At 67.6% G+C, this 55563-nt stretch carries 53 protein-coding genes and 1 tRNA gene (1 of these 54 only partly in view); 25 read left to right on the top strand and 29 right to left on the bottom strand.

What is annotated here, in order from left to right; translation table 11 throughout:
* The 11 genes from prfH to DA1_RS25435 all read right to left on the bottom strand — a co-directional run.
* Positions 1-106, bottom strand: partial view of a peptide chain release factor H gene (gene prfH / locus DA1_RS25485; RefSeq protein WP_034391528.1) — the 5' end (the start) only. 494 nt of this gene lie to the left of the window's left edge; 106 of the gene's 600 nt are visible here — the first part of the coding sequence; its start codon is at positions 104-106; the stop codon falls past the left edge of the window.
* Positions 97-1251, bottom strand: a complete 1155-nt coding sequence (locus tag DA1_RS25480; protein WP_034391530.1) for an RNA ligase RtcB family protein — start codon at positions 1249-1251, stop codon at positions 97-99. The genes prfH and DA1_RS25480 overlap by 10 nt, the downstream gene beginning before the upstream one ends.
* 399 nt (positions 1252-1650) lie before the next feature.
* Entirely contained in the window at positions 1651-2793 is a 1143-nt protein-coding gene (gene tolA, locus DA1_RS25475) for a cell envelope integrity protein TolA (RefSeq protein ID WP_034391532.1), read from the bottom strand.
* A gap of 24 nt (positions 2794-2817) precedes the next feature.
* Positions 2818-3243, bottom strand: coding sequence for an ExbD/TolR family protein (locus DA1_RS25470; protein WP_012204381.1), 426 nt, complete (start codon positions 3241-3243; stop codon positions 2818-2820).
* 30 nt (positions 3244-3273) lie between these two features.
* Complete coding sequence (gene tolQ / locus DA1_RS25465) at positions 3274-3978, bottom strand: protein TolQ (protein ID WP_012204382.1); 705 nt, start codon at positions 3976-3978, stop codon at positions 3274-3276.
* The gene (gene ybgC / locus DA1_RS25460) at positions 3975-4391 is read right to left on the bottom strand and encodes a tol-pal system-associated acyl-CoA thioesterase (RefSeq protein ID WP_016450455.1); all 417 of its coding nucleotides are present in this window, start codon (positions 4389-4391) and stop codon (positions 3975-3977) included. Before ybgC ends, tolQ begins: the two co-directional genes overlap by 4 nt.
* Positions 4392-4403: 12 nt before the next feature.
* The gene (locus DA1_RS25455) at positions 4404-5588 is read right to left on the bottom strand and encodes a pyridoxal phosphate-dependent aminotransferase (protein WP_034391536.1); all 1185 of its coding nucleotides are present in this window, start codon (positions 5586-5588) and stop codon (positions 4404-4406) included.
* Between the two features lie 104 nt (positions 5589-5692).
* The gene (gene nusB, locus DA1_RS25450) at positions 5693-6328 is read right to left on the bottom strand and encodes a transcription antitermination factor NusB (protein WP_013803409.1); all 636 of its coding nucleotides are present in this window, start codon (positions 6326-6328) and stop codon (positions 5693-5695) included.
* Positions 6325-6795: a 6,7-dimethyl-8-ribityllumazine synthase gene (gene ribH / locus DA1_RS25445; RefSeq protein ID WP_012204386.1), complete on the bottom strand. Its 471-nt coding sequence runs from the start codon at positions 6793-6795 to the stop codon at positions 6325-6327. Before ribH ends, nusB begins: the two co-directional genes overlap by 4 nt.
* A gap of 3 nt (positions 6796-6798) precedes the next feature.
* A complete protein-coding gene (ribBA, locus tag DA1_RS25440; RefSeq protein WP_013803408.1) occupies positions 6799-7920 on the bottom strand; it encodes a bifunctional 3,4-dihydroxy-2-butanone-4-phosphate synthase/GTP cyclohydrolase II in 1122 nt (373 codons plus the stop codon).
* A gap of 212 nt (positions 7921-8132) precedes the next feature.
* Positions 8133-8447 (bottom strand): 2Fe-2S iron-sulfur cluster-binding protein, encoded by a 315-nt coding sequence (locus DA1_RS25435; RefSeq protein ID WP_016450460.1) that lies wholly within the window; start codon positions 8445-8447, stop codon positions 8133-8135.
* Between the two features lie 634 nt (positions 8448-9081).
* On the opposite strand from DA1_RS25435, the gene DA1_RS25430 reads away from it, so the two are divergent.
* Both DA1_RS25430 and gshA read left to right on the top strand, forming a co-directional pair.
* Positions 9082-9990: an SDR family NAD(P)-dependent oxidoreductase gene (locus DA1_RS25430; protein WP_034391538.1), complete on the top strand. Its 909-nt coding sequence runs from the start codon at positions 9082-9084 to the stop codon at positions 9988-9990.
* A 270-nt stretch (positions 9991-10260) separates the two neighbouring features.
* Positions 10261-11790 (top strand): glutamate--cysteine ligase, encoded by a 1530-nt coding sequence (gshA, locus tag DA1_RS25425; protein ID WP_034391539.1) that lies wholly within the window; start codon positions 10261-10263, stop codon positions 11788-11790.
* A gap of 7 nt (positions 11791-11797) precedes the next feature.
* Here gshA and DA1_RS25420 read toward each other — a convergent pair whose 3' ends face one another.
* Positions 11798-12010: an oxidoreductase-like domain-containing protein gene (locus DA1_RS25420; RefSeq protein WP_012204391.1), complete on the bottom strand. Its 213-nt coding sequence runs from the start codon at positions 12008-12010 to the stop codon at positions 11798-11800.
* A 2-nt stretch (positions 12011-12012) separates the two neighbouring features.
* Complete coding sequence (locus DA1_RS25415) at positions 12013-12255, bottom strand: hypothetical protein (RefSeq protein ID WP_034391540.1); 243 nt, start codon at positions 12253-12255, stop codon at positions 12013-12015.
* Between the two features lie 167 nt (positions 12256-12422).
* Between DA1_RS25415 and ylqF the strand changes: the two genes are divergently transcribed.
* Positions 12423-13376 carry a ribosome biogenesis GTPase YlqF gene (gene ylqF / locus DA1_RS25410; RefSeq protein ID WP_012204393.1) on the top strand — a complete coding sequence of 318 codons (954 nt, stop codon included), beginning with the start codon at positions 12423-12425 and terminating at the stop codon, positions 13374-13376.
* A gap of 136 nt (positions 13377-13512) precedes the next feature.
* Positions 13513-15804 carry a putative bifunctional diguanylate cyclase/phosphodiesterase gene (locus tag DA1_RS25405; RefSeq protein ID WP_034391541.1) on the top strand — a complete coding sequence of 764 codons (2292 nt, stop codon included), beginning with the start codon at positions 13513-13515 and terminating at the stop codon, positions 15802-15804.
* Between the two features lie 44 nt (positions 15805-15848).
* On the opposite strand, the gene DA1_RS25400 is transcribed toward DA1_RS25405, so the two are convergent.
* Positions 15849-17045: a M20 aminoacylase family protein gene (locus DA1_RS25400; protein ID WP_034391543.1), complete on the bottom strand. Its 1197-nt coding sequence runs from the start codon at positions 17043-17045 to the stop codon at positions 15849-15851.
* A 244-nt stretch (positions 17046-17289) separates the two neighbouring features.
* Between DA1_RS25400 and DA1_RS25395 the strand changes: the two genes are divergently transcribed.
* Positions 17290-18282 carry a DHH family phosphoesterase gene (locus DA1_RS25395; protein WP_034391545.1) on the top strand — a complete coding sequence of 331 codons (993 nt, stop codon included), beginning with the start codon at positions 17290-17292 and terminating at the stop codon, positions 18280-18282.
* Here DA1_RS25395 and DA1_RS25390 read toward each other — a convergent pair.
* Positions 18222-19091, bottom strand: coding sequence for a pseudouridine synthase (locus DA1_RS25390; protein ID WP_034391548.1), 870 nt, complete (start codon positions 19089-19091; stop codon positions 18222-18224). The two genes, DA1_RS25395 and DA1_RS25390, sit on opposite strands and share 61 nt — an antisense overlap.
* Positions 19092-19285: 194 nt before the next feature.
* Here DA1_RS25390 and DA1_RS25385 point away from each other — a divergent pair, with 194 nt between their 5' ends.
* Positions 19286-20293: a diaminopimelate dehydrogenase gene (locus DA1_RS25385; protein WP_034391550.1), complete on the top strand. Its 1008-nt coding sequence runs from the start codon at positions 19286-19288 to the stop codon at positions 20291-20293.
* Here DA1_RS25385 and DA1_RS25380 read toward each other — a convergent pair.
* Complete coding sequence (locus tag DA1_RS25380) at positions 20290-21663, bottom strand: MFS transporter (protein WP_013803397.1); 1374 nt, start codon at positions 21661-21663, stop codon at positions 20290-20292. The two genes, DA1_RS25385 and DA1_RS25380, sit on opposite strands and share 4 nt — an antisense overlap.
* A gap of 90 nt (positions 21664-21753) precedes the next feature.
* On the opposite strand from DA1_RS25380, the gene DA1_RS25375 reads away from it, so the two are divergent.
* Together DA1_RS25375 and cls are read left to right on the top strand one after the other, a co-directional pair.
* Complete coding sequence (locus DA1_RS25375; RefSeq protein WP_012204400.1) at positions 21754-22101, top strand: MoaF-related domain-containing protein; 348 nt, start codon at positions 21754-21756, stop codon at positions 22099-22101.
* Positions 22102-22467: 366 nt separating this feature from the next.
* A complete protein-coding gene (gene cls, locus DA1_RS25370) occupies positions 22468-23916 on the top strand; it encodes a cardiolipin synthase (RefSeq protein WP_034391552.1) in 1449 nt (482 codons plus the stop codon).
* A 61-nt stretch (positions 23917-23977) separates the two neighbouring features.
* Here the strand turns inward: cls and DA1_RS25365 are convergent, their stop codons facing one another.
* Positions 23978-24820: an META and DUF4377 domain-containing protein gene (locus tag DA1_RS25365; protein WP_034391554.1), complete on the bottom strand. Its 843-nt coding sequence runs from the start codon at positions 24818-24820 to the stop codon at positions 23978-23980.
* 332 nt (positions 24821-25152) lie between these two features.
* Here DA1_RS25365 and DA1_RS25360 point away from each other — a divergent pair, with 332 nt between their 5' ends.
* Entirely contained in the window at positions 25153-25731 is a 579-nt protein-coding gene (locus tag DA1_RS25360; RefSeq protein ID WP_013803394.1) for a DUF2242 domain-containing protein, read from the top strand.
* Between the two features lie 22 nt (positions 25732-25753).
* On the opposite strand, the gene DA1_RS25355 is transcribed toward DA1_RS25360, so the two are convergent.
* From DA1_RS25355 to DA1_RS25335, 5 genes are all read right to left on the bottom strand, one after another.
* Positions 25754-26626 carry a peptidoglycan DD-metalloendopeptidase family protein gene (locus tag DA1_RS25355; RefSeq protein WP_034391556.1) on the bottom strand — a complete coding sequence of 291 codons (873 nt, stop codon included), beginning with the start codon at positions 26624-26626 and terminating at the stop codon, positions 25754-25756.
* A gap of 123 nt (positions 26627-26749) precedes the next feature.
* The gene (locus tag DA1_RS25350) at positions 26750-29017 is read right to left on the bottom strand and encodes a DUF3300 domain-containing protein (RefSeq protein ID WP_034391559.1); all 2268 of its coding nucleotides are present in this window, start codon (positions 29015-29017) and stop codon (positions 26750-26752) included.
* A 171-nt stretch (positions 29018-29188) separates the two neighbouring features.
* Positions 29189-29506, bottom strand: coding sequence for a DUF2322 family protein (locus DA1_RS25345; protein ID WP_013803391.1), 318 nt, complete (start codon positions 29504-29506; stop codon positions 29189-29191).
* A 91-nt stretch (positions 29507-29597) separates the two neighbouring features.
* Positions 29598-30314 carry a class I SAM-dependent methyltransferase gene (locus DA1_RS25340; RefSeq protein WP_034398294.1) on the bottom strand — a complete coding sequence of 239 codons (717 nt, stop codon included), beginning with the start codon at positions 30312-30314 and terminating at the stop codon, positions 29598-29600.
* 130 nt (positions 30315-30444) lie between these two features.
* Entirely contained in the window at positions 30445-32253 is a 1809-nt protein-coding gene (locus tag DA1_RS25335; RefSeq protein WP_034391560.1) for a glutamine--tRNA ligase/YqeY domain fusion protein, read from the bottom strand.
* A 230-nt stretch (positions 32254-32483) separates the two neighbouring features.
* On the opposite strand from DA1_RS25335, the gene DA1_RS25330 reads away from it, so the two are divergent.
* From DA1_RS25330 to DA1_RS25300, 7 genes are all read left to right on the top strand, one after another.
* Complete coding sequence (locus tag DA1_RS25330; protein WP_034391564.1) at positions 32484-32852, top strand: hypothetical protein; 369 nt, start codon at positions 32484-32486, stop codon at positions 32850-32852.
* Between the two features lie 130 nt (positions 32853-32982).
* The gene (aroQ, locus tag DA1_RS25325) at positions 32983-33426 is read left to right on the top strand and encodes a type II 3-dehydroquinate dehydratase (RefSeq protein ID WP_034391566.1); all 444 of its coding nucleotides are present in this window, start codon (positions 32983-32985) and stop codon (positions 33424-33426) included.
* Positions 33423-34307: an alpha/beta fold hydrolase gene (locus DA1_RS25320; RefSeq protein ID WP_034398295.1), complete on the top strand. Its 885-nt coding sequence runs from the start codon at positions 33423-33425 to the stop codon at positions 34305-34307. The genes aroQ and DA1_RS25320 overlap by 4 nt, the downstream gene beginning before the upstream one ends.
* Positions 34300-34710 carry an alternative ribosome rescue aminoacyl-tRNA hydrolase ArfB gene (gene arfB, locus DA1_RS25315; RefSeq protein WP_017405644.1) on the top strand — a complete coding sequence of 137 codons (411 nt, stop codon included), beginning with the start codon at positions 34300-34302 and terminating at the stop codon, positions 34708-34710. The genes DA1_RS25320 and arfB overlap by 8 nt, the downstream gene beginning before the upstream one ends.
* An 82-nt stretch (positions 34711-34792) precedes the next feature.
* On the top strand, positions 34793-35731 hold the full coding sequence (locus DA1_RS25310) for a DODA-type extradiol aromatic ring-opening family dioxygenase (protein ID WP_034391568.1): 939 nt from the start codon (positions 34793-34795) through the stop codon (positions 35729-35731).
* Positions 35732-35826: 95 nt separating this feature from the next.
* Positions 35827-36492, top strand: coding sequence for an alpha/beta hydrolase (locus DA1_RS25305; protein WP_034391570.1), 666 nt, complete (start codon positions 35827-35829; stop codon positions 36490-36492).
* A gap of 191 nt (positions 36493-36683) precedes the next feature.
* Complete coding sequence (locus DA1_RS25300; protein WP_034391571.1) at positions 36684-37604, top strand: DUF3014 domain-containing protein; 921 nt, start codon at positions 36684-36686, stop codon at positions 37602-37604.
* A gap of 13 nt (positions 37605-37617) precedes the next feature.
* On the opposite strand, the gene DA1_RS25295 is transcribed toward DA1_RS25300, so the two are convergent.
* Positions 37618-38088 carry an Lrp/AsnC family transcriptional regulator gene (locus DA1_RS25295; RefSeq protein ID WP_012204416.1) on the bottom strand — a complete coding sequence of 157 codons (471 nt, stop codon included), beginning with the start codon at positions 38086-38088 and terminating at the stop codon, positions 37618-37620.
* A gap of 104 nt (positions 38089-38192) precedes the next feature.
* On the opposite strand from DA1_RS25295, the gene mdeB reads away from it, so the two are divergent.
* Positions 38193-40823: an alpha-ketoglutarate dehydrogenase gene (gene mdeB / locus DA1_RS25290; RefSeq protein ID WP_034391573.1), complete on the top strand. Its 2631-nt coding sequence runs from the start codon at positions 38193-38195 to the stop codon at positions 40821-40823.
* A 335-nt stretch (positions 40824-41158) separates the two neighbouring features.
* On the top strand, positions 41159-43339 hold the full coding sequence (locus DA1_RS25285) for a c-type cytochrome (protein WP_034391576.1): 2181 nt from the start codon (positions 41159-41161) through the stop codon (positions 43337-43339).
* Positions 43340-43580: 241 nt separating this feature from the next.
* Here DA1_RS25285 and DA1_RS25280 read toward each other — a convergent pair whose 3' ends face one another.
* The gene (locus tag DA1_RS25280) at positions 43581-44336 is read right to left on the bottom strand and encodes a sulfite exporter TauE/SafE family protein (protein WP_230590738.1); all 756 of its coding nucleotides are present in this window, start codon (positions 44334-44336) and stop codon (positions 43581-43583) included.
* Between the two features lie 126 nt (positions 44337-44462).
* Here DA1_RS25280 and DA1_RS25275 point away from each other — a divergent pair, with 126 nt between their 5' ends.
* Positions 44463-45431: a LysR family transcriptional regulator gene (locus DA1_RS25275; protein WP_012204420.1), complete on the top strand. Its 969-nt coding sequence runs from the start codon at positions 44463-44465 to the stop codon at positions 45429-45431.
* Here DA1_RS25275 and DA1_RS25270 read toward each other — a convergent pair.
* The 5 genes from DA1_RS25270 to DA1_RS25250 form a co-directional block, all read right to left on the bottom strand.
* A complete protein-coding gene (locus DA1_RS25270; protein ID WP_034391582.1) occupies positions 45422-46291 on the bottom strand; it encodes a M90 family metallopeptidase in 870 nt (289 codons plus the stop codon). The two genes, DA1_RS25275 and DA1_RS25270, sit on opposite strands and share 10 nt — an antisense overlap.
* Entirely contained in the window at positions 46288-47136 is an 849-nt protein-coding gene (locus tag DA1_RS25265) for a UDP-2,3-diacylglucosamine diphosphatase (RefSeq protein ID WP_034391584.1), read from the bottom strand. Before DA1_RS25265 ends, DA1_RS25270 begins: the two co-directional genes overlap by 4 nt.
* A 164-nt stretch (positions 47137-47300) precedes the next feature.
* The gene (locus tag DA1_RS25260) at positions 47301-47807 is read right to left on the bottom strand and encodes a peptidylprolyl isomerase (protein WP_034391586.1); all 507 of its coding nucleotides are present in this window, start codon (positions 47805-47807) and stop codon (positions 47301-47303) included.
* 57 nt (positions 47808-47864) lie between these two features.
* Complete coding sequence (locus DA1_RS25255; RefSeq protein WP_013803375.1) at positions 47865-48452, bottom strand: peptidylprolyl isomerase; 588 nt, start codon at positions 48450-48452, stop codon at positions 47865-47867.
* Positions 48453-48596: 144 nt separating this feature from the next.
* A complete protein-coding gene (locus DA1_RS25250) occupies positions 48597-49130 on the bottom strand; it encodes a tetratricopeptide repeat protein (RefSeq protein WP_013803374.1) in 534 nt (177 codons plus the stop codon).
* Between the two features lie 204 nt (positions 49131-49334).
* Between DA1_RS25250 and cysS the strand changes: the two genes are divergently transcribed.
* The 6 genes from cysS to DA1_RS25220 all read left to right on the top strand — a co-directional run bounded on the left by cysS (position 49335) and on the right by DA1_RS25220 (position 55376).
* Positions 49335-50720, top strand: coding sequence for a cysteine--tRNA ligase (gene cysS, locus DA1_RS25245; RefSeq protein ID WP_013803373.1), 1386 nt, complete (start codon positions 49335-49337; stop codon positions 50718-50720).
* 49 nt (positions 50721-50769) lie between these two features.
* The gene (locus DA1_RS25240; protein ID WP_034391589.1) at positions 50770-51579 is read left to right on the top strand and encodes a DNA-3-methyladenine glycosylase family protein; all 810 of its coding nucleotides are present in this window, start codon (positions 50770-50772) and stop codon (positions 51577-51579) included.
* An 83-nt stretch (positions 51580-51662) separates the two neighbouring features.
* Positions 51663-52640, top strand: coding sequence for an acetyl-CoA carboxylase carboxyltransferase subunit alpha (locus DA1_RS25235; protein ID WP_012204428.1), 978 nt, complete (start codon positions 51663-51665; stop codon positions 52638-52640).
* Positions 52641-52826: 186 nt separating this feature from the next.
* Positions 52827-53786 carry a tRNA lysidine(34) synthetase TilS gene (gene tilS / locus DA1_RS25230; protein ID WP_174549417.1) on the top strand — a complete coding sequence of 320 codons (960 nt, stop codon included), beginning with the start codon at positions 52827-52829 and terminating at the stop codon, positions 53784-53786.
* A gap of 178 nt (positions 53787-53964) precedes the next feature.
* Positions 53965-55230, top strand: coding sequence for an aspartate kinase (locus tag DA1_RS25225; protein WP_012204430.1), 1266 nt, complete (start codon positions 53965-53967; stop codon positions 55228-55230).
* Positions 55231-55283: 53 nt separating this feature from the next.
* Positions 55284-55376: transfer RNA gene (locus DA1_RS25220), tRNA-Ser, on the top strand.
* Positions 55377-55563: the final 187 nt, after the last annotated feature.

Below are 55563 nucleotides of genomic sequence, written 5' to 3'. Positions count from 1 at the left end.
CGATGCCGCGCGCAGCGCAGTCGCGCAGCAGCTCGCGCAGGGTCAGGCGCACGGCATGCTCGCACTCGGCGGGGCCGTGAGATGCAGTCAGCTGGATCAGCAGCATTGCATGGCTCCCTTCTTGTAGGTCAGCAGGGGGCGCAGCCGCGCCACCAGTTGCACCAGGCCGGCTTCCTGCAGGCTGGCGACGACGGAGTCCACGTCCTTGTAGGCCTGGGGGGCCTCCTCGTAGACCAGTTCGCGGTCGGCGCAGACCACGGCGCTGCCGAATTGGGTGCGCAGCAGCTCGTCCAGCGTGAAGCGCGGGCGCAGGCGGCCCATGCAATCGGTGCGTGCCCACTTGCGGCCCGCGCCGTGTGCCAGCGAGTGCAGCGCCTCGTCACGCCCGGCCACGGGCCGCACAAGGTAGCTGTAGTCGCCGCGCGAACCCGGAATCACCACCAGCCCCTGGTCGGCCGGCGTGGCGCCCTTGCGGTGCAAAAAGCCGTCCTCGCCGCGCCAGTGGTGGGCGATCACGTGGTTGTGGGTGATGTCCAGCAGGGCCTGGCCGCGCGTGCGCAGGGCGCGCAGCAGGCGTGCCGCAATGCTGGCGCGGTTGAGCTGGGCGAAGGCGATGGCGGCCGCGTGCTGGCGCAGGTACTGCGTGGCGTCATCGCTGCTGGCGGCCAGGCCGTCGTGGCTGAAGGCCTCCACATGGGCGCGCAGGATGGCGCCGCCCAGCCCGCGCGAGCCACTGTGCACCATGAGGTGCACGCGTTTCCTGTCGAGCGCACCGTCCTCGTACAGCGTGTCCACCACCTGCAGTTCGGCAAAGTGGTTGCCGCCGCCAATGGTGCCCAGGCTGTCCTGCAGATACGCCAGGTCGGCCACGCCGCTGGCCTGGGCGATGTGCTCCAGCTGCTGCATGTCCACGGCGTCCAGCAGTTCCTGGGGCAGGGGGCCGTCGATGTTGCCCACCGCCTTTTCCAGCTTGGGGGCCGAGGTCTTGTGCGCCGCCAGCTCCGTGCTGTACAGCGACATGCCGCAGCCGATGTCGCCGCCGACCAGGGCCGGGTAGAAGCGGCCCACGGAAAAGAAGGCCGCCCCTACCGGGTAGCCCCGGCCCGGGTGCAGGTCGGGCAGGCCCACGGCGGCGCGCATGCCGGCCAGGTTGCGGGCCGTTGTGTGAAGTTGTTGGATGGCGGCGTCTTCAATCCAGACGCCGCGGTTGGCGAACACCTCAATGTAGGTGTCCGAAAGGGAATTGCCCATGAATGGCTTTCGATCGAGTGCTTGGGGCACATTCCGGCAGATGCGGAATGCGCAATGGGCAGTCGCCGCAAGCTCGATGGACAGGCATCAGGAAAAGCGCACGCGCAGCCGAAAGCCGGGCCTCTTGCGGGGCCGGGAATCAGGTCTGCAGCGTGGCCTGGAGGCGCTAGGGCTTCAAGCGTGCACGACTGCAAAGGGACGTGTCGAATGGGACATGGGTTCTCTCCTTTGCGATGGTGGACGGGTGCCGCGAATGCGGCAAAGACGGGGATGCTAGGGACAAGCGGCCGGTGCCGCAAGCGAAGTCGCAGGCGCGTGGCGGATTGCATACAACGCAAGATGGAAAAAGCCCCGCAGGCAGGTACCGGCGGGGCTTTTTGATGAAGGGCCTGTGCCCGTTCAGTCCTGCGGGCGGAATCCAATGACCAGGTCCGAAGGAACGCGGCCATCGATGTCGCGCGGCAGCGTCTCGGTCTTTTGCAGGGCGCGGATGACGGCATCGTCCCAGGCCTTGTTGCCGCTGGACTTGGCGATGGTGGCGCCGGTGATGGTGCCATCGGGCGCGGTGCGCACGCGCACCTCGGCCCGCGGATTGCCGCTGATGGCGTCCGGGTAGACGATGTTGGGCTTGACGCGCGCGGCCACCTTGGCGCCATAGCCGGCCGAGGGGCCTCCGGCCGAGCTGCCCGAGCCACCGCTCTTGCTGCCGCCTGCGCCTTCGCCGGCCGAGCCGCCGCTGCCGGCCAGGCCCTGCATGCGGCGGATGTTCTCCAGGCGGCGTGCCTCGGCTTCCTTGGCCTCGCGGGCTTCCTTGGCAGCCTGTTCCTTCTTGCGCTTGTCCTCGGCGGCCTTCTTCTCGGCTTCGGCCTTGGCGGCCTTTTCCTTGTCGGCCTTCTCGGCTTTCTCGCGCTCGGCCTTGTCCTTGGCGGCTTTTTCCTTGTCCGCCTTTTCCTTTTCGGCCTTGTCCTTCTTTTGCTGCTCCAGGCGGTCCTTGCGGTCCTGCTCGGCCTTGTCCTTTTTCTGCTGATCGAGCTTGTCGCGGCGGTCCTTCTCGGCTCTTTCCGCCTTCTCGCGCTCGGCCTTGTCCTTGGCCGCCTTGTCGGCCTTTTCCTTGTCCAGGCGCTCCTGGCGTTCCTTCTCGCGCTGCTCACGGGCGGCCTGTTCGGCGCGCTCCTTCTTTTGCTGCTCGATCTTGCGCTTCTTCTCCAGCGCGATCTCGGCCTCGTGGTCGTCGTCCACGGCCTGCGGCTTGGGAGGTGGGGGCGGTGCAATCACGGGCGCGGGCGGCGGCGGTGGCGGCTGGGGAACAGGCTCGGGTGCAGGTGGCGGCGGTGGCGCAGGCACGGGCAGGGCGGGAGCGGGTGCGGCCGTGGACCAGAACTCGGCCTCGACCATGGGCTCGTCGGCCTGCTTCGGGGGGCGCACGGTCCACAGCATGGCGGCCACAAGCAGCCCGTGCGCTGCCGCGGCCAGGGCCCACGAGCGCGTGCGGCCGCGCGTGCGCGGCGGTGCGAACTGGTCGTGGTCTTGCAGGTTGGGCATGGGATCGAAGGCGGGCGGCGCTGCTTACTGGGAGGACTTGACGCCGAAGGCCACGCGCTTGACGCCGGCCGACTGCAGGGCCGACATGGCGGCCATCACGGTCTCGAAGGGCAGCTTCTTGTCCGCCGAAATCAGCACGGCGCTATCGTCGCTTTGCTGGTCCTGCCAGCTCCTGGCGGCTGCGCCCAGCTCCTTGAGCGTGACGGTCTTGTCGGTGCTGCCGGCCTTGATGCGGATGCCGCCGTCCTTGTCGATCATCACGTCGGCGCGCTTCGGGGGCGTGCGCGCGGCCTTGCCGGCACTGGGCACGTTGATGGAGCCCGGCGTGAGCATGGGGGCCGTCACCATGAAGATGATGAGCAGCACCAGCATCACGTCGATGAAGGGCACCATGTTGATCTCGTTGACGGTGCGGCGGCTGCGGCCGCCGCGCGAGGCTACTGCGGGCATGTGCTCACTCCTTGCTGGCTTTGAGCGACTTCAATGGCCGGACGGGGTGCTGGAGCCGGTCGCACCCACGTTGCGCTGCAGGATGTTGGAGAACTCTTCGATGAAGGTTTCCTGCTGGCTGGCCACGCGGTCGATCTGGTGGGCATAGCGGTTGTAGGCCGTGACGGCCGGGATGGCGGCGAACAGGCCCATGGCCGTGGCCACCAGCGCCTCGGCAATGCCGGGGGCCACGGTGGCCAGCGTGATCTGCTCCATGTTGGCAAAGCCGGTGAAGGCGTGCATCACGCCCCAGACGGTGCCGAACAGGCCGATGTAGGGAGAGACCGAGCCCACGGTGCCCAGGAAGGACAGGCCCGACTCGACCTCGTCCATCTCGCGCTGGAAGCTGGCGCGCATGGCGCGGCGGGTGCCGTCCATCAACTGGTTCACATCGGCGATGCGGCGCTCGCGCAGCTTCTGGTACTCGCGCATGCCGCTGGCGAAGATGCGTTCCATGGGACCGCCCTGCTTGGCATGGTGAGCGGCCGAGGCATAGAGATCGTTGAGGCTGGTGCCCGACCAGAAGTCCTGCTCGAAGCCGTCGTTGAGCGAGCGCACGCGCTTCAAGGTCTGCGACTTGCGGAAGATGGTGGCCCAGCTGGCCACCGAGGCGCCCACGAGGATCAGCATGACCAGCTGCACGACCCAGCTGGCCTGCAGCACGAGGCTGAGTATGGACATGTCATGGGAGTTCATGAGAGTTGCTCCAGGATGCGGTTCGGAATTCTTGCGGGGCGCATGGTCGAGCCATCCACCCATCCAATGCGGATCGTGCCTTCGCACAACAGGGGCGGCGGCGCATTGCCATCGCCGGCGGATGCCAGCAGCGCCTGCTGCCGTATTGTCAGCGAAGCGCGCCCGCTGCTTTGCAGCTCGGCGGTAACAAGGAGTTGGTCATCGAGCCGGGCTGCCCGCAGGTATTGCAGCTGGGCCTGGGTTACGACAAACATGCCGCCCGTTTGTTCCCGCAACTGCTGCTGGCCTATGCCCAGGGCGCGCAGCCACTCGGTGCGGGCACGCTCGAAGAACTTCAGATAGTTGGCGTAGAACACGATGCCGCCGGCATCGGTGTCCTCCCAGTAGACGCGGATGGGAAATTCGAAGGCCATGTGCGGCGGGCCTCAGGCCAGCAGGCGCTGCAGGCGGCGCACGGCCTCCTGCAGCTGTTCCATGGAGTTGGCCGTGGAAAAGCGCACGAAGTCGGCGGTCTCGAACGTGCCGAAGTCGCGGCCCGGCGTGATGGCCAGGTGGGCGCGTTCCATGACGGCGTAGGCAAAGTCCCAGCTGCCCTGGACGCCGAGCCTGGCGGCAGCGGCACGGCAGTCGGCCCAGGCGTAGAAGGCGCCGTCGGGCTGCACGGGCACGGGCAGGCCCAGGGCCTCGAGCGCAGGGATGAAGAAGTCGCGCCGGGCCTTGAACTCGGCGCGGCGGCGTTCGTACTCGGCAATGGACTCGGGCTCGAAGCAGGCCAGGGCGGCGCGCTGCGAGACGGTGCTGGCGCAGATGAAGAGGTTCTGCGCCACGCGCTCGACCACGGGCACCATGGCCTCGGGCACCACCATCCAGCCCAGGCGCCAGCCCGTCATGTTGAAGTACTTGCTGAAGCTGTTGATGCTGATCACGTCCTCGCCCAGCGCCAGCGCGGTCTGGCCGAAGGCGTCGTCATGCGACAGGCCCAGGTAGATCTCGTCGATGATGGTCAGCCCGCCCCGGGCGCGCACCACGTCGAGGATGCGGCGCAACTCGGCCGGCGCAATCGAGGTGCCGGTGGGATTGGAGGGCGAGGCCAGCAGCACGCCGCGCGTGTGCTCGTTCCAGGCGGCCTCGACCTTGTCGGCGCTCAGCTGGTAGCGTTCGGCCGCCGTGGTCGGCACCATGACGGCCCGGCCTTCGGCTGCGCTCACGAAGTGGCGGTTGCAGGGGTAGCTGGGGTCGGGCATGAGGATTTCGTCGCCCGCGTCGATGGTCGCCAGGCATGCCAGCTGCAGCGCGGCCGAGGCGCCGGCCGTGACCACGATGCGCCGCGCCGGCACATCCACGCCGAAGCGCTGCGCATACCAATGGCTGATGCGCTCGCGCAGCTGGGGCAGGCCCAGGGCCGGCGTGTACTGCGTGGCGCCATCCTGCACGGCGCGCGCTGCGGCCTCCTGCACCAGCGGGGGCGCGGTGAAGTCGGGCTCGCCGATGTTCAGGAAGATCATCGGCGTGTCGCTGTCCGCGCAGCCGCGCGCCATCTCCTGCGCCGCCTTGGCGATCTCCATCACGTAAAAGGGCTCAATGCGGTCGGCGCGGGTCGAAAACTTCATGACGGGTGAAATCCTGGAAGAGGCGCCCGCGCCCGGCAGGCGCGGGCGGGCCATGGATGGCCGGATGCGGCGGGGCCTGTGCCCCGAAGACCCGAGGCGCGGCGTCAGCCGGCGGCCTGGTCGGCAGCGTCGTCTGCTGCTGCGTCCGTGGCGGCATCTGCTGCCGCGTCGGTGGCCGTGTCTGCCTTGGCGGCGGGCTGCGCGGGCGCGGAGCCCTTGCCCGCACGGTCATGCTCGACTTCGGCCGCACGCAGCGTGGGAGCCAGGCCGTTGAGCACGGCGTTCACGTATTTGTGGCCGTCGGTGCCGCCGAATTCCTTGGCCAGCTCGATGCACTCGTTGAGCACCACGCGCCAGGGCACGTCGGGGCAGTGCTGGAATTCATACACGCCGATCCACATGCTGGCGTGCTCGATGGGCGAGATCTCGGCCATGGTGCGGTCCAGCTTGGGGGCGATCAGCGCGTCCAGATCCACCTGGGAGTTGATGCAGCCGCGCAGCAGCGCGTCGTAGTGCACCGAGTCGGCCTTGTGAAAGCCGGACAGGTCGCGCGTGAAGCGGTCGATGGCCTCCACGTCGTTGCCGCCCACCAGGTGCTGGTACAGCGCCTGCAGCGCGAATTCACGCGCACGGCTGCGGTTGGACTTGGAGGCGGCCTTGCGCGCGCCGGTGCTGGTCAGGCCGCCGCGGCTTTGGCGGGGAGGGCGGCCCGAGGCCGGTGTGGATTGTTCGTCGCTCATGTTCGGGCTATGGTTTGGAGCAGGTTGGCCATCTCCACGGCGACCCGGGCCGCGTCGCGTCCCTTTTCGGTCTGGCGCGCGATGGCCTGCTCCGTGTTCTCGGTGGTGATGATCGCGTTGGCGATCGGCAGCTGGTAGTCCAGGGCCAGGCGCGTGACACCCGCGCCCGATTCGTTGGCCACCAGCTCGAAGTGGTATGTCTCCCCACGGATGATGCAACCCAGCGCCACCAGGGCGTCGTACCGGTCGGACTCGGCCATCGCCTGCAGCGCCACGGGCACTTCCAGGGCGCCGGGCACGGTGACGTGGTCGATGTTTCCGGCCTGCACGCCCAGGGCCAGCAGCTCTTCGCGGCAGGCCTGGGTCAGGCTGTTGGTGATGCTTTCATTGAAGCGGGCCTGGACGATGCCGACGCGCAGCTGCGCGCCGTCGAGGTTCTGGGCCTGGCCCTTTTCTGCGTTCAACATTTCTTATTCCTTGGGGATGTAGCCGCTGATTTCGAGGCCGTAGCCGGCCATGCTGGGCAGGCGGCGCGGCTGGCCCATGAGCTGCATGCGCTGCACGCCGCATTCGCGCAGGATCTGCGCGCCCACGCCATAGGTGCGCAGGTCCATGCGGCCGCGCTCGGGGGCCTGGGCGGCACGGGCGCTGCCGTCGAACTGGGCCATAAGCTGGTCGCCGGTCTCGCCGCAGTTGAGCAGCACGGCCACGCCGTGGCCCTGGCGGGCGATGTATTCGAGGCTGGAGTCCAGGCTCCAGGAGTGCAGGGTGCGGCCGGTCTCCAGCGCGTCCAGCACGGACAGCGGCTCATGCACGCGCACGGGCACGGGGGTGTCGGCTTCCCACTGGCCCTTGACCAGGGCCAGGTGCACGGATTGGCTGGGCAGGTCGCGGAAGGCATGGGCGATGAACTCGCCATGCGCCGTCTGCAGCGGGCGCGTGCCGACCTTGCTGAGCAGGGATTCGTTGCGGCTGCGGTACTGGATCAGGTCGGCAATGGTGCCGATCTTCAGGCCGTGCTCGGCAGCGAACAGCTGCAGGTCGGGCAGGCGGGCCATGGTGCCGTCGTCCTTCATGATCTCGCAGATCACGGCGGCGGGGCTGCAGCCGGCCAGGGCGGCGAAGTCGCAGCCGGCCTCGGTATGGCCGGCGCGCATGAGCACGCCGCCGTCGACGGCCTGCAGCGGGAAGATATGGCCGGGCTGGACCAGATCCGTGGGCTTGGAGTCCTTGGCCACGGCGGCCTGCACGGTGCGCGCGCGGTCGGCGGCGGAGATGCCGGTGGTCACGCCCTCGGCCGCTTCGATGGAGACGGTGAAGGCCGTGCTGTACACGGTGCCGTTGCGCGCGGCCATGGGCGGCAGCTTCAGGTATTCGCAGCGCTCGCGCGTGAGCGTCAGGCAGATCAGGCCGCGGCCGAAGCGCGCCATGAAGTTGATCGCCTCGGGGGTGACATGGTCGGCGGCCAGCACCAGGTCGCCTTCGTTCTCGCGGTCTTCCTCATCGACGAGGATGACCATGCGGCCCGCGCGCATGTCGGCAATGATGTCTTCCACCGGCGAGATGGGCACGGGGGACGTGGAGTTGTTCATGGAGTGCCTTCTGGAGGAGCCGGGTCGTGCGGACGGGGCGCGGCACACGCGCCGGCTCCCTCGGCCTGGCAGGCGTCAGAAGTGGGCTTCCAAAGAACGTGTGGCGCGGCGCAGCCGCTGTCGGCAATCGGCATGACCCGGAATGACCTTGCGAAAGCGCACATTCTATTCCAGCGGCCATCGGCCGCAGGCGGCGCGGGCTTTGGCCGGATTCAGGGGCCGGGGTCCTGCAGCACCACATCGCCTTCGGGATAGGCGATGCAGGGCAGCACGCAGCCCTCGGCCCGCTCCTCGCGCGTCACGCCCGGCCATTCGATCTCGTAGCGCACGCTGCCCGAGACCAGCTGCCCGATGCAGGTGCGGCAGGTGCCGTTGCGGCAGGAACTGGGCCAGTCCACGCCGCCCTGCTCCAGCGAATGCAGCAGCGGCTGGTCGGCCCAGGCATCGACCTGCAGGCCGCTGGGCGTGAGGCGGGCGGTGAAGAAGGGCGGGGAAAAAGGGGAGGAGGCGGGGGAGTCCTGGCTCATGGGCGTCTGCTTTGGATGGGATCTGCCGAGCCTGCATTTGTATGCGATACGGAGCAGGTCGGCACAGGTCCGGAATTGCGCCGTTTGCCTGTTTTTTAATCAATCGCAGGGCTTGTATTTCAAATCAATGACTTAACCGCGAAATCAGGCCGTTGCAGCCGCTTGTCCACATGCTTGTCCAGTCCGAATGGGGGTAAATGCGTACATGCGGGTTGCGCGGTGGATAAGCGGGACGCAGCCCGAAAATCCGGGGTCTTCTGCCTGTTTTTTAAGCGGGCTGCATGTTTTCCTTTTGAATCAATGACTTGTCTGGCTTATCCCGCCCGCTGTGAAAGTTGTTCACAAGATTGTTCAGGGTGAGACGGGATAAGTCGGGCAGACGACTTGTGGATTTGATTAAAAAATAGGCAAAAGAAAAAAATCCATTCAAAACAACCGCTTGGATCACCAGTCCCGGGCCAGCACATGGTTGTCCACAGGCTTGTCACGCAATGGTGGGGACAAGGCTGGCGGCCCTGCCGCAGTCGCTTGGGCAACCGGAATGAAGGCGGCGTCCGTCTACATTGCTGGGTGACCGGCGCCTAGCCATCCGGCGGGCGGAGCCGGCATCCAATGCAACAAAGGGAGCATCTCCATGGCGATTGAGTTTGAGGGCCGCGTGGCCATCGTGACGGGGGCCGGCGGCGGCCTGGGGCGTCTGCATGCGCTGGCGCTGGCGGCGCGCGGCGCCAAGGTGCTGGTCAATGATCTGGGCGGCGCGGTCGATGGCAGCGGCGGCTCGACCACGGCGGCCCAGGCCGTGGTGGACGAGATCCGCGCGGCGGGCGGCCAGGCGCTGGCCAACGGCGCATCGGTCACCGATTTCGCGGCCGTGCAGGCCATGGTGCAGCAGGCCGTCGATGCCTGGGGCCGCGTGGACATCCTGGTCAACAACGCCGGCATCCTGCGCGACAAGAGCTTCGCCAAGATGGACATGGATGATTTCCGCCTGGTGGTGGAAGTGCACCTGATGGGCGCCGCGCATTGCTGCAAGGCCGTGTGGCCGCACATGCAGGCGCAGAACTACGGGCGCATCGTGATGACCACCTCGTCCACGGGCCTGTATGGCAACTTCGGCCAGGCCAACTACGGCGCGGCCAAGCTGGCCCAGGTCGGCCTCATGCAGACGCTGGCCATCGAAGGCGCCAAGCACGGCATCCATGTGAATGCGCTGGCCCCCACGGCGGCCACCCGCATGACCGAAGGCCTGATGCCCGAGGCCGTGCTGGCCGCCCTCAAGCCCGAGGCCGTGGTGCCCGCCATGCTGGTGCTGGCCCACGAAAGTGCGCCCACACGTACCACGCTGTGCGCAGGCGCGGGCGGCTTCGAGGCGGCCTTCATCACGCTGACCGAAGGCGTGTATCTGGGCCGGGGCGACCAGGTGCCGGAGCAACTGGCTGCGCAACTGGCCCAGGTGCTGGACCGCAGCGGCGAACAGGTGCCCGCCAGCGGCGCCGCGCAGGGCACGCTGGAGGTGGGCAAGGCCATGGCCGCTGCCCGTTGATGAAGCGGAGGCCGGCAAGTGATTTCACCGCTGGCCGGCCTGCCCTTGCCCGGCGTCAAGGCAGGGCCGGCCTGGAGGGCGAAACTCTGACATATTCCTTTCGCTCGCGGCGATGCCATGCGGGGCAACAGGCCAAAACGCGTGGTTAAGCGGACAGGCGCCATCGCGTTTCCTGCCGTTTCTCTATCATTCGGCGTCCGGGTCGGGTCCGCCGGGAATCCTGGTGGTTTCCGTGTGGGCCGGTGCCCATCAACGAATCGGTAAACAAGAATGAAAACATCGCAGGCATCCATGGCGGTTCCCGATCCCCAGCGGCTCAAGGGCATACGCCGTGGCATAGAAAAGGAGGGCCTGCGCGTGCTGCCTTCCGGCAGCCTGGCGCTGACGCCGCATCCCCTGGCACTGGGCTCGGCGCTCACGCATCCGCACATCACCACCGACTACAGCGAATCGCAGATCGAGCTGATCACGGGCGCGCGCCTGGGCGTGCAGGAATGCCTGGACGAGCTGGTGCAGATCCACCAGTTCGTGCTGCGCAGCCTGCGCGATGCGGGCGGCGAGATGCTGTGGTCGTCCAGCATGCCCTGCCAGCTGCCCACGGACGAGACGATTCCGCTGGCGCGCTATGGCTCCTCGCATTCGGGCCGATCCAAGAGCGTGTACCGCATGGGCCTGGGCCATCGCTATGGCCGGCGCATGCAGACGATTTCGGGCATCCACTACAACTGGTCGCTGCCCGGCGTGACCAGCGACCAGTATTTCTCGCTGATCCGCAATTTCCGGCGCCATGCCTTCGTGCTGCTGTATCTGTACGGCGCATCGCCCGCGCTGTGTCCCTGTTTCGTCGAGGGGCGCGAGCATGGCCTGAAGCCGCTGGGCAATACGGGCCAGGCGCTGTACCTGCCCCATGCCACCTCGCTGCGCATGGGCCGCCTGGGCTACCAGAGCGATGCGCAGGCCAGCATCAACGTCAGCTACAACGGCCTGGAAGGCTATGCGAATTCGCTGCATGAGGCGCTGACCCATCCCTACCCGGCCTACGAGATGCTGGGCGTGCGCAATCCGGGCGGCGACTACAACCAGCTGGGCACGGGTCTGCTGCAGATCGAGAACGAGTTCTACGGCACCATCCGCCCCAAGCGCACCGTCAGCCGTGGCGAGCGCCCGCTGCATGCCCTGCGCGAGCGCGGAGTGGAGTATGTGGAAGTGCGCCTGATGGACCTCGATCCCTTCGAGGATGTGGGCATTGCCGCCCCCACCATGCGCATGCTGGACGTGTTCCTGCTGCACTGCCTGAATGCCGACAGCCCGCCCGATACGCCGGCCGAGATCGCCGAACTCAAGCACAACCAGCACCTGACCGCCGAGCGTGGCCGCGAGCCCGGCCTGCAGCTGGTGCGCGCGGGCCGCGAGGTGCCGCTGCGCGACTGGGCCCATGAAGTGCTGGACCAGTGCCGCCCCTATGCCCAGGCACTGGACAGCACGCACGGCACGCAGGATTACAGTGCCGCGCTGGCCCAGGCGCTGGAACGCCTGGAGCATCCCGAGCGCACGCCGTCGGCCCATGTGCTGGGCGAGCTGACGGGCGAGTACGGCAACAGCTTCTCGCGCTTCACGCTGGCCCGTTCCGAGCAGGCCCGCGATTCGCTGCTGGCCCTGCCCTGGAGCCAGGCGCAGCAGCAGCGCTTCGAGCAATGGTCGGCGCAGTCCGTGCAGGACCAGCGCGACATCGAGGCCGCAGACACGCTGTCCTTCGAGGAATGGCGCCTGCGCTACATGTCGCCCGAGAACCTGCGCTGACCGTGCCTCAGCCAGGTCCGCCGCTCAGGGCCTGGCCTGCATCCTCGCACCAGAACAGCACGGCGTCGTAGAAGCCTTCCCAGACGCAGCCGTTGCAGCCGCGACCGCAGCAACTGGTGGGCTGGGGCGGCGCCGGGCGCAGTGCAATGCCTGCAGCCTGGGCGCGCTGCTGCCAAAGCCCGATCTGCGACAGAGCCTGCTCCAGCGGGCCCTGCACCATGCTCAGCGCCGCGCCTTGCTGCGGCGCACCACAAACAGCACGATGAAGGCCGTGCCCAGCAGCAGGGCGAACCAGCCGACCAGGTACGACTGGGCCATCATCTGCACGATGCCCCCGGGTGCCATGAACTGCGGCGCCAGCAGAATCACCAGGCCGATCACGGCGCAGGTCACTCCCTTGATCAACAGTTCGATGTCGGCCTTGCGCGAGGCGGAGCGGGAAGAGGCGGTATCGGGCAAGGACATAGGCAGTGAGGCGGGGCGTAAAAGCGGGGGACAATTGCGGCTTGCGCAAGAAAGAATGAAGCCTGCGGTTTGCGCTGGGGCGCAGCGCGCTGTTCCATCCTGTCTGCGCAAGCCATGAATTATCCTTGCGCCCCTGCCAGTTCCCCCGTTTCCCAGAAAGTAATCCCATGGCCATACAGTGGTTCCCCGGTCACATGAATCTCACGCGCAAGGTGATCACCGAGCGCGTCAAGGAAATCGATGTGGTCATCGAAGTGCTGGATGCGCGCCTGCCGGGGTCGAGCAGCAACCCGCTGCTGCAGGAGCTGACGGGCCACAAGCCGCGCCTGCAGGTGCTCAACAAGCAGGACCTGGCCGATGCCGCGCGCACGCCGCTGTGGCTGGACTGGTACAACGCCCAGAGCGACACGCGCGCCATTGCGCTGGACGCTTCCGAGCCCGCGCCCACGCGCCGGCTGATCGAGGCCTGCAAGCTGCTGGCCCCCAACCGTGGCGGCATGGCCAAGCCCATGCGCGTGCTGATCTGCGGCATTCCCAACGTGGGCAAGTCCACGCTGATCAACTCCATGAGCGGCAAGCGGCAGGCCAAGACGGGGGACGAGGCCGGCATCACCAAGCTGGAGCAGCGCATCGTGCTGGCCGACGACTTCTACCTCTGGGACACGCCCGGCATGCTGTGGCCGCGCATCATCGTCGAGCAAAGCGGCTACAACCTGGCCGCCAGCGGCGCCGTGGGCCGCAACGCCTATGACGAGGAACTGGTGGCGCTGGAGCTGCTGGGCTATCTGCAGAAGAACTACGCGGACCTGCTGGAGGCGCGCTACAAGCTGGGCCTGGACAACGAACGCATTGCAGCCCTGCATGACGACGAACTGCTGGACGCCATCGGCCGGCGCCGCGGCGCAATGATGAGCGGCGGACGTGTCAATCTGCAAAAAGCTGCCGAGCTGGTGCTCACGGATTTCCGCGGAGCGATCCTGGGCCGCATCACGCTGGAGACGCCCGACGAATACGCGCAGTGGCTGGCCGTGGGCCAGGAACGCGATGCCGAGCGCCAGGCGCGCAAGGACGCCAGCAAGGCGCGCAAGCGCCCCCCGCGCGAGCGCAAAAGCGCGCCCTGAGGCACCGCCGGCCGGCGCCGGCATACCCCGTTTGGTGCAAGAGGGCGTCCGACCGGGGCGGTGGCACAACCACCACAGCCGCAGGCGGCGCCGACCGCTAGCATGTTGAGTGTTCTTTCTCTGTTGGGGCTTTTTCATGCGGCGTCATCGAGTCGAGGCGGAAATCCATTTGTCCCTGCGCCGGGTCGTTCTGGTCGGCAGCCTATGGATCACCAGCCTCACCGTGCTCCTGGCCATGGCGCTTCTGACGCAGGACCCCGTTCCCTGGCCCAGCGTGCGGCTGAACCTGGTTGCCGCCGGCGTGAGCTTCGGCGCCGTGCTGCTGGGCTGGCGCCGGCACTGGAGGCTGGCCTCCAATCTTCTGGTCTGGGGCACCTGGGTGGCAGCCGTGACCGTGGTGGCTGCCACGGGCGGCGTGCAAAGCAGCTCGGTGCTGGCCTTTCCGGCCTTGCTCGTTATGTGCGCCTGGGTGCTGGGCGTGCGCACCACGCTGGCCATGCTGGTGCTGTCCGTGCTGGCCATGGCCGCGTTCTGGGTGGCGGGCCGCGAGGGGGTTGACTGGATAGGCCAGCGCGAGACCTCGCCCGTGTTCTCCATGCTGTACTTCGTGGGCATGCTGGGGCTGACGGGCACGGTCACGCTGATGGCAAGGCGCAGCCTGATCCGCCGTGCCCAGGAACTGCAGGACACACTGGGCTCGCTGGAGCAGCACCAGGACGATCTGCGCAAGTTCTACCGCGCCGTGGAGCAGAACCCCGAAAGCATCGTCATCACCGACGTGCACCAGAACATCGTCTACGTGAACGAGGCCTTTTTGCAGCGCACCGGCTTTGCGCGCAACGAGGTCCTGGGCCAGCCCACGCACCGCTACTCCACCATGGGCCTGGACGCGCCGGCCTGGGAAGAGGCCTTGCACCAGCTGGGCCGGGGCGCGCTGTGGCGCGGCCAGATGACCAACCGCACGCGCCAGGGCGAAGACCTGCCCGAGGCCGTGCTGGTGGCGCCCATACGCGCCTCGGATGGCAGCATCGTCAACTATGTGGAGCTCAAGCAGGACCTGTCAGAGCGCATGCGCGCAGAACGCCAGATCCATGCACTGGCGCATTTCGACGCGCTCACCGGCCTGCCCAACCGCCTGTCGCTGACCCAGCGCCTGCGCGCGCTGGCACGTGAATTCCGCGAGGGCGGCAAGGGCGGTGAGCCGCGCCACGGCCTGCTGCTGCTGGACATGGACCGCTTCACCGCCTTCAACGATGTGCGCGGCACGGTGCGTGGCGATGCGCTGCTGGGCGCGCTGGCGCTGCGCCTGGCCGATGCCCTGCCCGACGGCGTGCTGCTGGCCCGCATGGGCGCCGATGAATTCGCCGTGCTGCTGGAGAAGGCCGGCCAGGAGGCGGCCGAGGTCGATCAGCACATGCGCGCCCTGGCCCAGGTGCTGCAGGACGCGCTGGAGCGGCCGCTGTGGCTGGAGGAAACCGGCGAGGAAGTGCAGGCCAGCTGCAGCATTGGCGCGGCCAGCTTTGCCGCCTCGCGCACCGACAGCGGTGGCCACGATGTGCTGCGCCGCGCGGGCGTGGCCCTGCACCAGGCCAAGCAGGCCGGGCTGGGCCAGGTCGTCATCTTCCAGCCCGACATGGCCGAGGCCGTGGGCAAGCGCTTTCGCATCGAAAAGGACTTGCGCCGCGCCATTCCTGCCGGCGAGCTGCAGCCCTATCTGCAGTCCCAGGTGGACCACATGGGGCGCTGTGTGGGCGCGGAGGTGCTGGTGCGCTGGAACCATCCGCGCCTGGGCATGGTCGAGCCCGGTGATTTCATTGCCGTGGCCGAGGAATCGGACCTGATCGTGCAACTGGGCGACTGGATGCTGGAGCAGGCCTGCCGCATGCTGGTGCGGCCCGAGTTCGTGCAGCAGGGCTGGCGGCTGTCGGTCAACGTCAGCTGGCGGCAGTTCCGCCAGCCCGACGTGGTGGACAAGCTCAAGCGCACCCTGGCCGCAACCGGGGCCGACCCGCGCCGCCTCACGCTGGAGGTCACCGAAAGCGTGGTCATGCGCGATGTGGACGAGGCGCGCGAGCGCATGGCCGAGCTGCAGCTGCTGGGCGTGGAGATGGGGCTGGACGACTTCGGCACCGGTTATTCATCGCTGGCCTATCTGCAGCGGCTGCCGTTCCGTGAACTCAAGATCGACAAGTCCTTTGTGCAGGACTGCCATACCTCGCCGGGCAATGCCGCCATGGTCGAGGCGATCCTGCTGCTGGCCAGACGCCTGCGCCTGCGCGTGGTGGCCGAAGGAGTGGAGACCGAAGAGCAGGCCGGCACGCTGCGGGCCTGGAATCAGGACGTGCTGTTCCAGGGCTACCACTACGGCCGGCCCCTGCCGGCGGTCGAGTGGGTGGATCTGCAACTGGGGGCGCCTGCCGGCGTGTGAAAGCCGGCGTGAGGGCCAGCGCAAGAGCCTGCGTGTGAGGGCGTTCAGGTCCTGGACTGTTCCAGCCAGCGGCGCGCCAGCAGGTCCCAGAAGCGTGCGCCGCGCCCCAGGTTATCGTCGTTGAAGTCGTAGCCGGGGTTGTGCAGGCCCACGCCGGGCTCGCCCGTGGCGGGGCCGTTGCCTATCCAGCCATAGGCGCCGGGCACGGCCTCCAGCATGAAGCCGAAGTCCTCGGCCGTCATGGCCGGCAGGATGTCGGCGTGGGTGCGGTCCTCGCCCACCGCCTCGCGCATCACCTCGGCCATGAAGCGGGCCTCGTGCGCGTGGTTGGTGGTGTTGGGATAGCCGGGCTTGAGAATGAACTCGGCGCGGCACAGATGGGCCGCTGCCACATGCTCGCTGATGCGCTGCATGCCTTCGATGAACATCTGCTGCGTCTCGGTCCTGAGGGCGCGCACCGTGCCGAAGATGCTGGCCTCGTCGGGAATGATGTTCTCCACCGTGCCGCTGGTGATCTTGCCCACGGTGAGCACGGCGCTGTCCAGCGGATCGGTGCTGCGCGACACCAGGCTCTGCAACTGGCCGACGATGGCGCAGGCCACGGGAATCGGGTCCAGCGTGGTGTGGGGCATGGCCGCGTGGCCGCCCTTGCCGTGCACGCGGATCTCGAAGCGCAGCGTGGAGGCCATGATGGGCCCCACGCGCACCGCCATCTCGCCGGCGGGCAGGGCAGGCCAGTTGTGCAGCGCGAACACGGCCTCGCAGGGGAAGCGGTCGAACAGGCCGTCCTCCATCATGGCCTTGGCGCCTGCGCCGCCTTCCTCGGCGGGCTGGAAGATCAGGTGCACCGATCCATCGAAATCCGGCTGCTGCGCCAGCAGCGTGGCCGCGCCCAGCAGCATGGTCGTGTGGCCGTCATGGCCGCAGGCATGCATGCAGCCCGGGTTCTGGCTGGCGTGGCCGAAGGCGTTGAGCTCCGTCACCGGCAACGCATCCATGTCGGCCCGTATGCCGATGCTGCGGCCCGGGTTGGCGGCGCTGCGCCCCCGGCCGTGGATGCTTGCCACCACGCCGGTCCTGCCCAGCCCGCGGTGCACCTGCAGTCCCAGCGCCATCAGGTAGGCCGCCACCTTGTCGCCGGTGCGGTGCTCCTCGTAGCGCAACTCGGGGTTGGCATGCAGGTCGTGGCGGAACTTCAGCAGGGAGCCGAGGTGGGGGGTGATGTCGGGTGTGGATCGCATACAGGGGCCGCGGCGGCCTGCACGCCCAGCGGGTCCGCAGGCGGTCGCAGCAATTCAATGACAAGGCGGACATGATAGGTCCTGGGGTTTGCCTGCGGCGCCTGCCGGGGTGATAGGCCTTGTGCTGCCCAGGCTTTGCGCTACGTTCCTTGCGAGCAGCCCGCGCAATGCCCGGCTGCCCAGGGTGCCCGGGCGCTGGAGCAAGTGCAGGGGAATGGCGCCAGGACCGACAATCGCCCCCATCATGAAAAACACCATCCTGCCCCTGCAATTGTTCGTGCGCCCCGAGCATGACGATCCCCAGCCCCTGATCCTCTACCACGGCCGCCGCTGCCCGGACGGCTACGGCGCGGCGCTGGCGGCCTGGCTGTACTACGGCGGGCAGGCTGAATTCCGGGGCCTGGACCATGGCGAGATCCAGAAGGCCGACGACCTGGGCGAGCTGGCCGGCCGCGCCGTCTACGTGCTGGACTTCGCCTTCGAGCCCGAGCTCATGGCCGAGATCGAGTCGCGCGTGGCCAAGCTCGTGGTGCTGGACCACCACAAGAGCGCTGCCGAAAAGCTGAGCGGCTACCAGTGCCGCTGCGGCGTCGTGCACTTCGACATGAACAAGTCCGGCGCGCGCCTGGCCTGGGAGTTCTTCCAGGCCGACAAGCCCGTGCCCGGCCTGATCCGCTTCATCGAGGACCGCGACATCTGGAAGTGGGAATTCGCCGAGAGCGCGGGCTTTCTCGCGGCGCTGGACATGGAGCCGCGCAGCTTCGAGCGCTGGGCCGAGATCGCGGCCTTCACGCCCGAGCAGGAAGCCGCCTTCATGGCACGCGGCGGCGCCATGGACGAGAAATTCCAGAAGCTGTGCGCCGACATTTCCGAGGCGGCCCAGCCCCTGGTCTTCAACGGCATGCAAGGGCTGATGGTCAACTGCCCCGGCATGTTCCACAGCCAGGTCGGCGACCTGCTGGCACGCCAGAGCGGCAGCTTCGCGCTGATGTGGCATGCCAGCACCAAGGGCGTGAAGATCGGCCTGCGCTCGCGCTCGGAGTTCAACTGCATACCGCTGGCCGAGAGCTTTGGCGGCGGTGGCCATGCCCAGGCCTGCGGCTTCAAGATGGGCAACGAGCGCCTGGTGGAGCTGCTGTCTGGCGTGCTCAAGGCCGATGCCTCGGCCGACTACGCCTACGTGGCAGCGCCGCTGATGGAGCAGCCTGAAACGGGCGCGCCTGCCGTAGCTGTCTGATCCGGCCGTGCCGTCGCCGGCAGGCCCGCACAGGCCTGCCAGCCGGGCAGGGCACACAGCGCTCGCCAGTGCTGCACATCGGGCACATGGCCCAGTTGCCGCCAGTCGGCCTCGAAGCGCAGCGGCTCGCCCGTCATCGGGTGCGCCAGCTCCAGCGCATGGGCGTGCAGCCACAGCCGCTGCAGGCCCAGCCGCTCGGCCCACCAGCGGTTCAGCGGCCCCTTGCCATGCGTGGCGTCGCCAATGATGGGATGGGCCACATGCTTGAGATGGCGGCGTATCTGGTGGCGCCGGCCCGTGGCGGGCAGGGCCTCGACCAGTGAAATCCGCGTGGCCGCGTGGCGCGGGTCAAAGGCCTCGGGCCACTCCAGGCGCGCCAGGCAGCGCAGCGAAGTCTGGGCGGGCTGGGCTGGCGCGTCCTCGGGCGCATCGTCGGGCCTGAGCGCGTGGTCCACCTCCACCGCATCCGGCAGCCAGCCCCGCACCAGCGCCAGGTATTGCTTGCGCATTTCCTGCCCGGCAAAGGCCTGGCCCAGCCGCTGGGCGGCCTGGGCATGCAAGGCCATGACCAGCACCCCGCAAGTGCCCTTGTCCAGCCGGTGCGCGGGGTACACATGGCAGCCCAATTGGTCGCGCAGGGTCTGCAGCACAAAGCGCGTCTCGTGCGCATCCAGTCCCGTGCGGTGCACCAGCCAGCCTGCGGGCTTGTAGACCGCCACCAGATGCTCGTCGCGCCAGAGGATGTGCAGCGGCGCGTCGTCGGGCTCTGGCGGCTGGGCCAGGGAGGGTATGGATGAAGGCTGGAGCATGAGGGCGTGAGTGTAGGCGCTGTCCGCCCACCGCCCATGCAGGCCCCCGTGCACTACCCCCGTGCAGGGCAACGCAGTGCTGCCTGCCATTGCACGACTGGCGGCGTGATGGCGATGCAAGATCGCGCCTGGTTCTGCGCCGCCGCGTGAACCGGAGTTTCTGAAACCCTCTCAAACGCAACGCAGCACACCGCATGGACCATCGCAGCACCGCTCCCATCCGCATCGCCATCGTCGGCCACGGCAACCTGGGCCGTGGCGTGGAGGCCGCCATTGCCCGCAACCCCGACATGGCGCTGGCCGGCATCTACACCCGCCGTGATCCGGCCCGGCTGTGTCCGCTGCAGCCCGGCACGCCCGTGCACGGCATGGACAGCCTGCTGGCCCATCGCGCCGGCATCGACGTGCTGGTGCTGTGCGGCGGCTCCAAGGACGACCTGCCGCAGCAGACGCCCGCGCTGGCCGCGCATTTCAGCCTGGTGGACAGCTTCGACACCCATGCGCGCATTCCCGAGCATTTCGACCGGGTGGATGCCGCTGCCCGCGCAGCCGGCACCACGGCGCTGATCTCGGCGGGATGGGACCCGGGCATGTTCTCCCTGCAACGCCTCATGGGCGAGGCCCTGCTGCCCGATGGCGCCACCTACACCTTCTGGGGCAAGGGCCTGAGCCAGGGGCACTCGGACGCCATCCGCCGCATTCCCGGTGTGGCCGGCGGTGTGCAGTACACCATTCCCGTGGACGAGGCCGTGCAGCGCGTGCGCAGCGGCGTGCGGCCCGAACTGTCTGCGCGCGAGCGCCACCGGCGCGAGTGCTTTGTGGTGCTGGAGCAGGGGGCCGATGCCGATGGCGTGCGCCAGGCCATCGTCGGCATGCCGCATTACTTTGACGAATACGACACCACGGTGCATTTCATCAGCGCCGAGGAGCTTGCCCGTGACCATGCGGCCATGCCGCATGGCGGATTCGTCATCCGCAGCGGCCGCAGCTCGCAGGGGCTGCACCACTCCATCGAATACCGCCTGCAGCTGGACAGCAATCCGGAATTCACGGCCAGCGTGCTCGTGGCCTATGCGCGCGCCGTGCACAGGCTGCAGCAGTCGGGGCAGTCGGGGCAGACGGGCTGCAAGACCGTGTTTGACGTGGCGCCCGGCCTGCTGTCGCCCAGGAGTGCGCAGCAGCTGCGGGCCGAGCTGCTTTAGCCCTGGCCCACGCGGGCCGCGTCTTCCAGCCGGTCCACATCACGCAGCGGCTTGAACAGGGTCATCCAGCTGCCGACCACGCCCAGCGTGCACAGGCTGCCCACCACGGCAGCCGGCACGGCGCCCAGCCAGGCGGCGCTGGTGCCGGCGCGGAATTCGCCCAGTTCGTTGGACGAACCGATGAACAGCATGTTCACCGCGTTCACGCGCCCGCGCATGGAGTCGGGCGTGGAAAACTGCACCAGGGCCGAGCGGATGTAGACACTCACCATGTCGGCCGCGCCGGCCAGCATCAGGGCGGCCATGGACAGCCAGAACCAGTGCGACAGCGCAAACACCAGGTTGGCCACGCCGAAGATGGCCACGGCGGCGAACATCACGCGGCCCACATGGCGCTGGATGGGACGGGCCGACAGCCACAGGCCCATGGCCACCTCGCCCACGGTCATGGACGAGCGCAGCAGGCCCAGGCCTTCGGGGCCGACCTTGAGCACCTCGTGCGCATACACGGGCAGCAGGGCCACCACGCCGCCCAGCAGCACGGCGAACAGGTCCAGCGAAATCGTGCCCAGGATGATGGGGCGCGTGCGGATGAAATGGATGCCTTCGCCAAAGCGCTGCCACAGCGAGCCGCCCGCCGGCGCCATGGCCCCGGCAAAGCGCACGGGCACTGTGCCCAGCAGCAGCACGGCCAGCACCAGGGAGACGCCGCAGACCGCATAGGTCAGCACGGCGCCGCCCCAGGCGTAGAGCACTCCGCCCAGCACAGGCGCCGCAATGGCGGCCGTGCGCATCAGCATGCTGTTGGTGGCCAGCGCCTGGGCCAACTGCTCGCGCGGCACGATCTGCGGCAGCAGGCTTTGCAGGGCCGGCCCCGTGAAGGCGCGGCTGCAGCCGAACAGCACCAGCACGGCATAGATCCAGTGCACATCGTGCGCGGCCGCGCCCTCGTGCCAGGACAGCCACAGCAGCAGCAGGGAGCACAGGGCGGCCACGGTCCAGCTGCCCGACAGCAGGCGCTTGCGGCTCATGCGGTCGCTGAGGTCGCCGGCCGGAATCAGCAGCGCCAGCATGGGCAGGAACTGGGCCAGTCCCACGTAGGCCAGGGACATGGGGTCGCGCGTCAGGTCATACACCTGCCAGGCCACGACCACCGCCTGCATCTGCTGGGCGAACATGGACAGCATGCGCGCCATGACGAAGGGGACGAAGGCGCTGCTGCGCAGGCCGGCAGCGGGGCTGTCGGCCGATGAGGGGGGAAGCGGGGAGGAGGGCAAGATCGGATATCCGTGGAGGAGCACGCGCAGTATCTGCGAAATGCCGGCGCCTTGCTGGCCGTTGTGCCCGCTCCACGCTGCCGACGAAGGCATGCGGTCTGCTCCCACAAACACCCGCGGCGCGGCGCGAGAATATGCCATCACGGGTCAGGCCAGAACCCCGCATCAGAGGAGCAACACACCATGTCCATGTTGTCCATGCAATACGCCGGCACCTTGATCGGGCGCGAAGCGGTCATCGACTTCCCCGACAGCAAGGCTGATGTGCGGTACACGCCGCAAGGCCAGATGGTCTGGCATGTGGTCGATTCCCTGGGCCATGTATCCGATGGCTGCGAACGGCTCAGCTACCTGCAGGTCAGCGACAGCCTGCACTTCCTCAACTGGATCGAGAAAACGGGCTTCACCGTCAGCCAGGTCATCGACACGGCCCAGGGCACGGTGCAGGCCTTCTGGTCGTTTGCCGACCCGGCCAGCGAGGGCGGCCACCGCTCGTCCATGTTCGTCGAAGGCCGTTTCCGCTTCCGTTGAGGCGCCTGCCTGCACGGCGCAGCCCGGCCGCGTGAAACATTGCGGCATCTGCGCGATCTGCCTGTTTTTTCAGCGCCTGCGGCAAACCCATGGCTGGCGCGGCAATGCAGGGTTGTCCCGAAGCTTGTCCACAGGCAGGCCCACAGTCGCTGGGCATAACCGTCACGCTGCGGTCATTTTCGTCATGCAGCGGAAAAGTTCCTGAAATGTGGGTGTGCACTATCGTTGAATCCAAGCATCGGCGGGTTCATGGAATGCCGGTTCATTACCTGAGGCGACGCCGGCCGCGCGCAGATCCAGGTTTGCCGCCGTGAAACATCCCTTCCGCGCAATCCCGTCCGCAGGGCCCCCGGCTATGCTGGCTGCATGACCTGGCTGTTTCTTGCATTGCATCTGCTGCTCATTGCAGGCTTTGGCCTGCGCATCCTGCTGCGCGACGATGTGCGGCCCGACGTGCGCATGGGCTGGCTCACCGTCATCGTGCTGCTCCCCTATGCGAGCTGCGCGCTGTACTACCTGTTTGGCGAGGTGACGCTGCGCCGCCGAGGCCGGGCCCGGTACCGCAAGGTGCAGGACTTTGCGCACGGCGCCCCGGTCACGGGCAGCGGCGTGCCGGTGGCGGGCATCGCGCCGCAATGGCAGGCGGCCTTTGGCTATGCGGCGTCCATCAACCGCTTTCCCGTACAGCCGGGCCACGCCGCGCAGCTCATGGCCGATGGTGCCCAGGCCCGCGCTCGCATGCTGGCCGACATGGAGGCCGCCCGGCACGAGATCAACGTGCTCTACTACATCTGGCTGGCCGATGACACGGGAACGGCCGTGGCCCAGGCGCTGGTGCGCGCGGCCCGGCGTGGCGTGGTCTGCCGCGCCATGGTGGACGGGCTGGGCTCGCGCGCGCTGCTGCGCTCCGACCTCTGGCAGCAGATGGCGCAGGCCGGTGTGCAACTGGCCGTGGCCCTGCCGGCCAGCCACCCGTTCAGGGTGATGTTCACCAGCCGGCTGGACCTGCGCAACCACCGCAAGATCACCGTGATCGATGGTGCCATCACCTATTGCGGCAGCCAGAACTGCGCGGACGAGGCCTTCGCCGTCAAGGCCCGCTACGCGCCCTGGGTCGATATCATGCTGCGCCTGCAAGGCCCGGTGGTGGCGCAGATGCAGCAGGTCTTTGCCAGCGACTGGGCGCAGGCGCGCAGCGCAGACCATGGACTGTCCATGCCCCTGGCCGCCCAACCCGAAGCGGGGCCGGCCGACATGCCCGCCGAAGGCTTTGCCGCCGTCGTCATTGCCGAAGGCCCGGCCGAGCGGCCGCGCTCCACCTCGCAGCTGGTGTCCACCCTGCTGGCCAGTGCGCGGCGCGAAGTGGTGATCTCCACGCCCTATTTCATCCCCGATGCCACGGTGCTGGAGGCCCTGTGCGCCGCCGCCTGGCGCGGCGTGCAGGTCACGCTCATCCTGCCGGCGCGCAACGATTCCTGGATCGTGGGCGCGGCCAGCCGCAGCACCTACCGCTACCTGCTGCGGGCCGGCGTCATCCTCCATGAATTCCGCCCCGGCCTGCTGCATGCCAAGACCCTGTGCGTGGACGGGCAGGTGGCCCTTGTGGGCTCCACCAACCTGGACCTGCGCAGCTTCGACCTGAACTTCGAGAACAACGTGCTGCTGCAGGACGAGGCCGTGACCCGCGCCATCCGCCAGCGCCAGGGCGACTATATTCGCCAGTCCGACCGCATCACGGCCGCCCAGGTCCACGCCTGGCACTGGGGCCGCCGCATCTGGAACAACCTGCTGGCAATGCTGAGCCCGGTGCTGTGAGCCTGCAAAGAAAAAGGCCTGCGCAAAGCAGGCCTTCAGGGCTGTTGGGAGGCAGGCGCGCTCAGCGGCCTACGCGCTCGCTCTCGACCACCATGTCCAGCACATAGGCGTAGGCCGATGCGTCGGCGGGCACGTTCTGGCGCTTGTAGCGCTGGATGCGCAGCACGTTGCGGATGCCGGGTTCGTGCTTGTAGCCCTCGATCTCGCTGTAGAAGTTCTCCCACTCGCCGGTGGAGGTCTTCACGCCGTTGTCGCCGTAGCGGATCTCGCGCACGCGCAGGCACTGGAAGTCCTTGATCAGCGGGTGATTGCAGGCCGTGCGCTGGGGTGCCACTTCCAGGAAGATGCGCTCGCCGACGCTGCCGTACTGGGTCTGGGCCGTGGGCGAGCCGTCGAACTGCCAGCGCGTGCCATCGATGAAGGTGAGCGTCAGGCGCGCAGGCTGCTTGCCTTCGCCCAGTTGCACGGACCATTGCTTGGCCGTGGGCAGGATGCGGGCCACCTTTTGCTCCAGCGCCATCAGTTGGTCGTCATCGCAGGCCATCAGCGTGCTGGCGGCGCGTTGGGTGGCGATGCGGTTGCCTTCGGTGCGGTAGCCAGTGGTCACCACGTTGCACAGGTTCTTGACGGCCAGGCGCTGGTCGGCAAATTCCAGTTGCAGGGGCCGCTTGCGCGAGGCGGCGGTCAGGAACCAGCTCTGGTCTTCGGTGCCCTGGGGCGTGAAGGCCTGGCGAAGATTCCAGTGGTAGGCGGTCAGCGATTGGGCATCACCGGGTGGGCCGGCAGGGGCCGACGCCTGGGTCTTGGCGCCTTCTTCGGCATTGCCACCCTTGTCGATATGGCTGCAGGCGCCGAGCCCCATGGTGACGATCACGGGCAGGCACCAGGTCCAGCTTGGCTTCATGTTGAATTCCTTGGTTGATGGGTACGGAGACAGGCTCAGGCGCGGCGGGCTGGTGGCAGCCCTGGCGCGGCATGTGCCGCGCCGGCCCTGGCCGAACCGGGGCACCATAACGCAGATGCGCGGCGGCGCCTGTCAGAACGGGGCGCTATTCACATTCCTTTGCATCTATTTGATGCAGGCGGAAAAAACGGATTGCTGCAAAGTTGCCGGCCGATGCGTTGCGCTCAGGTGAGAATAGGCGGCCAGCCGCCATGCCATCCGCAGGCTGCGGCGCCGGAGCAAGGAGCAGGTTCGTGTATCGACGTTGGAGTGCAGCAAACAGGGTGCGTGGCATGCGCTACGCGGGAGCTTTGGCCATCATTGCAATGCTTGCGGGCTGCGGCTCGACCATTCCCCAGCATGTGCCCGTGCAGGAGAGCTTCGGCTCCACCGAGACCTTCTCGCGCATGTTCGATGCCTCGCCAGCCCAGACCTGCGAGGCCGCGCGCCGCGCGCTGCTGAGCCAGGGCTACATCGCCATGGCGCGCACGGCCGAACTCATAGAGGGCAGCAAGAGCTTCCAGCCCGATCCCGAACTGAACCTGCAGATGAACATCCGCGTGGTCTGCGTGCCCGAGACGGCCGATGGCCAGGTCAGCATCGGCTTTGTCACGGCGCTGCAGGACCGCTATACCTTGAAGAAGAGCGCCAACTCGGCCAGCCTGGGCGTGGGTGCGCTGGGGTCGGTGTCGCTGCCGTTCTCCTCGGGCAGCGACTCCATGGTCAAGGTGGGCAGCGAGACGATTGCCAAGAGCGGTTTCTACGACAGCTTCTTCGAGCTGGTGTCGCGCTACCTGGCGCAGGACCGCGAGTCCATCGCCGTGCCCACGCCGGTGGCGCCGCAGAACACCATTCCCTCGGCCAACCACTGACGCCGGCGGGCGCCGGCCCCGTTCACGCCGCCAGGAACAGCGCCGGGTCCACCATGGTGCGGTTGAGCATCACGCCCCAGTGCAGGTGCGGGCCGGTGACACGGCCCGTGGCGCCGACCTTGCAGAAGGCATCTCCCGTGTCCAGCTGATCGCCCAGCTTGCACTGCACGCTGCTCAGATGGCAGTACATGCTCAGCAGGCCGCCGCCGTGGTCCAGCCACACGGTGCCGCCGTTGAAGAAATAGTCGCCCACATCCACCACCTTGCCCGGCAGCGGCGCGACGACGTTGGTGCCCGTGGCTGCCGCGATGTCCATGCCGCTGTGCGGATTGCGCGGCTGGCCGTTGAACACACGGCGCAGGCCGAAGCTGCTGCTGCGGCGGCCCGGCACGGGCTGGCGCATGCGCAGGTCGCCAGGGCGTGCAGGCGGCTCGGTGAACAGCGCCATGATGGTCTGCTGGTGGGCGCGTTCACGCTGGTAGCGGGCATCGTCCTCGGGTGACAGGTCCACGGTCTTGGGCGAGACCTTCAGGCGCTGCTCGGTGTATTTCTTGTCGCGCACTTCGTAGGGCAGGGTGCGCGGTGCGCCTTCGCCCTTCACCGTCACGCCATGCGTGCCGGGCGCCACCGACAGCGCAATGCCGACCACGGCCGTCCATTCGATCATGTCGCCCACCACCAGCACGGGCACGTCGCCGGCCAGCACCTGGGGCCGCTGGGCCGATGGCCCCAGCGACAGGCGGGCCACGCCACCGGGCACGCGGCTGTCATGCGGCCAAGGGGATTCCCCGGAGGCCGCAGCGGCCCAGGCCGGGACCATCAGGCCTGCGCCCGAGGCGCACAGGGATTGCACAAACAGTCGGCGGGAGCGGGAATTCGTCGTCGGTATCTGCATGAGGGAAGCGGGGGGGGCTGTGGTCGAGCGCCCCATTGTCCGCCATGCCGGCGCGCCAGCTTGCCATCGCCTCAATGCCATGACGCCACGACGCCATGGCATTCAAATGCGCTTGCGCGCCGCTCAACGGTCCCTGCGCTCGTCGCGCCCGCCGCGCCGCTCCTGTGGGCGGGCCGCGTTGGCCATGCGCTGCTGTTGCTGGCGTTGCTCCTGCTGCGCGCGGGCCTGCTGCTGCTGGGCACGCGCCTGTGCCTGGGCCTGCTGTGCTTGCTGGGCCTGCATGCGTTGCTGCTGGGCAGCCTCGAACTGCTGCTGTCTTTGCTGCTGCGCCTGCCGCTCCTGCATCTGGGCCTGTCTTTGCGCCTGCTGCTGGGCCTGCATCCTTGCCTGCATCTGCTCCTGTGCGCGTGCCTGCTGTTGTTGTTGCTGCTGCATTTGCTGCTGGCGCGCCTGGTCCTGGGAGCGCTGCTGCAAGGCCTGGCGATCGCGCTCGGCTTGTTGGCGGGCCTGGGCTTGCGCCTGAACCTGGGCCTGGTCACGCGCCTGATCCCGCATCTGCGCCTGGGCCTGCATCTGGGCCTGGCGCTGCTGTTGCTGGCGCGCCTGTTCCTCGCCGCGAAGGCGGGCGGTCTGCGTCTCCATTTGCTGCTGTTGCTGCTGGCGCTGGCGCGCTGCATCGGCCATGGAGCGGTCGCGGTCCTGCCTGTCCAGGCCGTTCTGCCGGTCCTGTGGCCTCACGCCCTGCTGCGTGGCTGCGGAAGACCAGGAAGGCACGCGGGAGTCGCGGCCCCTGTCACCCTGCATGGCTGCCGCAGGCAGTGCTGGCGCGGGTCGCTGCGCGGCGCCCGGTGGGGATGAGGGGGCCGATTGCGCAGACTGAGGGGACTGCGGCCACTTGCCGAACTGGCCCGCCTGCGAGGCCGGGACCGGGTTCATACGGGGCTGCAGTGAGGCCTGGGGCCGGTCATCGGGCCTGAGGCCCGGGCGTCCGCGATCGGCGCCATCGTGCCGGGCAAATCCATGGGCGCTGCCGGGCGGCACCATGCCTTGGGCGGACGGGGGCGGGCCGCCCTGCGGCGGCCTCAGGCCCAGGCGTTGGGGCATGCCGGAGTGCGCTGCTGCGGCGGCGCCGGCCATGCCTGCGGCACCGGCCAGGGCCGCAGCGGCCATGCCGCCTGAACGTGGGTCACCAGAACGAGAGTCGCCAGAGCGCGGGTCGCCCGAGCGAGGATCACCGCCCTGCTGCGGGAAGTCAGGGCGGCGCGGCTCGAAGTGCGGGTTGTTCGCGATGTGGGTGACGTTGCCAACGTTGTTGATGTGCGTGTTGTGGATGTTCTGCACCACCGTGGTCGAGCGCGAGACGTAGGTGTTGTTGTTGTAGATCACGGCCGGGCGGCGCGAGGGCGGTGGCGGCGGCTCGTTGCGGTGCCAGCGGTAGCCGGGCTCGCCCCAGCGCATGCCCCAGGAGTTCCAGCCCCAGGGGCGGCGGTCCACGGACTCGGCCAGGATCACGCCTGCGCCGAAGCCGATCAGCCCCGCCACCACGGGCGCGGCCGAACTGCCCACATACACGGGTTGCGGCGCCACGATGGGCCGGTAGCCGCCGTACATGGGCACGGGCTCGCCATAAACAACGCCGGGGTCGTACTGCGGCACATAGACGGTGTCAGGCTGGGCCGGTGCGATCTCGATGAACTGCGGTGGTGTGTCGATCACCGGCACGGGCAGCATGGACGACAGCGGCTCGCCCACGGCTTGCGGTGCGGGCTGGGGCACGGGGGGCGGGGAATCGGCCGTGGCCACGGCCACCTTGAGCCGGCTGGAGTCCTTGAGCGTGCCGGCCTTGTAGGCGCGCTGGCGCATCACCTGGATGGCGTTCATCACATCGGCCGGATCGTTGTAGTAGGCCTTGCCCAGGGCCGTGGTCCAGGGAACGTTGGATGACAGCTGTGCCAGCACATTGGGAAACTGCGCCAGCGACTTGACCGAAGGGTCCCAGTCCTGGCTGTTGACGGCGTTTTGCAGTTCCTCGGGCTTGAGGCCGGGGTTCTGTCCCATCCACACCTCGGCGGCGCCGACCTGGTCGGGATAGGTGGAGGCGGCCAGCACCTGGGCCACGAGCTTGTCGGGGTACAGCGCAATGGGCGCCACCATCTGGTAGAGCGTCTCGGCCGAAGGCGGCACATAGGCCACGGGCGTGGCGACGGGCTGGGCGCTTTCGGTGGCAGGCGGCAGCGGCGCGCTGGCGGCCTGCGGGGGCTTGTCCTGGGATTCGTTGCAGGCGCTCAGCGCCAGGGCGGCGGCCAGGCCCAGCACGCTCAGGCGCAGGGCGCCAGCGTGGGAAGTTGAGCGGGCCGTGGTGCGTGCTGTGGGCACGGCGGATTGCAGCATTGCGTTCTCCTGGACAGGAACGCCTTGCGCGCCGAAGCGGCAAGGCACATGTCATTTGAACGCCAAAGTGCACGCTGCGTTGACACCGGCGTGTCAGCCGATGCCCCCAGTCAGCGCAACTTCTGTGACGCGGTGTTTACCCAGGCTGAATCAGGCGCGATCAGGCCGTGCTCAGGCCGCGATCAGGCGGGCCTGGTAGCTCTCGGCACCCTTGGACCAGGCCAGCAGGCGGTCGATGTTGGGGTGCTTGCCGGGGAAGGCGATGGCGTCCTGCGTGTGCTCGGCATACCACTCCAGGCCCAGCTCGGCGGCCGCCGGCGTGATGCTGCCGCCGTACAGCGCGGCCAGCGCGTGGTACACGGCCAGCGAGCCGGTCTGGCCGGGCTTGTTCTCGATGGTGGCCACGACCTGGCCCTGGGCATCGGCCAGCTGCAGCGCGGCGAGGTGGGTGACGGTGGGCAGTTGCTGAAGGCGTGCGGAGAAGTTCATGCTGAAAGGCAAATCAAAGGGAAAAGGGAGAAAGGGACGGGTCAACCGGCGCCGGGCGTTCTGGTGTTTCAGTGGCTGAGTGGTTCCGTGGTCAGGCCTTGAAGGCAATCCAGGCACACCAGAACAGGCTGGAGAAAAAGCGCTTGGGCTGCACGAAACCAGCCTGGGCCAGCATCTGCTCCACCGCCTCTTCCGAGGCCGGTGGAACCGCGCCCTGCCGGATTTTGCCGAGTTTCGCATGGACAGCGGCCTCGTCCACGCCCGCCATGCGCCAGCGCATGGCCCAGGCTTCAAGGAACAGCGGCTCGCTGTCATAGCGGTGGCGGTTGCAGGCCAGGATGAAGGGCGCCCCCGGCGCCAGCCGCGCCGACAGGGCCTGCAGCAGCTGCAGCTTGTCCGCGTCGTCAGGGACGTGGTGCAGCACGCCGATCAGCGTGGCCGCGTCGAACACCATGCCGGCCGGCAGGTCCTGCACGGCGAAGGGGGCGGCCTGCACTTGGGCCGACAGCCCCGCTGCGGCGATGCGGTCCATGGTCTGGTCCAGCATGGGGGCCGAGGGGTCGGCAGCCGTGAATTTCCACAGCGGCCTGAGCCGCGCCGTGGCCAGTATCTCCTGGCCCGTGCCACCGGCGCCGCCAATCAGCACGGACTTCGGGCCGGCATCCAGGCTGGCAGCCAGCAGGCAGGCGGCCAGCTCGTGGCAGGCGTCGTAGCCGGCCAGTGCGATGCGGCTTTGCGTTTCGTACTCGGCAGCGCGGGAGGTGTCGAACTTGGCGGTGGAAGCCGCCTGTGGCAAGGCTTGGTTCATGGCCTGGCATTGTGCTGAGGCCACGGTCCCTGCAAAAGCGCCCATGTGCGATGGCCCACCCCTGCAAAGCAGGATGGTGGACCATCTTCGGGGGAGGAGCGGTGCAGATGCCCGTCAGCGGGCCATGCGCCTACTTGCCCCAGGAGTCCTTTAGACCCGTTGCGCGGTTGAACACGGGCTTGCCCGGTGCGTGGTCCTTGCGGTCGGCCACGAAGTAGCCGAAGCGCTCGAACTGGAACTTGTCGTCAGGCTGAGCGTTGGCCAGCGAAGGCTCCACATAGGCGGTCACCACCTTGAGGCTGTCCGGGTTGAGCAGCGTCAGGAAGTCCTTGCCACCCGCATCGGGCTGCGGGTCGGTGAACAGGCGGTCGTACAGGCGCACCTCGGCCTGCACGCCGTCGGCCACGCCCACCCAGGTGATGGCGGCCTTGACCTTGACGCTGTCCGCACCCGGCGTGCCGCTCTTGGTGTCGGGCACCACGGTGGCCAGCACCTTGGTGACGTTGCCCTCGGCATCCTTCTCGCAGCCTGTGCACTCGATCACGTAGCCGCCCTTCAGGCGCACCTTGTTGCCGGGGAAAAGGCGCTTGTAGCCCTTGGGCGGCACTTCGGCGAAGTCCTCGCGCTCGATCCACACCTCGCGGCCCAGCGTAAAGCGGCGCACCGGCACCTGCTGGCCTTCGGCGGCGTGGGGCAGGGCGGGCAGCTCGCAGGCTTCCAGGTGCTCGGCGCTGCCGAAGACCTCGGCCCAGTTGGTCAGCTCCAGCTTCAGCGGGTCCAGGGCCACCATGCCGCGATGGGCCTGGTTCTCCAGGTCCTCGCGCAGGCAGCCTTCCAGCGTGGAGTAATCGATCCAGGCGTAGTCCTTGGTCACGCCGATGCGCTCGCAGAAGGCCTGGATGCTCTGGGGCGTGTAGCCACGGCGGCGCAGGCCGACGATGGTGGGCATGCGCGGATCGTCCCAGCCGCTGACGATGCCGTTGTCCACCAGGTGCTTGAGCTTGCGCTTGCTGGTGATCACATAGGTCAGGTGCAGGCGCGAGAACTCGTACTGGCGGGGCTGCGGCGCGGCGATCAGGCCGCCTTCGCGCAGATGGTCCAGCAGCCAGTCGTAGAACGGGCGCTGGTCCTCGAACTCCAGCGTGCAGATGCTGTGGGTGATGTGCTCCAGCGCGTCCTCGATGGGATGGGCGAAGGTGTACATCGGGTAGATGCACCACTGGTTGCCGGTGTTGTGGTGCTCGGCATGGCGCACGCGGTAGATGGCGGGATCGCGCAGATTGATGTTGGGCGATGCCATGTCGATCTTTGCGCGCAGCACGGCAGCGCCATCGGGCAGCTTGCCGTCGCGCATTTCGCGAAAGCGCGCCAGGTTCTCGGCCACGGTGCGGCTGCGGAACGGGCTGTCCACGCCGGGGCGCGAGAAATCGCCGCGGTTGGCCTTCATGTCGTCGGCGCTTTGCTCGTCCACATAGGCCAGGCCCTGCTCGATCAGGTACTCGGCTGCGCGGTACATGAAGTCGAAGTAGTTGCTGGCGAAGTACAGGTTCTCGTGACCGTCGGCTTCCTTCCAGCCGAAGCCCAGCCAATGGACGGCATCGATGATGCTGTCCACGTACTCCTGGTCTTCCTTCTCGGGATTGGTGTCGTCGAAACGCAGGTGGCAGGCACCTTCGTAGTCGCGCGCCAAGCCGAAGTTCAGGCAGATGGCCTTGGCGTGGCCCACGTGCAGGTAGCCGTTGGGCTCGGGCGGGAAGCGTGTGCGGATCTTCGCCACGTCCACCTGGCCCTGGTTGTGGTGGTCGCCATCACCGGGGCTTCCACCCCAGCGGCGCTGGGCGTGGGTACCGTTGGCCAGGTCGGCCTCGATGATTTGGCGCAAAAAGTTACTCGGTTTGACCGGATCTTTGGAGATGGGGGAGGCGTCAGCAGAGCTCATCGCAGCATTGTAGGCGCCCGCCTGCAGACCCGCTCCGGACGGCTTTCGGACAGCCGCGCCAGCCAAGGGTTGAGGCATTTGGAAACAAACTTGTAGAAAAGCCTGCCATCCGTAGACCCCTCTCGCGCGTTGAGAATGCAGGGCGTATGCCGTCCCCCTGTGCCAAAGTGCGGGAAGGCGGCACCAGCGGCAATGCCTGCCACGCCTGTCCAACTTCGAGGAGAGACACCATGACAACGACAGCTTCCCCGTGGGTTGCAAAAGCAGCAGCAGCAGCCGGCCTGGCCCTGGCCGCCCTCATGGCTTCGGGCGCCGCCCAGGCCCGGGGCGATGTGCAATGGTCCATCAGCCTGAATTCGCCGGGCATGTATGGCCCGCCCGTCTATGTCGCGCCTGCCCCCGTGTATGTGGCACCGCCCCAGCCCATCTACTACGCGCCCCCGCCGCCGGTCTACTACGCGCCGCGCGCCGTCTACCGTGCTCCGCCCGTCGTGGTCGTTCCCGGCTACGGATACGGCTATGGCGGCGGCTACCGGGGTGGATACCGTGGCGAGTACCGCCATGGCCATGGCCACGGGCATGGTCACTGGCGCCGTTGATCTGAGCTGAGCCGCGCTGAACCGACTCTTGCCGCCCCTTGGGGCGGCTTTTTCCGTGGCGCCTGCGCCAAGACCGGGCCAGGGATGGCCCGCATAATCCAGCCCGTTGGAAACCTGGAGTGTCCCCGCCGTGAAAACCGTCTATGTCCTCAATGGCCCGAACCTGAACCTGCTGGGCCTGCGTGAACCCGCCATCTATGGCTCCCAGACCCTGGCCGATGTGCGTGCGCTGTGCGAAGCTGCCTGCGCGCGCTACGGGCTGGGGCTGGAGTTCCGCCAGAGCAACCATGAAGGCGAACTGGTGGACTGGATCCACGAAGCCGGCCGCGTGCACGCCGAAGGCCGCTTGGCCGGCCTGATCTTCAACGCCGCCGCCTACACCCACACCAGCGTGGCCCTGCTGGATGCCGTCAAGGGCACGGGCGTGCCGCTGGTGGAGCTGCACATCAGCAACGTGCATGCGCGCGAGAGCTTCCGCCACCACTCCTACCTGTCGGCCGCCGCGCGCGCCGTGATGTGCGGCTTTGGCGTGGCCGGCTACGGCCTGGCCATTGACGCCGTGGCCCAGTGGTGAATACGCCCGCCGCCATTGAGCGCCTGCGCGCCCAGGCGCGGCGCCTGACCACGCCGCTGTCTGCCGCGCAGCCCGAGGACGGCCACATGGTCTGGCATGTCTGGGGCGAGGCACGCGCGGGCGAGCTGCCCATCGTCATGCTGCACGGCGGCAGCGGCAGCTGGACGCACTGGCTGCGCTGCATGGACGCGCTGCTGGCCCAGGGCCGCCAGCTGTGGATACCCGACCTGCCGGGCTTTGGCGATTCCGACGGCGTGCCGGGCGGCCAGGATGCCGACACCCTGGTCGAGCCGCTGCGCCAGGGCCTGCGGCAACTGCTGGCCGATGACGGTGCGCCCGCCGCCCCGCTGTGCGATCTGGTCGGCTTCTCTTTTGGCGGCATGACGGCCGGCATGCTGGCCGCCGCCGACGGCACGCTGGCCCGGCGCCTGGTGCTGGCCGGGGCGCCCGGCATGGGCGTGGGCAAGGGCCTGGCCGTGCGGCTCAAGGGCTGGCGCCACCTGGCCACGCCCGAGGCGCAGGCCGTGGCCCACCGCTACAACCTGCAGGCGCTGATGCTGCATGACGCCAGCCTCATCGACGAGGACACGCTGGCCCTGCATGTGCTCAACGTGGAGCGTGACCGCCTTCCGCGCCGCCGCCTCTCGCACACCGACGTGCTGGCGCGGGCCCTGCAGGCCGTGGACGGCCCCGTATGGGCCATCTATGGCGAGCACGACGCGCTCTACCCGGGCCCGATGATGCAGGAGCTGGCCCAGGCCTTTGCACGCCATGCGCGCGACTTCTGCGGCCTGGCGCTGGTGCCCGGCGCGGGCCACTGGGTCATGCATGAGCGTCCCGATGCCTTTGTGGCGGCATTGACCGCTGCGCTGGATGCCTGAGCGCATGCGGCCCATCGAGCTGCACGAGGTGCAGTGGACCGCCATGCGCGCCCAGGGCGCGGGCGGCCAGAACGTGAACAAGGTCTCCAGCGCCGTGCACCTGCGCTTTGACGTGCGCGCCTCGCGCCTGCCCGAGGCCGTGCAGCAGCGCCTGCTGGCCCTGCGCGACGGCCGCATCACCAACGAGGGCGTGGTCGTCATCAAGGCACAGCAACACCGCACGCAGGAGCAGAACCTGCGCGCTGCGCTGCAGCGGCTCAACGTGCTGGTGGCCGCCGCCTATCCGGAGCCCATCCTGCGCCGCGCCACCCGGCCCACGCTGGGATCGCAGCGGCGCCGCCTGGAAAGCAAGAGCCGGCACGGCGCCACCAAGGCCCTGCGCGGGCGCCCGCGCGACGATTGATCCGGATTGACCCGGCCAGCGCAACAATGTGTGCTGCCGCTGGCGGCTTGGCGCGGCGCCCGGGCGTCCCTACATTAGGGGAATGCAAGACTCCCACGCTCCCCACTCCCCCCGGGTTTCCTCCGCTGCCGGTGCCCGGCTGCCCGTGCTCTACGTCTCCCACGGCTCGCCCATGTTCGCGCTGGAGCCGGGTGAAACCGGCCCCGTGCTCGCGCAATGGGGCAGGGCGCTGCGCCAGGCCCACGGCCCGCTGCGCGGCGTGGTCGTCATGTCGCCGCACTGGATGTCGCAGGGCGTGGAAGTCATGACCGGTGCCACGCCCGCCACCTGGCACGACTTTGGCGGCTTTCCGCCCGCGCTCTACGAACTGCAGTACCCGGCCCCCGGCGCGCCCCAGCTGGCGCAGGAAGTCATGGACCGCCTGCAGGCCGCAGGCATTGCCTCCACCGCCAACGCGCAGCGGCCCTTCGACCACGGCGCCTGGGTGCCGCTGATGCATTTGCTGCCGGATGCCGACCTGCCCGTGGTGCAGCTGTCCCTGCCTGCCTCGGCCGGGCCGGCCGAAACCCATGCGCTGGGCGCAGCCCTGGCGGGGCTGCGCGATGAGGGCGTGCTCATCGTCGGCTCCGGCAGCATGACGCACAACCTGGGCGAATTCCGGGGCGGCACGGGCGAGGCCACGGTACGGGTGGACGACGCCGTGCAGGCCCTGCGCAGCCAGGATGGCCTGCAGGGCGACCATGCCGTCGGCGGCTCCAGCGCCTCCTCGCCCTACGTGCAGGATTTCAGCCGCTGGATCGAATCGCGCCTGCAGGCGCAGGATCTGCCTGCGCTGCTGGACTACCGCGCCCGCGCGCCTTCGGCCCGGCGCGCCCATCCCAGCGAGGAGCACTTCATGCCGCTGTACTTCGCGCTGGGCGCGGCCGGCGCCACGGCGCGGCCACGGTATCTGAGCCGCGAAGTCATGTATTCCATCCTGGCCATGGATGCGATGGCCTTCGAGGACGCGCAGGCGGCATAACCTCCTGCTGCCGCGGACTTGGCGAGGCGCCACAATGGCGCGTTGCCCGGGACCACCCCGGTCCTGGAAATCGCTAAAAAACCAAGGAGTCCGTGATGATCGACCTGCCTCTGGTGGCGCTGGAGCGCCCCCCACAACCCGCACCGGGGCAGCAGCCCTGGCTGCTGGTGCTCATGCATGGCGTTGGCAGCAATGAGCAGGATCTGTTCGGCCTCGCATCGTTCGTGCCGCCGCAGTTCCACGTGCTCAGCCTGCGCGCTCCGTTTTCCATGGGTCCCTCAGCCCATGCCTGGTTCCAGTTCACGGTGGATGCCAACGGCACGCGCCACATCCACGCATCGCAGGAAGAGCACAGCCGCGCCCTGGTGGCCCAGACCGTGCAGCAGGCCGGAGCGCGGCTGGACATCCCTGCCCAGCGAACCGTGGCGGGCGGCTTCAGCCAGGGCGGCATCATGGCGCTCAGCCTGCTGCTGACCCAGCCCGCGCTGCTGCGCGCCGCCATGTGCTGGCACAGCCGCCTGCTGCCCGAGGCCTTGCCGCACCAGGCTCCTGACGCGGCCTTTGACGGCAAGTCGCTCTGGGTCAGCCACGGCACCTACGACAACGTCATTCCGCTGACCAGCGCCCACGCCATTCGCAGCCACGTGCAGCGCCTGCCGCTGCAACTGAGCTACCACGAGTACCCCAGCATGCACGAAATCCGCCCCGACGAGCTGCAGGCTGCCATGGCCTGGCTCCAGGATCTGGGCACGCAGGGCTGAGACGGCCGGGTAAGCCGGGTAACGCGTTGTTGCCAGGCGCGCACGATGGCCTGCGCAGGCAGCGGGGCGGCTTATAAACACAAGGCAGGGGCCGGTGTCAGCAAAGCCGGGGAACCCTGGTTGTGCTTTGCTGTCGCACGTCCTGCGGCAACTGAGCTGCCAGCCCCCTGCCCAAGCCAAAGGACCCATCCATGCCAGAACGCGATCCCCAAGACTTCCGCCCTCGCGCCAGATCCTCCGGCCCATCGGCCTTCGGCATCGCCGCAGCGGTGCTGGCGGCTGCCGCCCTGGGGGGCGCGGCCTGGTGGTACTGGTGGCGTCCCGCCGCCGTGCCCGAGGCGCCGGCGGAAGTGGCGCAGGCGCCCGCCCAGTCCACCCAGCCCTCCGAACCTGAACCCGTCCCCGCGCCCGAGCTGACCGAGCCCCAGAACCCTGTCGATGCGCTGGAGCAACCCGCCTCCGGCCTGCCCGCGCTGCAGGACTCCGACGCCCATGTCACCCAGGCCCTCAACGGCCTGCTGGGCCGTGACAAGGCCGGCAGCTTTCTGCAGATGGACGGCTTTGTGCGCCGCGCCGTGGCCACCGTGGACAACCTGACCCGCTCCCAGGCCCCTGCACGGCTTTGGCCCGTGCACCCGGCGCCTCAGCGTTTCACGGTGGAGGGCGCGGCAGAGGCGGGTGATGCGCAGGCCATCGCCCCCGCCAACGCCGCACGCTACAAGGCCTTCGTGACCTTTGCCGAGTCCATTCCCATGGACGGGGCCGTCAAGCTCTATGCCCGGCTTTACCCCCTGTTCCAGACCGCCTATGAAGACCTGGGCTATCCCAGCCGCTATTTCAACGATCGCCTCATTGCCGTCATAGACCACCTGCGCGCCGCGCCCGAGCCCGCAGGCCCGGTGCAGGTACGGCTGACCAAGGTGGAGGGTGAGGTGCCCTCCATCCAGCCCTGGGTGCGCTACGAATACGCCGACCCTGAGCTGCAGGCCCTGTCCAGCGGACAGAAGATGCTGGTGCGCGTGGGCCTGGACAACGAGCGCCGCCTCAAGGCCGTGCTGGGCGAGCTGCGCCGCCGCATCGCCACCGGCGAGATGGCCAAGCCTGCGGGCTGAGTCGGGGTCCGGATCAACCCGCCGCAGGCAGGGGCAGGGCGGTCTTGTACCGCACCTGCTTGAGCGTGAAGCTGGAGCGGATCTTCTCTATGCCCGGAATCGGGGTGAGCTGCTCCACGATGAAGCGCTCCAGCGCGCCGATGTCGGCCAGCGCCACGCGGATCAGATAGTCGGCGTCGCCGCTCATCAGGTAGCACTCCATGACCTCGTCGTGCTCGGCAATGCGGCGCTCGAAGTCGGCCAGCGATTCCTTGGCCTGCGACTTGAGGCTGATGTTGATGAACACATTCAGCCCCAGCCCCAGCGCCGACGCATTGGCCAGCGCCACATAGCGCGCGATCACGCCGGCCTTCTCCAGCGCCTTGACGCGCGCCAGGCATGGCGAGGGCGACAGATGCACGCGCCGCGCCAGTTCCACGTTGGACAGCGAGCCGTCCGTTTGCAGCTCGGCCAGAATGCGCAAGTCGATGGTGTCCAGTTTCATGTGCCGGATTTTATGTAGATACCGGCATGAAATGCTGGAATATGGCGTTTTCCTTATCCATGAACGGCTGCTCATGCCGGCCTGCCAGTCCTAAAGTGGCGGGCATGAACGCACCCACGCCGCTGGCCACGCTGGCCGAAATCGATACCGATCCCCAGGAAACCGCCGAATGGCGCGAGGCCTTTCTGGCCCTGGTCGCCACAGAAGGTCCGCAGCGCGCGCGCTTCGTGCTGGAAGAGCTGGCGCGCATGGCGCGCGAGCAGCGCCTGGGCTGGCAGCCCGACCTGAACACGCCCTATGTGAACAGCGTGGCGGCGCAGCAGCAGCCGGTGTTTCCGGGCGACCTGGCCATCGAGGAGCGGCTGGCGTCCATCATGCGCTGGAACGCGCTGGCCATGGTAGTGCGCGCCAACCAGGCCTATGGCGAGCTGGGCGGCCATATTGCCAGCTATGCCAGCGCGGCCGACCTGTTCGAGACCGGGTTCAACCATTTCTTCCATGCCCGGGAGGGACTTGCGCCGGGCCAGCACCGGGGCGACCTGGTGTTCTTCCAGCCGCACAGCGCGCCCGGCGTGTATGCGCGGGCCTTCCTGGAAGGGCGGCTGACCGAGCAGGACCTGCAGCACTACCGCCAGGAGATCAGCGCGCCGGCTGCAGGCGCGCAGGGCCTGTCCAGCTATCCCCATCCCTGGCTGATGCCCGATTTCTGGCAGTTCCCGACGGGCTCCATGGGCATTGGCCCCATCAGCAGCATCTACCACGCGCGCTTCATGCGCTATCTCACGCACCGCCGCCTGCTGGACTGCCAGGAACGCAAGGTCTGGGGCGTGTTCGGCGACGGCGAGATGGACGAGCCCGAAAGCATGAGCGCCCTCACGCTGGCCGCGCGCGAGGGGCTGGACAACCTGGTCTGGGTGGTCAACTGCAATCTGCAGCGGCTGGACGGCCCGGTGCGCGGCAATGGCCGCATCGTCGATGAGCTGGAGCGGCTGTTCGCGGGCGCGGGCTGGAACGTGGTCAAGCTGCTGTGGGGCAGCGACTGGGACGGGCTGTTTGCGCGCGACCTCACCGGCACCCTGGCACGCACGCTGGGCGGCACGGTGGACGGGCAGATGCAGACCTTCGCTGCCAAGGACGGACGCTACAACCGCGAGCATTTCTTCGGACAGAACCCCGAGCTCGCCGCCCTGGCCCAGGGCCTGACGGACGAGCAGATCGACCGCTTGAAGCGCGGCGGCCATGACCTGGTGAAGATCCATGCCGCCTATGCAGCGGCTGCCGCCCATCGCGGCCAGCCCACGGTGATCCTTGCCCACACCAAGAAGGGCTACGGCATGGGATCGGCCGGGCAGGGCAAGATGACCACGCACAGCCAGAAGAAGCTGGACGAGTCCGACCTGATCGAGTTCCGCAACCGCTTCAACCTGCCGCTCAGTGACGAGCAGGCCAAGGGCCTGGCCTTCCACCGGCCCGCCGATGACAGCCCCGAGATGCACTACCTGCGCGATCGCCGCACGGCCCTGGGCGGCGCACTGCCGCGCCGCGAAACCGTGTGCGACCGCGTGCCCGTGCCCGCCCTGGACCAGTACGCGCAGTTTGCGCTGGCGCCTGCCGGCAAGGAGATGAGCACCACCATGGCCTTCGTGCGCATGCTGGGCGGCCTGCTCAAGGACGCGCAGCTGGGCCCACGCATCGTGCCCATCGTGGCGGACGAGGCGCGCACCTTCGGCATGGCCAACCTGTTCAAGCAGGTGGGCATCTACAGCAGCCTGGGGCAGCGCTACGCGCCCGAGGACATCGGCTCGGTGCTGTCCTACCGCGAGGCGCTGGACGGCCAGATCCTGGAGGAGGGCATCAGCGAGGCCGGCGCCATCGCCAGCTGGACGGCGGCGGCCACCAGCTACAGCGTGCACGGCCTGGCCATGCTGCCGTTCTACATCTACTACTCCATGTTCGGCTTCCAGCGCGTGGGCGACGCCATCTGGGCGGCGGCCGACCAGCGGGCGCGCGGCTTTTTGCTGGGCGCCACCTCGGGCCGCACCACGCTGGGCGGCGAGGGCCTGCAGCACCAGGACGGCTCCAGCCATCTGGTGGCGGCCACCATTCCCAACTGCAAGGCCTGGGACCCAGCGCATGCGGGTGAGCTGGCCGTGATCCTGGACGCCGGCATGCGCGAGATGCTGGTGGAGCAGCGCGACGTTTTCTACTACATCACCCTGATGAACGAGAACTACGCCCAGCCCGACCTGCCACCGGGCGCGGCCGAAGGCGTGCTGCGCGGCGGCTATGTGTTCAGCCGCTTTGGCGATGCGGGCCGTGCCACGCAGCACGTCACCTTGCTGGGATCGGGCGCCATCCTCACCGAAGTGCTCAAGGCCGCCGAGCAATTGGTCAGCGAGGGGATGGCCGCCACCGTGGTCAGCGTGACCAGCTGGAGCGAACTGGCGCGCGATGGCGTGGCCTGCGAGCAGCGCATGCTGGCAGGTGAGGCACCTGGGCAGCCCTGGATCGCCCAACTGCTGGACGGCACGCAGGGCCCGGTGATTGCTGCCACCGACTATGTGCGCGCCGTGCCCGAGACCGTGCGCGCCTTCCTGCCCGCAGGCAGGCGATTCCTCACTCTGGGCACGGACGGCTTTGGCCGAAGTGACACGCGTGCCGCTTTGCGCGGCCACTTTGGCGTGGACGCGCACAGCGTGGCGCAGGCGGCGCGCCGCTGCAGCCAGGCGGTCTGAGCCCGGCGGGCGAGCCGCCACCCCATACACTGACGGATACACCGACGGTGAAATCAGCGGCCCCTTGCGGGCCGCTTTTTTTGTGCGCGCCCGAGGCGGCTTCGCGCGCTTTCTCCTTGCATTGATTAAGCCCGCGTTAAATGCGCTGTTGGCTTATCGTTTTCGTCGGATTGCATGGAAAAAATAGGGAGATACCACTAGAATTCGTATATATAAGAAGATATTGCGCAAAGAGATGATCATTTGCTGCAATGGCTGCAGGCGTTGGGTTGAATATCTCGTCAATATCGTTTTTGCCTCTTTCAATAATAATTCATTTCAGTGGATCGAAGACGATGAAACTCTCGCTCAAGCAAGGCCTGCTGTGCGTGGCCGCGCTGTCGGCCGCCGCGTGGCAACTGGCCATTTCGGCGCCGGCGCCCGGAGTGGACCATGCGCAAATGCCACAAATCATTGATGACCTGCCTGCCGATTACGCGGCGGACCTGACGGCGGAGCAAAGAACCCTGGTCGATCGCGGCCGATATATCGCACGCCTGGGCGATTGCGTTGCCTGCCACACCGGCAATAAATCCCAGCCCATGGGTGGTGGGCTTGCGCTGGAGACGCCATTCGGCAAGATCTATTCCACCAATATCTCGCCCGACGCCGAAACGGGCATGGGCAAATACAGCTTCGAGCAGTTCGACCGCGCCATGCGCAAGGGCGTGGCAGCCGATGGCCGCAACCTGTACCCGGCCATGCCCTATCCCTCCTACGCCAAGATGACGGCTGAGGACATGCAGGCCCTGTACGCCTATCTGCTGCAGGGTGTGGCGCCCGTGAAGGCGGCCAACAAGGAGTCCGACCTGGGCTTTCCCTTCAACCAGCGCTGGGGCCTGGCGCTGTGGAACTGGGTGTTTCTGGATGACACGCCCTTCCAGCCCCAACCGCAGCAAACTGCCCAGTGGAACCGGGGTGCCTACCTGGTGCAGGGCCTGGGCCACTGCGGCGCCTGCCATACGCCGCGCGGCGTGGGCTTCCAGGAAAAGACCATGACCGGCGAGGGCAGCAAGGGCGAGTATTTCCTGGCCGGCGAGACCGTGGAGAACTGGCGCGCGCTGAGCCTGCGCAATCTGTGGACACCCGAGGAAACCGCCCAGTTGCTCAAGACCGGGCGCAACAGCCACGGCACGGTCTCCGGCAACATGGTCGATGTGGTGCAGCACAGCACGCAGTACATGAGCGATGCGGACCTGCTGGCCATTGGCACTTATCTGAAGTCGCTGCCCGCAGGCAAGAACGATCTGCCCATGCAGGTGGCCCAGGGGCCGGGGCCGGTCATCGCCCCGCATCCGGCGTCGCAGGCTTCCGTGCATGCGCCATCCGCCACGTCGGCAGTGTCTTCCGACGTGCCTGCCGATCTCTACGCCAGCCGGGGCGGCCTGGGCTATCTGCAGTTCTGCGCCGACTGCCACCGTGCCGATGGCGGTGGCGTGAAGGACGTGTTTCCGCCGCTGGCCGGCAATTTCTCGCTGCAGTCGCAGGACCCGTCCACGCTGATCCATCTGATGCTGGTGGGCTGGAAGGCGCCGGTCACGCAAAGCCACGCCCGGCCGCTGACCATGCCGGCCTTCGCACAGCTCAAGGATGCGGAGATCGCCGACATCCTCAACTTCGCCCGCAAGAGCTGGGGCCGTGCCGATGCGCGCGAGATCCATGCCAGGGAGGTGCAATCCATGCGCAAGCAGCTCGATGCCAAGGGCGAAAGCGCGCGCCCTTTCGAGACGCCGCGCCTGGCCGCCATGCTGGACGAATCCAACGCGAAGCAACTGGTCTACGGCGCCCGCCTGAACATAGAGACGCGTGACCTGCTGCCCAGGAATGTGGGCAATGCGCTGAACTGCGCCAGCTGCCACCTGAACGCGGGCACCGTGGCCGATGGTTCGCCCTATATCGGTGTCTCGGCCTTCTTCCCCGGATATGCGCCGCGCGCGGGCCGCGTCATCACGCTGGAGGACCGCATCAATGGCTGCTTCCTGCGCTCCATGAACGGCAAGCCGCTGCCGCTGGAGTCCGACGAGATCAAGGCCATGGTGGCCTACTTCGACTGGATGCGCCGCGAAACCAAACCCGAAGACAAGGTCGAAGGCCGGGGCGTGGGCAAGATCAGCCAGTCCATCGTGCCCAACGTGGACAACGGCAAGAAGGTCTATGCGGCCCAGTGCGCGGTCTGCCATGGCGGCGAGGGCGAGGGCGTGAAAAATGCCAAGGGCCAGTGGGTCTATCCGCCGCTGTGGGGTGACCAGTCCTTCAACATCGGCGCGGGCATGGCGCGCACCTACACGGCAGCGGCCTTCGTCAAGCGCAACATGCCCATCGCCTTCCATGGCAACTTCCCGCTGGGCCAGGGCGGCCTCAGCGACCAGGAGGCCGTGGATGTGGCCGAGTACTTCAGCCACCAGCCGCGCCCGGACTTTGCCAACAAGCACAAGGACTGGCCCAAGGACAAGAAGCCGGCCGACGCGCGGTACTGATGCGCCATCGAGGGAGAAGAAGGAGTTCCCGCCACGCGGCGGGAGCCTGAAGGCGGGGCAGGGAGCGATTCCTGCCCCGCCTTTTTTCGAGGGCAGTGCCCCGTCTTGCGCGCGCTGCGGAGCCTTCTTGGCGGCGGCCAGTTCATTGCCCAGCCCCTGCACGTGTTGCTGCCGTTGCTTGGCCATCTGCTGCAGCCGGCCGGCTTGGTTCCAGGCCTTCCAGGCAGCGCGTTCGGCGCGCTCAGCCCGCGCGCTGCAGCAGCACCGGCACCGAGGAGGCCAGCAGCGCCACGCCGGACAGGCACAGCAGGCCCAGCACGATCTGCCGGAAACGCATCTCGCTGATGCCGATATACAGCCTGGAGCCCAGCAGCGATGGAATGAGCATGGCCGGCGCGACGATGGCGAACAGCGGCAGCATGCTGCGCGTGACCATGCCGGTGCCCAGGTAGGTGGCCATGGTCACGGCCAGCATGGACAGGTTGAAGTTCTGGATGATGGAGCGCTGCTCATCCTTGGGGCAGCCGCGCAGCGTGCACCACAGCGTGGGCAGCGTGCCCGTGAAGCCGCCCAGTCCGCCCATCACGCCGCCCGCCAGGCCCACGGCGCCGTCTGCCACCCGGCCGCCGCGCGCCAGCCTGGGCAGCCGGGCCGACAGCAGCATCACCGGGCACCACAGCACCAGCATGCCGCCCAGCAGGGCTTTGAACCAGGCCATGTCCAGGTGCGGCAGCAGCAAGACGCCCAGCGGAATGCCGGCAAGACCGCCCAGGATGAAGGGCAGCAGCTTTGCCAGCGCAAACCCGCGCCGCACGGTAATGGCCGACAGCACCTGGCCCAGCAGCGAGCCGAAGACGGTGAGCACGGCCGCATCGCGCGGCTCCAGCACCCAGGCCCAGAACGACATGGCCACCATGCCGAAGGCGAAGCCCGACAGGCCCTGCACGAATCCGGCCGCCGCCGCGCCCAGCGCGATGATGAAAAACATGCCATCCATGGTCTGCCTTGTCCTTTCGTTTTGGGTGTGCAAGACGCAGGAATTCTGGAGCGCATGCATAAGCAGAAATTCGTTTGTTTTTATTGTTCAATATGATTTTGCTTATGACGCGCCACGCCTGAATCCATGCCGCAAAACCGCACTGCATCGACCGCTGCCCAACTGGCCCACCGCATGGCCACACGCCTGAAGATGAAGCATTTGCTGCTGCTGCGCTCCATCAGCGAGCTGGGCACGCTGACCCGCGTGGCTGAGCGCATGGCCACCAGCCAGCCCGCCGTGACCCAGGCCCTGGCCGAGCTGGAGTCATTGTTCGGCGCGCCGCTGTTCCTGCGTTCTGCGCGCGGCATGGAGCCTACGGAGCTGGGCGCGCTGGTGCTGGCGCGCGCCCGGGGCATGCTGGCCGATCTGGACCATTGGGCCCACGACATCGAGGCCGTGGGGCAGCAGCGTGCGGCGCACCTGCAGGTGGGTGTCATCCCCTTCCTGCCGGCGCGCATGCTGGCCGATGCCATCGGCAGGACGCGGCCGCAGGGCCGGCGCATCACGGTCACGCTGCATGAGGACACCAGCGACCGCCTGCTGCAAAAGTTGCGCGCACATGAGCTGGACTGCGTGATTGGCCGCGCCTCGGCCGTGCTGGACATGAGCGGCATACGGCACAGCGTGCTTTATGAGCAGGAGCCTCGCCTGATCGCCCACCGCAGTCTGGCCACACGGCTGGGGCGCCGGCCTTTGCAATGGGCCGAACTCACGGGGCTTGACTGGGTGCTGGGCCAGCGCCGCACGCCCATGCGCGAGCAGATCACCGACTTTTTTCTGCGCGCGGGCGTGGAGCCGCCGCCGCCGTTTGTGGAAACGCTCTCGGCCAAGGTGATCGGCGAACTGGTGGCGGCCAATGAGCGGGCCGTGTCCATCGTGCCGGCCGACATTGCCGAGGAACTGGTGCGCATCGCGGGCGTGGGCATTGTGCGCCACCGTTTTGGCTGGACCCTGCCACCCATCACCCTGTTCGAGCGCAAGGCGGGCGGGCAGTACGAGGAGCAGCGCCTGTTCGCCCAGGCACTGAAGGAGGTTTGCTCCGATCAGGGTTGACTGGTGGCCGGCTTGAAGAGCGCAGCCAGCAGCGGCGCCAGCGTGGGAAATTCCAGGGCAAAGCGGGCGCGGTCCACGAAGAAGGCCTCGCAGGCCACGGCAAAGAATTCGGCGGGCGCCGTGGCGCCATAGCCGTCCAGCCAGGGCCATTCGCCACCAAAGCGCTCGGCGATGGTGATCTGCTCACGGAAGGCGTCGTAGGCCGGCGCCCAGGCGGCCTGCCATATCTCGCGGGCCTGGCGCGCGGAGCTGCTGCCCATGAAGCCGGGCGGCAGGGGCGGGCAGCCGTCGGCACCGCCGTTGCGCATGTCGATCTTGTGGGCGAATTCGTGGATCACCACATTGGCGGGCTGGCCGCCGTGGCCATGGTGGCTGGCGTGGGAGCCGCGCCCTGCGCCAATGGCCTGCCAGCTCAGCATGACGGGGCCGCCATGCATGGCCTCGCCCATGATCACTTCGTCGTAGTCGTGGATGACGCCGGCCTCGTCCATGCTCTGGCGCCGCGCCACGGCATCGCCCGGGTGCACCACGATGCCGACAAAGTCGTCATACCAGGACAGCGCGCCCTGCGGCTCGCCCCAGTGCAGCAGGGGCAGGCAGGCCTGGGCGGCAATCTCCAGCGCCATGGCATCGCTCACTTGCAGGCCGTGCGCGCCGTGGAAGCGCTTGCGCTGCAGGAAGACGGCGGCCAGGGCGCGCAGCTTGGATTGCTCCTCCAGCGTCAGCGACGCGAGAAAAGGGTAGGCGGCCAGCGTGGACAGCCACAGCGGCGCGGGAATCTCGGGCACCGGCGACACCGTGGAGCGTGCGCGGCGGCCCAGTCTGCGGGCCCAGTGGCCCAGTTGTTGCCAAAGGCTCATGGCGGGCTGGCCTGTTCAAGAACGTCGGACAGCGGAAGGCGCCGCAGGCCCATGCCGCGCTCCCAGCGCAGCACCTCGGCGCGGGGTGCGGGCGCCGCCAGATCCCAGTCGCTGAGCACGATACGCCGCAGGCCATCGCCCAGGTCATGGTCGGCCGGGCGGTGCGTGTGGCCGTGGATCAGGGTGGCGGCACCTGCGGCATGCAGCCAGCTGCGGGTGGCCTGCGCGTCAAGGTCGGCATAGGTGGGCATGGCGGCGCCATGGCCGTCCGATTCCCGCTTGCGCGATTCGCTCTCCTGCCGAATGCCGCGTGCCTGGTCGCGGCGCACCTGCAGCGGCTGGGCCAGGAAGCCTGCCTGCCAGGCCGCCGAGCGGGCCATGGCGCGAAAGCGCTGGTAGTCCACATCGTCCAGGCACAGTGCATCGCCATGGCTGAGCAGGATGCGCTGGTCGCCGCAGTCAAGCACGGTGGGATCGGTCAGCGTGGTCGTGCCGCACAGCGCATCGAACTGCGCGCCGGTCAGGAAGTCGCGGTTGCCCTGCATGAAGAACAGCGGCGTGCGGGTGGCTGCCGCGCGCATGGCGGTGGCGCATTCGGCCTCGAAGCTGCCCGGCTCCAGCAGGGCGTCGTCACCCACCCAAACCTCGAACAGGTCGCCCAGCAGAAAGACGGCATCGGCCCGCGTGGCGGCCAGGTAGTTCCGGAAGGCCTGCACGGTGGCGGGCTCGCTGGCCTGCAGGTGCAGGTCCGAGATGAACTCCAGCGTGCGCCAGCCCGCAGGCAGTGTCCACTCGGCCGCAATGGGCGGCTCGGGAAGAGGGCGGGGCGCGGCGGTCTGGGCCATGGGACGGGGCACCCGGCAAGGGCGCTGCATGAAGGGCTGTAGGAGCCTTGGGACGGCTCTGGAGCGGGTCTGTTGTCCATGCGCACGGCCTGGTGCCATGCGCATGGACAACAGGGCGGCCGGACCCGAAAGGGCACGGCCGCCCCGTGTGCGGAAGCGCCTGATTACAGGGCCACGGCCTTTTCGATGATCACGTCATCCTTGGGCACGTCCTGGTGGCCGCCGTTGCGGCCGGTCTTCACGCCACGCAGCTTGTCCACGATCTCGGTGCCCTTGATCACCTTGCCGAACACGGCATAGCCCCAGCCCTGTGCGCTGGGCGAGGTGTGGTTCAGGAAGCCGTTGTCGGCCACGTTGATGAAGAACTGGGCGGTGGCAGAGTGCGGGTCGCCGGTACGGGCCATGGCCAGGGTGTACTTGTCGTTCTTCAGGCCGTTCTTGGCCTCGTTCTCGATGGGGGCGTCCGTCTCCTTTTGCTTCATGCCGGGCTCGAAGCCGCCGCCCTGGATCATGAAGCCATCGATGATGCGATGGAAGATGGTGTTGTTGTAGTGGCCCTTGTTCACATAGGCCAAGAAGTTCTCTGCGCTCTTCGGGGCCTTGGCGGCGTCGAGTTCGATGGTGATCACGCCGTGGTCGGCGATGTGGAGTTCGACTTGGGGATTGCTCATGGCGATTCCTTGTTGGATGGAGGGGAAGGGCGTGCCACGCAAGGCGCGGCGCGCGGTTTACTTGACTTCGGTGGCCGAGAGGATGGTCACCGGCTTGGTGGGTACATTCTGGTGCATGCCCTGGTTGCCCGTGGCCACCGTGCGGATTTTGTCCACCACATCCATGCCCTGGACCACGCGGCCGAAGACGGCGTAGCCGTGTCCATCGGGCTTGGGCGCGTTGAGCATGTCGTTGTTCACCACGTTGATGAAGAACTGCGAGGTGGCCGAGTTGGGATTGCCCGTGCGCGCCATGGCGATGGTGCCCCGGTCATTCTTGAGGCCGTTGTCCGCCTCCAGCGGAATCGGCGCGCGCGTGGGCTTTTCCTTGAGGCTGGCATCCATGCCGCCGCCCTGGATCATGAAGCCGTCCATCACGCGGTGGAACACCGTGCCGTCATAGTGCTTGTCGCGCACGTACTGCATGAAGTTGGCCACGGTCTTGGGTGCCTTGGCCTCGTTCAGCTCCAGCACGATGTCGCCCATGCTGGTCTTGATCTGCACCTTGGGCGTGGCGTTCTGCGCCATGGCGGGCAGGGCGGTGAAAAGGGAAGCGGCCAGGGCCATGCCGGCCAGGGAAAGCGACGCAATGCGGCGTGTGGTCATGCGAATCTCCTGTGAAAGCCAAAGGGCTGGGGGATGGAGTGGGGAAAACCGGGCAGGTTCCTGCGGGTGCGCGCCAGGCATGGCAAGACCCGATCGACCGCCGCACGCGCGCTGGCGCAAGGGCTGCGCGCGTGGGCCGGGGGCCTACTTGGCGGCGGTGACGGGCGCCAGCAGGTCGCGCAGCAGCTTGAGCTTGGGGCGCACGCTGGCCGCGCGGCCATCCAGGCCTTGCGCCTTGGAGTAGGCCTCGTAGGCCAGGCGGGCATGGATGTCGCCCAGGTTCTCGTAGGCGACTCCGTAGTTGGGGTTGTTGCGCACGGCGGATTCGAGCGCGGAGCGCGCCTTGTCGAGCTGGTTCTGGCCGGCATAGATGACCGCCAGATTGTTGTAGGGCTCGGGCAGCTCGGGGTAGTCCTCGATGAGCTGATTCAGCGCGGCGATGGCCTCGTCTGTCTTGCCGCTGTCGGTCAGTGCAACCGCCTTGAGAAAGCGCATCTGCGGGTCGCGTGCGTTCTTGGCCAGATAGGCATCGGCGCGTGCCAGCGCCTGGGTGCTCTTGCCGTTGCGCAGCAACTGATTCACTTCCGTATAGTCGTCGGCGTGGGCGTGGCCTGTTGCGAGCAGGGCCGCCAGTGCCGCGAGGCGCAGGGCGGAGCGAAACGAGTTGCGTAGAGGCATGTAGGTGCTTTCGGGGCCTCGGGGGAATGCCCCGCGGCGCGGGCTTATACTGCGGTCAATTGTAGCTGAGGGGTGTGCTGGGTCACACGGGCTCTGCGCCTGCCGCTCCTGCTCCCTGCTGAGCATGCCTGCATCGGCGCCGAGGGTCCGGCGGCGCGTGGGACGCGCCCCCTGCAGCGACCCTTTCTCCCCTGATAAACATCCATGAGTTTGCGTATCTACAACACGCTGTCGCGTGCATTGGAAGCGTTTTCGCCAATCGAACCGGGCCATGTGCGCATGTATGTGTGCGGCATGACCGTGTACGACCTGTGTCACCTGGGACACGCACGCTCCATGGTCGCTTTCGATGTGGTGCAGCGCTGGCTGCGTGCCAGCGGCCATCGCGTGACCTATGTGCGCAACATCACCGATATCGATGACAAGATCATCCGTCGCGCCGTCGAGAACGGCGAGACCATCCGCTCCCTGACCGACCGCATGATCGACGCCCTGCACCAGGACGCCGACGCCCTGGGCATCGAGCGCCCCACGCATGAGCCGCGCGCCACCGAATACGTGCCGCAGATGCTGTCCATGATCGGCCGCCTGCAGGACAAGGGCCTGGCCTATCAGGGCACGGATGGCGACGTGAACTTCGCCGTGCGCAAGTTCCCCGGCTACGGCAAGCTGTCGGGCAAGTCGCTGGACGAATTGCAGGCCGGCGAACGCGTGGCCGTGCAGGACGGCAAGCAGGATCCGCTGGACTTTGTGCTGTGGAAAAGCGCCAAGCCCGCCGAGCCGGAAGAGGTCAAGTGGGCCAGTCCCTGGGGCGTGGGCCGTCCCGGCTGGCACATCGAGTGCTCGGCCATGGGCTGCGAGATGCTGGGCGAGAGCTTCGACATCCACGGCGGCGGCGCCGACCTGCAGTTCCCACACCACGAAAACGAGATCGCCCAGAGCGAAGGTGCGACCGGTAAGCCGTTCTCGCAGGTCTGGATGCACAACGGCTTCATCAACGTGGACAACGAGAAGATGTCCAAGTCGCTGGGCAACTTCTTCACCATCCGCGACGTGCTCAAGGAGTACGACGCCGAGACCGTGCGCTTCTTCGTCGTGCGCAGCCACTACCGCAGCCCGCTGAACTACAGCGACGTGCACCTTAACGACGCACGCGGCGCGCTCAAGCGCCTGTACACGGCACTGAGCCTGGTCGCGCCCGCCGAGGTTGCCATCGACTGGAATCATCCCGCTGCCGCGCGCTTCAAGGCGGCCATGGACGAGGACTTCGGCACGCCCGAGGCCGTGGCCGTGCTGTTCGAGCTGGCTGCCGAAGTCAACCGCAGCAAGAGTGCCGAGACGGCGGGCCTACTCAAGGCCCTGGCCGGCTGCCTGGGGCTGCTGCAGGGCGACCCGCAGGCCTTCCTGCAGGCAGGCACTTCGGAGATGGATGCCGGCGCCATCGAGGCGCAGATTGCCGCACGCGCAGCCGCCAAGGCGGCCAAGGACTGGGCCGAGGCCGACCGCATCCGCAAGGCGCTGCTGGAACAGGGCATCGTGCTCAAGGACTCCCCCGCAGGCACGACCTGGGAGGCAGCCGCAAAGGGCTGATCCGTATGCCTTGCCAGATGTGCCGCGCCAGGTGCGGGGAGGTGCTTTGATGGCCTCCGCCAAACCCCTGGACACCATGGATTTCGAGCAGTTGCCGTTGGTGGCCGATCTGCCCGTGCCCGAACAGCAACCGGCCCCGCTGCCGATGGTGACGCTGGGCGCGCGCGCAGGTTCGGCGCCTGCCGCCGCCGCTGCCGCTGCCTCCGCTCCCAAGGCCAAGATATCCCTGCCCGCGCCGCCCGAGGGCGCCCCGGCCTACTGGGCCGAGGCCTGCCGCCAGCTGGTGCGGCGCGATCGCGTGATGAAGCGCCTGATCCCGCGCTTTGCCCACCTGGCCCTGCAGCCCGGCGGCGATGCCTTCGCCACGCTGGCGCGCTCCATCGTGGGCCAGCAGATCTCGATGAAGGCTGCGCAGACGCTGTGGAACAAGTTCGCGCGCCTGCCCGCCCGCATGGCGCCTGACCTGGTGCTCAAGCTCAAGGTGGACGACATGCGCGCCGTGGGCCTGTCTGCCCGCAAGGTGGACTACCTGGTGGACCTGGCCATGCACTTCACCGAGCACCGCCTGCACCAGGACGACTGGCAGGGCATGAGTGACGAAGCCATCGTGGCCGAACTCATGTCCATCCGCGGCGTGGGCCGCTGGACCGCCGAGATGTTCCTCATCTTCTACCTGCAGCGGCCCAATGTGCTGCCGCTGGACGATGCAGGCCTGATCTCGGGCATCAGCCAGAACTATTTTTCAGGCGACCCCGTCAGCCGCAGTGAGGCGCGTGAGGTTGCCGAGGCCTGGAAGCCGTGGTGCACCGTGGCGACTTGGTATATTTGGCGCTCGCTCGAACCGCAGCCTGCAGCCTGAAGACAAACCGATCACACCCGATCAACCCCCGTTTTCCGGCCGGAACGCATGCACCGTGCCTGGCTGGGACAAGGAGAAACAAGTTGGCGAAAAAGAACTTTCTGGATTTTGAGCAGCCCATCGCCGAGCTCGAATCCAAAATCGAGGAACTGCGCTACGTGCAGACCGAAAGCGCAGTCGATATCTCGGAAGAGATTGAGCAGCTCAGCAAAAAAAGCCTGCAGCTGACCAAGGACATCTACAGCGACCTCTCGCCCTGGCAGATCACCAAGATCGCGCGCCATACCGAGCGTCCCTACACGCTGGACTATGTGCGCGACTGCTTCACCGACTTCATCGAGATGCACGGCGACCGGCACTTTGCCGACGACCAGTCCATCGTGGGCGGGCTGGCGCGCTTCAATGGCATTTCCTGCATGGTCATCGGCCACCAGAAGGGCCGCGACACCAAGGAGCGCACGCTGCGCAACTTCGGCATGACGCGCCCCGAGGGCTACCGCAAGGCCCTGCGCCTCATGAAGACGGCCGAAAAGTTCGGCCTGCCGGTCTTCACCTTCGTGGACACGCCTGGCGCCTTCCCCGGCATCGAAGCCGAAGAGCGCGGCCAGTCCGAAGCCATTGGCCGCAACATCTACGAAATGGCCCAGCTGCAGACTCCCATCATCACCACCGTCATCGGTGAAGGTGGATCGGGCGGCGCCCTGGCCATTGCCGTCGCCGACCAGGTGCTGATGCTGCAATACGCCGTCTACTCCGTGATCAGCCCGGAAGGCTGCGCCTCCATCCTCTGGAAGACCGGCGAAAAGGCCCAGGACGCGGCCGATGCCATGGGCATCACGGCCCACCGCCTCAAGGCCCTGGGCCTGGTGGACAAGATCGTCAATGAGCCCGTGGGCGGTGCCCACCGCGACCCCAAGCAAATGGCCGCCTTCCTCAAGCGCGCGCTGGGCGATGCCTATCGCCAGCTGGCGGACCTCAAGCCCAAGGAACTGCAGGACCGCCGTTACGAGCGCCTGCAAAGCTATGGCCGCTTCGCCGATACCAAGGCCGACAACCGCTGAAGGCCTGCGCCACGCTCTGGCACACTGAACGGCTCCCCCTGGGAGCCGTTTGCTTTTTGCGCCAATCCCTAGCCCGCGTCCTGATACCTCTGATCCAAGCCTGTGGAAATTCCGATCCCCGACCCGCCGCGCAATGTTCCGGCAGCCGCTCCAGATGGTGCATCAGGTGCTGCACCGGGTGCAGCTTTGGACGCGGCCATCCATCGCTTTGCGCCGCAACTGCCGCTGGCCGTGGCCTTCAGCGGCGGAGCGGACTCCACGGCGCTGCTGCTGGCCTGCGCCGAGCGCTGGCCGGGCCAGGTCGTGGCCATCCATGTGCACCACGGTCTGCAGTCGGCGGCCGATGCCTTTGTCGGCCAGTGCGAGAAAGTCTGCGCTCAGCATGCCGTTCCTTTGAAGATTCGCCGCGTGGACGCACGCCACGCGCCGGGCCAAAGTCCTGAGGACGCCGCACGCCAGCTGCGCTACGCAACGCTGATAGAGGCCGCCCGCGAGCCCTGGCCTGTGCAGGGCGCAGGCGGAGATCCCTTGCCGCCCGTTCGCAGCATGGCGCTGGCGCAACATGCGGACGACCAGGTCGAGACGCTGCTGCTGGCCCTGTCTCGAGGCGCCGGTGTGGCCGGTTTGGCCGCCATGCCGGCGCAGTGGAGCAGGGCGGATCTCGAATGGCATCGTCCGCTGCTTGATCTGCCCGGCCAGGTCCTGCGTGACTGGCTTGCGGCGCGTGGCCAGGCTTGGGTGGAAGACCCGACCAATGCCGACGCGCGCTATACGCGCAACCGCATCCGCGCCCAGTTGCTGCCCGCGCTGCAGCAGGCCTTTCCCCAGTTTCGCGCCACGTTCGCGCGCAGCAGCCGGCATTGCGCCGAGGCGGCCGAGCTTCTGCAGGAGATGGCGCAGGCCGATCTGGCGGCCATCGGCACCCCCCCCGGCATCACCGCCTTGCAGGCGCTGAGCCCCGCGCGCCAGGCCAATGTGCTGCGCCACTGGCTGCGCAGCGTGCATGCCACCACGCCCAGTGCCGCGCAGCTAGATCAGCTGCTCGCGCAGATCGGCGTTTGCCTTACGCGAGGCCACCGCATCCATCTCAAGATGGGGCGGGGTTTTGTGCGGCGCCTGGGGTCGGTGCTCGATTGGTACAATTGACGAGTTTTGGTCCAACTTTGTACGAAAACCGGCGGCGCGCCAAAACCAAACGGCTTGCGCAAGACGGGTCCGGGCGGACATTTCGCTTCATGCGCAGTCCTCTCGAACATCCTGGCTTGCACAGGCATCCCTCTGTCGTACAGCGCCGTGGCAAGCAGTTTCGTCACCCTGATATCCAATGGCACTGATCGTTCATAAATACGGCGGCACCTCGATGGGCTCGACAGAGCGCATCCGCAACGTTGCCAAGCGCGTGGCCAAGTGGGCTCGTGCCGGTCACCAGATGGTGGTCGTCCCCAGCGCCATGAGTGGCGAAACCAACCGTCTGCTGGGCCTGGCCAGCGAGCTGGCTCCCGGCTCGGCCAAAACGGCGTACTACCGTGAACTCGACATGCTGGCCTCCACGGGCGAGCAGGCGTCGTCGGCACTGCTGGCCATTGCGCTGCAGGCCGAAGGCGTGGAAGCCATCAGCTTCTCGGGCTGGCAAGTTCCCGTGCGCACCGACAGCAGCTTCACCAAGGCACGCATCGAGTCCATCGACGACAAGCGCGTTCGCGCCGAACTCGACGCTGGCCGTGTGGTCATCATCACGGGCTTCCAGGGCATCGATCCCAACGGGCATGTCACCACGCTGGGTCGTGGCGGCTCCGACACCTCGGCCGTGGCCGTGGCTGCGGCGCTGAAGGCGGCCGAGTGCCTTATCTATACCGACGTGGACGGCGTCTACACCACCGACCCGCGCGTGGTGCAGGCTGCCAAGCGCCTGAACACCGTGAGCTTCGAGGAAATGCTGGAAATGGCCAGCCTCGGCTCCAAGGTGCTGCAGATCCGCTCGGTGGAATTTGCCGGCAAGTACAAGGTGCCCATGCGCGTGCTCTCCAGCTTCACGCCCTGGGACATCGACCTGGAGGAAGAATCCACCTCCGGCACGCTGATTACTTTTGAGGAAGACGAAAAAATGGAAAAGGCCGTCGTATCCGGCATCGCATTCAACCGCGGCGAAGCCAAGATCTCCGTTCTCGGCGTGCCCGACACCCCTGGCATCGCCTACGGCATCCTGGGTCCGGTGGCTGATGCCAACATCGAAGTCGATGTGATCATCCAGAACATCAGCAAGGAAGGCAAAACCGACTTCAGCTTCACCGTCAGCCAGGGCGACTACCAACGCGCCATGGAGCTGCTGCGCGACAAGGTCGTGCCCGCCTTGGGTGCCACCGAAGTCGTCGGCAACCCCAACATCGCCAAGGTCAGCATTGTCGGCATCGGCATGCGCAGCCATGTGGGCGTGGCATCCACCATGTTCCGTGCACTGAGCCAGGAAGGCGTGAACATCCAGATGATCTCTACCTCCGAGATCAAGACCTCCGTCGTCATCGACGAGAAGTACCTGGAGCTGGCCGTGCGCGCCCTGCACACCGCCTTCGGTCTCGACAAGCCGGAATAAAATCATCGTTTTGCCGAAACCGGCAAAAAAGCACGTTACAATAACGTCATTCCGGAAACGTGACCGAGTGGCCGAAGGTGCTCCCCTGCTAAGGGAGTATGGGGTGTAGAGCCTCATCGAGGGTTCGAATCCCTCCGTTTCCGCCAGGATAGAAAAAAGCCACCCGCAAGGGTGGCTTTTTTTATGAGAGGGTTGCTTTGGTGGCCTGATCCAGTGGTCGGGGTTGATGCTCTGGTTGCTGCGGTAGGAGTCTTGTTGTTGGTGGGTTGAAAAAACGTGCTACAATGCAAGGCTCTGCTGAAGAGAGGCGATGCAGATCGTTGGTGTTAAAAA

It is taken from the genome of Delftia acidovorans NBRC 14950 (assembly GCF_001598795.1).
GTDB lineage: Bacteria > Pseudomonadota > Gammaproteobacteria > Burkholderiales > Burkholderiaceae_C > Comamonas > Comamonas acidovorans.
The sequence above is the reverse complement of the archived record's forward strand: the minus strand, read 5'-3'. Positions and strand labels throughout refer to the sequence as shown.

Bases quoted from the DNA above. Each gene is read 5' to 3' on its own strand.
- DA1_RS25480 (WP_034391530.1), bottom strand. From the start codon at position 1,251: ATGGGCAATTCCCTTTCGGACACCTACATTGAGGTGTTCGCCAACCGC.
- tolA (WP_034391532.1), bottom strand. From the start codon at position 2,793: ATGCCCAACCTGCAAGACCACGACCAGTTCGCACCGCCGCGCACGCGC.
- DA1_RS25470 (WP_012204381.1), bottom strand. From the start codon at position 3,243: ATGCCCGCAGTAGCCTCGCGCGGCGGCCGCAGCCGCCGCACCGTCAAC.
- tolQ (WP_012204382.1), bottom strand. From the start codon at position 3,978: ATGAACTCCCATGACATGTCCATACTCAGCCTCGTGCTGCAGGCCAGC.
- ybgC (WP_016450455.1), bottom strand. From the start codon at position 4,391: ATGGCCTTCGAATTTCCCATCCGCGTCTACTGGGAGGACACCGATGCC.
- DA1_RS25455 (WP_034391536.1), bottom strand. From the start codon at position 5,588: ATGAAGTTTTCGACCCGCGCCGACCGCATTGAGCCCTTTTACGTGATG.
- nusB (WP_013803409.1), bottom strand. From the start codon at position 6,328: ATGAGCGACGAACAATCCACACCGGCCTCGGGCCGCCCTCCCCGCCAA.
- ribH (WP_012204386.1), bottom strand. From the start codon at position 6,795: ATGTTGAACGCAGAAAAGGGCCAGGCCCAGAACCTCGACGGCGCGCAG.
- ribBA (WP_013803408.1), bottom strand. From the start codon at position 7,920: ATGAACAACTCCACGTCCCCCGTGCCCATCTCGCCGGTGGAAGACATC.
- DA1_RS25435 (WP_016450460.1), bottom strand. From the start codon at position 8,447: ATGAGCCAGGACTCCCCCGCCTCCTCCCCTTTTTCCCCGCCCTTCTTC.
- DA1_RS25430 (WP_034391538.1), top strand. From the start codon at position 9,082: ATGGCGATTGAGTTTGAGGGCCGCGTGGCCATCGTGACGGGGGCCGGC.
- gshA (WP_034391539.1), top strand. From the start codon at position 10,261: ATGAAAACATCGCAGGCATCCATGGCGGTTCCCGATCCCCAGCGGCTC.
- DA1_RS25420 (WP_012204391.1), bottom strand. From the start codon at position 12,010: ATGGTGCAGGGCCCGCTGGAGCAGGCTCTGTCGCAGATCGGGCTTTGG.
- DA1_RS25415 (WP_034391540.1), bottom strand. From the start codon at position 12,255: ATGTCCTTGCCCGATACCGCCTCTTCCCGCTCCGCCTCGCGCAAGGCC.
- ylqF (WP_012204393.1), top strand. From the start codon at position 12,423: ATGGCCATACAGTGGTTCCCCGGTCACATGAATCTCACGCGCAAGGTG.
- DA1_RS25405 (WP_034391541.1), top strand. From the start codon at position 13,513: ATGCGGCGTCATCGAGTCGAGGCGGAAATCCATTTGTCCCTGCGCCGG.
- DA1_RS25400 (WP_034391543.1), bottom strand. From the start codon at position 17,045: ATGCGATCCACACCCGACATCACCCCCCACCTCGGCTCCCTGCTGAAG.
- DA1_RS25395 (WP_034391545.1), top strand. From the start codon at position 17,290: ATGAAAAACACCATCCTGCCCCTGCAATTGTTCGTGCGCCCCGAGCAT.
- DA1_RS25390 (WP_034391548.1), bottom strand. From the start codon at position 19,091: ATGCTCCAGCCTTCATCCATACCCTCCCTGGCCCAGCCGCCAGAGCCC.
- DA1_RS25385 (WP_034391550.1), top strand. From the start codon at position 19,286: ATGGACCATCGCAGCACCGCTCCCATCCGCATCGCCATCGTCGGCCAC.
- DA1_RS25380 (WP_013803397.1), bottom strand. From the start codon at position 21,663: ATGCCTTCGTCGGCAGCGTGGAGCGGGCACAACGGCCAGCAAGGCGCC.
- DA1_RS25375 (WP_012204400.1), top strand. From the start codon at position 21,754: ATGTCCATGTTGTCCATGCAATACGCCGGCACCTTGATCGGGCGCGAA.
- cls (WP_034391552.1), top strand. From the start codon at position 22,468: ATGACCTGGCTGTTTCTTGCATTGCATCTGCTGCTCATTGCAGGCTTT.
- DA1_RS25365 (WP_034391554.1), bottom strand. From the start codon at position 24,820: ATGAAGCCAAGCTGGACCTGGTGCCTGCCCGTGATCGTCACCATGGGG.
- DA1_RS25360 (WP_013803394.1), top strand. From the start codon at position 25,153: ATGCGCTACGCGGGAGCTTTGGCCATCATTGCAATGCTTGCGGGCTGC.
- DA1_RS25355 (WP_034391556.1), bottom strand. From the start codon at position 26,626: ATGCAGATACCGACGACGAATTCCCGCTCCCGCCGACTGTTTGTGCAA.
- DA1_RS25350 (WP_034391559.1), bottom strand. From the start codon at position 29,017: ATGCTGCAATCCGCCGTGCCCACAGCACGCACCACGGCCCGCTCAACT.
- DA1_RS25345 (WP_013803391.1), bottom strand. From the start codon at position 29,506: ATGAACTTCTCCGCACGCCTTCAGCAACTGCCCACCGTCACCCACCTC.
- DA1_RS25340 (WP_034398294.1), bottom strand. From the start codon at position 30,314: ATGAACCAAGCCTTGCCACAGGCGGCTTCCACCGCCAAGTTCGACACC.
- DA1_RS25335 (WP_034391560.1), bottom strand. From the start codon at position 32,253: ATGAGCTCTGCTGACGCCTCCCCCATCTCCAAAGATCCGGTCAAACCG.
- DA1_RS25330 (WP_034391564.1), top strand. From the start codon at position 32,484: ATGACAACGACAGCTTCCCCGTGGGTTGCAAAAGCAGCAGCAGCAGCC.
- arfB (WP_017405644.1), top strand. From the start codon at position 34,300: ATGCCTGAGCGCATGCGGCCCATCGAGCTGCACGAGGTGCAGTGGACC.
- DA1_RS25310 (WP_034391568.1), top strand. From the start codon at position 34,793: ATGCAAGACTCCCACGCTCCCCACTCCCCCCGGGTTTCCTCCGCTGCC.
- DA1_RS25305 (WP_034391570.1), top strand. From the start codon at position 35,827: ATGATCGACCTGCCTCTGGTGGCGCTGGAGCGCCCCCCACAACCCGCA.
- DA1_RS25300 (WP_034391571.1), top strand. From the start codon at position 36,684: ATGCCAGAACGCGATCCCCAAGACTTCCGCCCTCGCGCCAGATCCTCC.
- DA1_RS25295 (WP_012204416.1), bottom strand. From the start codon at position 38,088: ATGAAACTGGACACCATCGACTTGCGCATTCTGGCCGAGCTGCAAACG.
- mdeB (WP_034391573.1), top strand. From the start codon at position 38,193: ATGAACGCACCCACGCCGCTGGCCACGCTGGCCGAAATCGATACCGAT.
- DA1_RS25285 (WP_034391576.1), top strand. From the start codon at position 41,159: ATGAAACTCTCGCTCAAGCAAGGCCTGCTGTGCGTGGCCGCGCTGTCG.
- DA1_RS25280 (WP_230590738.1), bottom strand. From the start codon at position 44,336: ATGGATGGCATGTTTTTCATCATCGCGCTGGGCGCGGCGGCGGCCGGA.
- DA1_RS25275 (WP_012204420.1), top strand. From the start codon at position 44,463: ATGCCGCAAAACCGCACTGCATCGACCGCTGCCCAACTGGCCCACCGC.
- DA1_RS25270 (WP_034391582.1), bottom strand. From the start codon at position 46,291: ATGAGCCTTTGGCAACAACTGGGCCACTGGGCCCGCAGACTGGGCCGC.
- DA1_RS25265 (WP_034391584.1), bottom strand. From the start codon at position 47,136: ATGGCCCAGACCGCCGCGCCCCGCCCTCTTCCCGAGCCGCCCATTGCG.
- DA1_RS25260 (WP_034391586.1), bottom strand. From the start codon at position 47,807: ATGAGCAATCCCCAAGTCGAACTCCACATCGCCGACCACGGCGTGATC.
- DA1_RS25255 (WP_013803375.1), bottom strand. From the start codon at position 48,452: ATGACCACACGCCGCATTGCGTCGCTTTCCCTGGCCGGCATGGCCCTG.
- DA1_RS25250 (WP_013803374.1), bottom strand. From the start codon at position 49,130: ATGCCTCTACGCAACTCGTTTCGCTCCGCCCTGCGCCTCGCGGCACTG.
- cysS (WP_013803373.1), top strand. From the start codon at position 49,335: ATGAGTTTGCGTATCTACAACACGCTGTCGCGTGCATTGGAAGCGTTT.
- DA1_RS25240 (WP_034391589.1), top strand. From the start codon at position 50,770: ATGGCCTCCGCCAAACCCCTGGACACCATGGATTTCGAGCAGTTGCCG.
- DA1_RS25225 (WP_012204430.1), top strand. From the start codon at position 53,965: ATGGCACTGATCGTTCATAAATACGGCGGCACCTCGATGGGCTCGACA.